The following is a 51,348-nucleotide window of genomic DNA, read 5'->3' as shown; positions in this document are numbered from 1 at the left end:
AAACCCCCAACCCCACTCCCCACCCCCACCCTCTACCTAACTCGAACCCCTTCTAACTAACCAGTTCAGCCCCCCGCGCCCACGGCGCGGGGACCTGACCTCGTTCCACCCCGTAGAGCTCCGGGAGTTCAAGCCCTTGACCTCCGAAACGCCTTCCCCGAAATCTGTAGTGTCGGATGTAGACATACTCGACTTGGTCGGGTACGTTCGCTCGCATACAGAATGAAGAAAAGATCCTGACGGCGCGGGAGATACCGAACTACCCGTGGAATGACAGGGACGAGGACCGCAAGTGCGGGCAGGACTGAGCGCACACGCTGGGCGCGGTCCTCGAGCAAGAAGGAAGTACGACATAGGTAAGAAAGCAGGAAAGCGACCGGTCGCCCGCACTGATCTTCCCGGCGGGCCGACCCCTCTACCCCCTCCGGTGGAACGGTCGCACCATCTCGGACCCCGGTGCCGCACTCGCGGCACCGGGGTCCTCGTCGTGTAAAGGCACACATGAACCCAGACCCAGCTGGTACCCCGAAATTCGATGATGAGGACTACCCGGCCTACACGATGGGGCGCGCAGCGGAGATGCTCGGGGTCACTCCCGCATTCCTGCGCACTCTCGATGAGGCGCGGCTGCTGACTCCCCAACGCTCCGAGGGCGGACACCGCCGATACTCGCGCTATCAACTCCGGCTCGCCGCGCGCGCACGCGAACTGATCGACAACGGCACCGCGCTGGAGGCGGCATGCCGGATCATCATCCTCGAGGATCAACTCGCCGAAGCGCTGCGGCTCAACGCCGAACTGACCGGCGCCCAGCCCACACCCGCCCCGGCGCCCGACCTCGAATAGACACCTCGACGGGGGCGTGAACTCGAACAGAGCGAGCCGCCCCCGTGTCGTGCTCCCCGCGCGAATCCCGCGCCCTCACACGCCGACCCGAGCGGCCGGCGCGGTGGATCACTCCAACCTCAGCGGGCGCTATAGGTCAGGCAGCGGGCGGTGTCCGTCCCGGAGCCGGGGCCTACGTGGATGTCGCTGGCCGTGCATTCGAGGTCGCGATTGTGGGTGCAGTCGGCTCGTTGGCAGGCGCCGACCATGCTGGTGGTAACCGTGTCGAGGCCGCCCTTGACCGACAGGGGGATGAAGGTTCCGCAGTCGGCCGTGCCGTTGTGGCCGGAGACGTTGATCGCGTAGGCGTGGCAACCGTCGTGGTTGTTGTAGGAACAGTTGCTGACCGTGCACTCGGCTACGTGCGGCATTTCCATTGTGGTCATGTCACTCCTCCAGGTGATTGAAGGGTTTCGATGCAGTGCCCAGGCTAGCCCTTGATGCGGGGCATCAAAAGGCAGGTCAGGCTACCCTCACCGGGGGGATGGGTGCGTCCGGCCGCTGGGTATCACCACTTACGTATGCATTCGCCGATCAGTTGCTCACGGCTTGTTAGCCTTCAGAACCTCGGGTGTTCCGCCCACCGTTCCGTCGTCGATCAGCGTGGCGATGTCGTCGGGAGAGATGCCCAGGGCCGCCAGAATCTCGGTGTTGTGCTGGCCGAGCAGTGGCGCGGGGGAGCGGTGGAAGGTTCCGGGCCCGTGGGAGAAATGAACGGGCAGGGTGCTGTGGCGCGCGGTGGGCAGCACGGGGTGGAAGACGGGTTCGAAGAAGTGGCGGGACTCGAGTTGGGGTAGCTCGGGCTGACGGTGGGGCTGCATGACCTTGGCCACGGGAACCCCTGCGTCCCAGAGGATTCGGATGATCGCATCGCTGTCGTGGCGCGCGCACCAGGCTGCCAGACGGGTGTCGATCAGGTCGTGTTCGCGGCGGCGGCCCGCGGCCGTGGCCAGGCCGGGCACACGTGCCCATTCCGGATTGCCCAGGGCGGTAACGAGTTTGTCCCACTGATCGTCGGTCTCGACGGCCAGCGCTATCCAGCAATCCTTGCGGCCGAACTCGTCGGCGCCGGACGCGCGGTAGAGGTTCTGCGGGGCGGCGACCGGGCCGCGGTTACCGTCACGCTCCAGGAGCGCGCCGTAGGCGGAGTACTCGATGACCTGTTCGGCGGCCACGTTCAGCGCCGCCTCGACCATGGCGGCTTCGACCAGGACGCCGGCCCCGGTGGTGCGGCGGTGCTCGAGCGCCAGCAACAGCGCGTTGAGGGCGTGGACGCCGGCGTTCGGATCACCGATCGAATAGGGTTCCACCGGATTTCGGTCGCGGTGTCCGGTGAGCCAGGTCAGGCCCGAGGTGTCCTCGATGACGTAGGCGAAGGCGGGGTTGTCGCGCCACGGCCCGGTCAGGCCGAACCCGGGCATGCGGACCATGATCGCGTCCGCGCGCAGGGCGCGTACCTTGTCGTAATCCAGGCCGAACTGTTCCAGGACCCGCGGCGTGTAGTTCTCGACGATCACATCCGAACGGGCTACCAAGCGGCGCAATACTTCCCGGCCCTGATCGGACCGGAAGTCCAGGGTCAGCCCGCGTTTGTTGGTGTTCAGCCCGGTGAAGATCGGGGACTGTTCCCACCACAGATCCTCGGACATGGGAACGCCCGCGACCAGGCGCGTGCCGTCGGGGCGCTGCGCGGATTCCACGTGCACCACGTCCGCACCCAGCATCGCCAGGTAATGGGTGCACGAGGGCCCGGCCCAGAACGTGGTCAGATCCAGCACGCGCAATCCGCGGAACGGCAGCGGATCGGGTTCGCGCGCACTCGCCGCCCGCCCGTTGGCGGTGGCGGGTGGCGGCGCGGATCGATGGTGCGCGGTGTGCTCACCGAGCCGGGGCGCGGGTTCGGGGGCGCGCAGCAGCGGCGGCGTGGTGCGATACGGCGGTCCGGGCTGGCGAAATCCGTCGCGCGGGTTGGTGGTGAACGATCCTCGATCGGCGTGCTGGTCGAGGTCGAAAGCGTTGGCGCCGTGCGCGATCGGTCCGCTGGGAATCCGGAACGCGGTGGCCAGGTCGCTGATCACCGCCACCGGATGCGCGGCCATCCACTCCGCGATCTCCGGCGCTTTGCGGTTGGCGGTTTCGGTGATCCCGGCCTCCAGGCCCTCGTCGATCCACTCCGGGTGCCCGACCATCGCGCACAGGTCGAACCACTGCTGCGCGGTCCCGCACCCCACCGCCACCATGCCGTCCGCCGCCCCGGCCACCCCCGGCACGCTGAGCCGCCGCTGGGTGCGGAACGCCCGGCCCAGTCCCTCGTAGAACGACACCGGGTAATACGTCAGCCCCAGGATCTGGGTCTCGAGCATCGATACGTCGCAGAGCTCACCGGCTCGCGTGCCCAGCGTGCGCCACCGCGCGGTCAGGGTGGCGGCCGAAGCGTAAGCGCCCGCGAACCATTCGCCGATTCGCCCGCCCACGTGCACGGGCGGCTCATCGGGAGCACCGCGCCCCAACCCGATGATTCCGCCCGACCAGGCTTGCAGGGTAAACTCGGTGGCGGGCCTGCCCGCCCACGGACCGTCGAGGCCGAACGGGGTGATCGTCGTGACCACCAGGTGCGGGTGTCTGCGCCGAATCTCCTTCGGCGACAGATGCGGATGCTCAGCCAGCGGAGAGCCCGGAGTCCAGACCACGGCCTGCGATTCGCCGAGCACCTTCTCCACCAGAGCCAGATCGCTCGAGGGGTCGGCAACCACACTGTGCTTGGAGCCGGCGAGAAACGCGAACAGCGCGCCATCCGCGCCGGGAGCGAGAGCGGTCCCCGACGCGGTCCAGTAACGCAGAGAATCACCCTGCGGCGCTTCGAGTTTCACGACCTCCGCACCGCCGTCGGCGAGCAGCTTCGTGCAGTACCCGCCCGCGATGCCGCTGGACAGATCGGCCACTCGCCACCCGCGCAGGGGTGTCAGCGGTACGGAACCGTTGCCGGATCGATTGGATGCCATTGTCTCTCACCGTGATCGGGGTCGGCACCGCGCGCCCGTCGGCCCGGTGCGATCGGCAGCACCACCTGCCGCGTGATCCCGGCCACCCCCACCGGAGCGGTGCGCGGCCGAGTCGAACGACATCGCGCTATCGATGCGGCCAATGCGGTGCGTCGGTCAATACCCGGGCACCGTCGTCGGTGATGAGGACCGCGTCGCGCCCGAAGATCGCGCCGACGCCCGCCTCCCACACGTAACCGGTGACCGCGAGCACCATGCCGGGTTCGAGCACCTCGGCCGCGGCGGTCTCGGGCAGCTGCGGCGAGACCACCGGCGGGTCGAACCCCATCCCGAGCCCCCGCGCGACCGGCATGGGCGGCAACGGCTCGCCCGCCCTCTCGTACGCGGTGAGCAGGCCGGACGCACTCGCGCCCGGACGGCACGCCTCGATCAGCCTGCCCCACAGCCCATCCCAGCGGCGGTAGAGCGCACGCGCACCCTCGTGCCCGGAGTCACCCACCGGATACGTGCGGGCCACCTCGCCGATGTAGCCGTCGCCGAGCACGCTCGCCGACACCGCGACCAGATCCCCGTCGCGCACCCGGCGATCGCCATCGCGCCGCCGCCACGGATGCTCGCGCGAGGTCACCCACGCCGAATCCTGGGCGGCCGGGGTGCTGATGCCGCCCGCGGTCATGGCCTCGAGCAGCACACCGGTCAATTCCTGTTCGGTGACACCGGGAACCAGTCGCGTGATGGCGCTCTCCAGCCCCAGCTGCGCGACCTCCAGCGCCACACCCAGTGTCGCGATCTCCTCGGGTGTCTTGATGCGCCGCGCGGCCCGCATGGCGGTTTCCCCGTCGACGAGCTCGGCGTTCGGGAACGCCAGCGGCAGCAACTTCGCGAAGGTGGGCGAGAGCGCGTCGGTGCCGACCCGGCGCGCGGTGTCCGCGCCGCCGATGCCGCGCAGCACCTCGATCAGGTTCATCGGATTCCAGGCGAGCCCGTAGAGATGCTCGTGCGGAATGTCCTCGGGCACACCCTCGTCCCAGGTGCTCAGCAGATGAACCGCGCCGCTCTCGCGCACCAGGGTGGCGACCGGTCCGAAGGGCCGCGTGCCGGCGACCCACAGTTGCGGCGCGCCCGCGACGTAGCGGGCGTTGCCCTGGCGTCCCAGCACCAGTACGTCCAGATCGTGCGCGCGCATCTGTTCGAGTGCGCGTTCGCGGCGTCCCTGTCGCAGTGCCCGTTCGTCGGGCAGGATCTCAGTTCTCATAGGGCGCGTAGGGGTAGTCGGTGAGTGCGGTCCAGCCATCCTCGGTGATCACGATGATTTCCTCACTGCGGTACCCGCCCGTGCCGTCCTCCCAGACGACCGGTTCGAGCACCAGCACCATGCCGGGTTCGAAAACGAAGTTCTCGTCGTAGTCCGCGCCCAGATCGGTGCCGATCATGGGCATCTCCGCGGCGCTGACGCCGATGCCGTGGCCCAGATAGAAGTGCGGCAGCCACGGTTTGTGTCCGTCGTTGGCCGCGATGGCCGCGCGGGCCAGATCCGCCGCGGTGGCGCCCGCCTTGGTGACGTCCAGGACCGCGGTCAGAATGTCGCGCCAGCGCCGGAATTGACTGCGCTGTCGGGCATTCGGGCTGTCCCCGACCAGCCAGGTGCGCCCGAAGTCCGAACAGTATCCGCCATAGGTGATGCTGACATCGGTCCACAGCACGTCACCGGCGGCCAGTTCGCGTTCGGTGGTCAGCAGCGGCAGCGCCAGGTCACCGTGTGTGGTCCACACCCCCGCGGCCTTGGTCTCGGGCATCACCTGCCAGATCGCGTCGAGCATGGTGGCCCCGGCGCCGAGTTCGAAAGCGCGCCGGATGAATTGGGCCGAGAGATCGATCTGCCTGCGCCCGGGCACCGCGGCGGCCTGTACGTCCACGATGGCCTGTTCGGTGATGCGGCAGGCCGTGCGGATGCAGGAGATCTCGTCGGGGGTCTTGATCAGTTTGGCCGGGCCGACCACGGTCGAGGCATCCACCGGCGGACCGGCAGGGAACAGTTCGGACTGTGCGCGCAGCATGGCCCCGGTGCACTCGTCGACCGCGATCGTCGCGCCCGTGGGCCGCAGCTCGGCGAGCTGCCGTGCGAAAAGCTTCACGCCCTCGTCGAATTCGAGATACACCGGCCCGTGCACGTGATCGGCGGGCAGCGCGGATTCCCCGGCGGTGCCCTCCCGGAAAGGCAGGAACAGGTGCGGCCAGGGGTCGCCGGCCACCACGACGGCCACGGGCCGCTCCACGTGTGCGAGTCCGGCGTCCCCGAGCGGCCAGTTGGCCCCGGTCGCGTAGGCCACGTTGCTGTTGTTGAGCAGCACCAGCATGTCGATGCCCTGCGCGGCCATGGACGCGCGCAGCCGGGCCCCGGTGTCGCGGCGCATGCGCGCGCGGTCGGGCACGTCGGGTATCTCGAACGAGGCAAGCCCGGGGGAGAGGAAGGATGTCATCGGATTTCAGTCGCTTTCACCGGGGTTCACAGGCCCAGGAATTCCCCGACATTGGCGCTGACGATGCGGGCGGCGTCGGCCGGGCCCACCGCCTGCACCACCGCGGCCAGGGACTTCTCCGAGTAGCCGAAGGTGCTCTCGTTGTGCGGATAGTCCGAGGACCACATGACGCGGTCCACGCCGATCTGGTCGATCAGCGACAGCCCGAGGGGGTCCACCATGAACGAGGCGCGCATGTGTGTGCGCCAGTAGTACCGCACGTCGTGTTCGACCGGGCGATCGAGCATGTGCTGGAAGGAGGCGAGCATGTGCTCGGCGTCCTGCAGCGCGGCGGGCACCCAATTGATCCCGCCTTCGAACCAGCCCACGTTCAGGCCCGGATGCCGGTCGAGGATGCCGCTGAAGATGTACTTGGAGAACAGCTCCCGGAACGGCGCGACATTGTGCATCATGCCGACCGCGACGCTGTTGACCTCGCACGGCGCCGACAGCGGGGATTCGCCGATGTGGTGCGAGACCGGCACGCCGGATTCCTCGATCGCCTCCCACACCGGGATCATGGCCGCGCCGCCGTAGTCGATGACCTTGCCGTCGTCGTCCTTTCCGGCCGAGAGCGGCAGCAGGAATGTCCTGAGCCCCAGCGACTTCAGCTCGGCGAGGGTGCGGCGCGCACCGTCCCCGTCCCACCAGTTGATGAGGCCGACGCCGTAGAAACAGCCGTTGGACCGTTCCTGGAGTTCGGCGATGTAGGCGTTGTAGATCCGGAAGCACAGTTCGCGAATCTCTTTGTCCGGGTAGAAGAGCAGTGCCAGCAGGGCGTTCGGGAAGGCGAGTTCCTTCGCGATGCCGTCCGCGCGCAGGTCGGCGATGCGTGCGTCCAGGTCCGCGCTGCCCGAGCCCGCCAGCGGGTCGTACTGCATCAGGACGTGGCTGAAATCGCCCGGCAGGAACGACTTTCCCTTGCGCCCGAGCTGGTAGGCGCCGTCCTCGTACCAGACCCGAGGCGCCTTGTCCTTCAGGGACTCGGGGAATCGTTCGAAGAAGATGTCGTGCGCCAGCGAGATGTGGTTGTCGGCGGAGAACACCTCGGTGCCGGTGGGCAGGCCGAGGGTGCCCGCGGCGTGACCGCGCCGATCCTTGGGCGGGCCGAAGCCGCCGGGCGGATACAGGGAAGCGCTGCTGGTCGGAGCCGACATCTGGATCCTCCATGGGAGTCGTTCGGTAGGCGAGAATGACGTTATCATTTTTGGAGAGGCGTGTACATCATGATCAACTAGTGCGGCGCAATTTCTAGGTTCCTAACTGGGAGAATGGTGTTATCGTCAGAATCATGGATGCTCGCTCATTCGACTCTTCTCAGCGTGCCGGTGCGCGCGATTCCCGGATCATCGGCGCCCGCGACCGATTCGAATGGGGGAACATCCGCTACCGCCTGGATGTGGTGGCGGCCAATATCGCGGACGTGGTCGAACACGCCGGCGGTTGGCTCTTCGACCGCGCCTCAGCGGGGTGGGAAGTGAGCGTGCTGGTGGACGAGCTCACCGACGACGACCGGCCGATGCGCATCCTGGGCGCGGAGGTGCTGGACCTGAAGGCGGTGCTGGACTCGGGGGGATCGGGTCGTCAACCACATGCGATCGCCATCGCCGCCGATGTCATCGACCGGGACGCCCGCACCGGTGAAGGGTTGCGACTCGCGATGGCGGACGGCGGGATTCAAGTGGTGGGGTGGGGCGCGGGCTGGCCCGCCAACGCCTTCCCGGTCGATCCCGTCCTGCATCGGCTCAGCGCGGCCGCGCGCGTGTTCAAGGCGCAGGCGCTGACCGCGGCGGGGCTCGGCGAGGACTCCGAGGCGCCGCGCCGGGTGGACGCCACCGAAAGGCTGTGCAGCGGAATGTCCAATTGGCCGCCGATCGTCGCGGATCTGAGCCCGCTGAGCTGATCGGCCGCGCGTCTCGCGGGTGACTCAGTGCGGGTCGCCGGTCAAGCCCGCGGCGCAGAACCGCCAGACGTCGGCGGCCTCGATCGGGTCGGTGTCGTCGGCCGCGGTGGGCCGGGCGATGTACATGACCGCCTGCATGGTGATGGCGGCCAGCCGGCGCGGATTCGCGCCCGGGGCGAGCAAGCCCGAATCCGCTGCGTCGGTGAGCAATTCGGTGAACAGCGTGAAGTGTGACGCGTGCGCCTTGCGCACCGCCGCCGGGTCCGCGCGCAGCAGTTGCGGTGCGAATTCGGTGAAGAGCGGGCGGTAGGTGCCGGGGTCGGGGCGGCACAGCTGGAACAGCAGTTCCACGGCGATACGCAGTTTCGCGATTGGGTCGTCGTAATTGGCGGTGGCCGCGCGGATCTGGTCGACGGTGCGGTCCAGGGTCTCCTCGTACAGCGCGAGCAGCAGTTCGTGCTTGCCGTTGAAGCGGGTGTAGAAGCTGGTCAGCGACTGCCCGGCGCGTTCCACCACCTCCAGCACCGTGATGTCGGTGCTGCCCTTCTCGGTGATGGCGGCCTGGGCGGCATCCAGGAAACGGTTCGCGCGCTGTCCGGCGCGTTGGCGGGCGGTGTGCAGCGAACGATCCACCGATCGCCGCATCCAGGCCGGTTGGGGTTCCTGGGTCCGCATCCTTCGATCATATGGCCGGGTGCGCGCCGAAGCGATATCTAATTCTTCAAAACTGAGAATTACGTTCTTTCTGAGTTCGCGCCGCGCGGCGGTCTCCCGTGCCGTGCGGCTAGTAGATTTGCCCCAGGATTACCGCGAGTCGGATCATGCCCGTCGCCACCCGGCGGCTCCGCACCGGCGACCATCCGAAGGGCGTAGATGAGCGATGCCGAGCACCTGGCGGGGATGTGGTGGCAGGTACTGACCACCGCCGGCTGGCAGGTCCCGGAGAGTTCGCTGGTCGGGTGGGTCGAGGAATTGCTCGCCACGATGACGGCCGCGGAATTCGATCCCGACGCCGGTGCGCGGGTGGGCGCAGGGCTGGCGACCGCGGGCCTGCAGAACGCGACGGTGCCCGCGGTCTCGGCCGGGGTGCTCTTTCGCCTGGCCGAGCACACCGACCGTCCCGACGCCGCCGCCCGGATGGCGACCGTGCTGGCGACCCTGGGCACCGGTTACCACCTGCGCCGCGCCGAATTGCTGGCTGCGCCCGAGCCCGAAACCGAGTCCGAGCAACGAGTGAAGCTGTTCCGCGCGATGTTCGAGCGGGTGTCGATCGCGGTGGCGCTGGGAAATGTCGACGGCACCCCGCTGCTGGTGAACCCCGCGTTCGTCGAACTGCTCGGCATTTCCACCGAGGTGCAGAAGATCGCGCCCTTCGACCACAGCCACCCCGACGACATGGAGGAGATCCGCACCCTGATCTTCGATCAGCTGGTGCCCGCACGGACCGGAACCGTCCGGCTCGAGCGCCGGACCCTGCGCGCCGACGGCGGCACCGGCTGGTCGCGGTTCGCGATCACCTATCTGGCCGACGTGGGCGGCAAGGACTACCTGATGGCCATCGGTGAGGACGTCACCGAACGACGGCAGCTACAGGACGAACTGCACCGCCAGGCCCGCGTGGACGCGTTGACCGGGCTCGCCAACCGCCGCGAACTGCTCGAGCGGATGAGCGCCATGCTCACCGCGGCCGGGCCCGGCGACCGGGCCGGGCTGTGCTTCGTCGATCTGGACCGGTTCAAGGGCATCAACGACCGCTTCGGGCACCGAATCGGCGACCAGGTCTTGATCGCGGTCGCGGCGCGGCTGGAGAACGCGGTCCGCGACCGGGACTGCGTGGTGGCCCGGCTCGGGGGCGACGAGTTCGTAGTGCTGATCCTGCCGCCCGTGGACAGTGAACAGGTCGGTGCGATCGGCGCGGACCTGCTCGAAGCCCTCGCCGATCCCGTTGCGGTGCAGGGGCACAGGCTGCCGGTGTCGGCCAGCATCGGCGCGGTCGTCACACCGGTGACGACCACCGACGCCGAAACTCTGCTCGAGGCCGCGGATGTGAGCCTGTACCAGGCGAAGACGCACGCGCAGGGCAAAGTCGTGCTGCACACGCTGGTGCCCCCGGCCTGAAGCGAAGCTCGAGAACAGCCTGGCCGGCCGATCAACGGGGGTCCGGCGCGAACCGCACGAAGTCAGTCCGCCGGGCCGAATCAACAAGATCGCAGCGGAGCGATTCGGCCCGAGCAATACGGGTATGCGGGCACAATGGGACCCGCAGACACTCGGACCTACCTCACCCTGGTCGTCGACGGTGAACAACGGTCGCTGCTCGTGGACAACCGGTCGACCCTGCTCGACGCCCTGAGGGAGGGGCTGGGGGTGACCGCACCGAAGAAGGGCTGCGACCACGGCCAGTGCGGGTCGTGCACCGTTCTGCTCGACGGCCGCCGCGTCACCACCTGCCTCACGTTCGCGGTCGCCAACGACGGCGCGCACATCCGCACCGCGGCAGGCCTGGCAACAAATGATGATCTGCATGCCATGCAACAGGCCTTTCTCGATCAGGACGGCCTGCAATGCGGCTACTGCACCCCGGGCCAGATCTGCTCCGCGGTGGGCATGCTCGACGAGGTGAAATCGGGTCACGCCAGCTACGTGACCGAGGATCTCGCGGCGGAGCCGGAACTCACCGACGCGGAGATCCGGGAGCGGATGAGCGGCAATCTGTGCCGATGCGCGGCCTACCCGAACATTCTGGCCGCGATCCGGCAGTCGGCCGCGTCATGATCCCGTTCGAATACCATCGCGCAAGCAGCGCGCAGGACGCGGTGGCGGTGCTGGCCGAACGTCCGGATGCGGTATTCCTCGGCGGCGGAACGAATCTCGTCGACCATATGAAGCTCGGTGTCGTGGCGCCACGACTGCTGGTGGATGTCAGCCGCCTGCCGCTCACCGACGTCACCGAGACCTCCGACGGAGGCTTGCGGATCGGCGCGGAAGTCCGCAACAGCGATCTGGCGGCCGACCCGCTGGTGCGTGCTCGCTACCCCGCCCTGTCACGGGCGCTGCTGGCCGGCGCTTCCGGGCAGCTGCGCAATCTGGCCACCACGGCCGGAAACCTGCTGCAACGCACCAGATGCGTCTACTTCCAAGACGTCAGCACCCCGTGCAACAAACGCGAGCCCGGCAGCGGCTGCTCCGCGATCGGCGGCTACGTCCGTTATCACGCGATCCTCGGCGCCACACCGCACTGCGTGGCGACCCACCCCTCGGACATGGCCGTCGCGCTGAGCATGCTGGATGCGCGAGTGGTGCTGCAGGATCTCGGCGGCGAGCGGCGAATCGCGCTCGCGGACTTCTATCGATTGCCGGGCGACCGCCCCGACCGGGACACCGCGCTCGCCCACGGTCAGCTCGTCACCGCCGTCGAGATTCCCCCACCCCCGTCCGGTGCCAGGTCCAACTATCGAAAGGTGCGTGACCGGGCCTCCTACGCCTTCGCCCTCGTTTCGGTTGCCGCCGAACTGGTTCGAGACCCCGGTGGCGATATAGCCCAGGCGCGCATCGCATTCGGCGGTGTCGCACACGTGCCGTGGCGCGCCAAAGAGGCCGAGAAAGTGCTGCGCGGATCCCCCGCGACGGACGACTCGTTCGCGCGTGCGGCTCACGCCGAACTGGTCCACGCGAAACCTCTGGCGGGCAACGAGTTCAAAGTCGATCTGGCACATCGAACCTTGGTCGCCACGCTGCGCTCGCTCTCCGATGGGGCATCGCGATGACCGCTCTCGAAGGCAACTCGATCGGGGCGCCGCTGCCCCGGCTCGACGGACCGGCAAAGGTCACAGGTGCAGCCCGATACGCTTTCGAACACCCGGTCGACAGAGCCACGTACCTGCATCCGATCCAGGCCACCGTCGCCAAGGGCCGCGTATCCGCGATGGACACCGCACCGGCCGAACACATGGACGGGGTACTCGCCGTACTCACGGTGTTCAACGCCCCGAAGCTTGCGGACACTTCGGATGGTGAGCTCAGCATCCTGCAAAACGATCAGGTGCATTTCCGCGGCCAGCTCATCGGCGCGGTCCTCGCCGAATCTCTCGAAATCGCCCGGCACGCGGCGGATTCGGTGACCGTCGACTACGCGGCAGACCCCCACCACAGCGAACTTCGCCCGGACGATCCTGCGCTCTACGCCCCCGAAGCAGTCAGCGACGGTTCGCCCACCGACACCGAACAGGGCGACGTCGAGGCCGCGCTGCGTGCTGCCGCCGTGACTATCGATCAGACCTACACCACCCCCACCGAACACAACAATCCGATGGAACCCCATGCCTCCATCGCGATGTGGGACGAATCCTCCGGACAGCCACGGCTGACGCTCTACGATTCGACGCAGGGCGTGCACACCGTCCGAAAGACACTCGCGCCGCTGTTCGGCCTGGAACTCGACCGGATGCGCGTGATCGCGCCGCATGTCGGCGGTGGTTTCGGGGCCAAGGGCGCCCCCCACGCGCACAACGTGCTCGTCATCATGGCGGCCCAGCGCAGCGGCGGGCGGCCGGTGAAGCTGGCGCTGACCCGGCAGCAGATGTTCGCGCTCGTCGGCTATCGCACGCCGACGATTCAGCGGATCAGGCTCGGCGCCGACACCGACGGCTCGCTGACCGCGCTGTGGCACGCGGCGATCGAATCCACTTCCACCGTCAAGGAGTTCGCCGAGCAGACCGCGGTCGTGTCACGCACGATGTATGCCACACCCAATCGGCGGACATCACATCGCCTCGCCGCGCTCGATGTGCCCGTTCCGTTCTGGATGCGCGCGCCCGGCGAATGCCCCGGTATGTTCGCGGCCGAGGTCGCGATGGATGAACTCGCCATCGCGTGCGGAATCGATCCGATCGAACTGCGTATCCGCAACGAACCCGAGCGTGACCCCGAGACAGGCAGGCCCTGGTCCGGGCGGCAGGTGCTGCAGTGCCTGCGCATCGGCGCCGAGCGGTTCGGCTGGCACGATCGCGACCCCGCGCCTCGCAGCCGGACGCGCGGCGAGTGGCTGATCGGAACCGGGGTGGCCGCGTCGACCTATCCGGTGAACGTGAGTCCGGGCAATACGGCCCGGATCGAATTCCGGGCCGATGGTCGCTTCGAGGTGCGGATCGGCGCCGCCGACATCGGCACCGGCACGTGGACCGCACTAACCCAGATCGCCGCCGATGCACTCTGCTGCGATATGGAAGCGGTGGAGTTGCGGATCGGCGATACCGATCTGCCGTCCGCGTCGGTCGCGGGTGGGTCGTCGGGAATCACCTCGTGGGGCACGGCCGTCGTCACCGCCGCGCGTGCTTTCCGCGCCGAACACGGCACCGCCCCCGCGATCGGGGCGGCAACCACCGCCGACGCGCCGGAGAACCCCGACACCGAGGCGTTCGCGATGCATTCCTTCGGCGCTCAATTCGCCGAGGTGGCTGTGCACCGCGACACCTGCGAGGTTCGGGTGCCGCGCATGCTGGGAGTGTTCTCCGTCGGGCGCGCGATCAACGCGCGCACGCTGCGATCACAGCTCATCGGAGGCATGACGATGGGGCTGTCGATGGCGTTGCACGAGGAAAGCGTTCGCGATCACCGTTTCGGCCACGTGGTGACCCAGGATTTCGCCGGGTATCACATCAGCGCGCACGCGGATGTGCAGGACATCGAAGCGATCTGGCTGGATGAATCGGACGAGCACGCCAACCCGATGGGTTCACGGGGAGCCGGTGAGATCGGGATCGTCGGCGCCGCAGCCGCTCTGGCCAATGCCGTGCACCACGCGACCGGGGTTCGAGTCCGGGATCTGCCGATCACCGTGGATCGGCTGTTGTGATGAACCACGGTTCCTTTCGTATCCGATGCCGCTCTCGGCGAAGACCGATCAGCAGGTGAAGGGATAGCAGTTGCGTGTTGTCGTCGGGCTCGGTGCCGGCGGCGAGGTCGGCTGCTGCTGACCGGTCGGGCCGGGTGTGCCGGACGGGACACTGACCCGAACGTCCTCGCCGGGCTTGCTCGGGTCGGTGTGTGCGCGTACGTCGGCCAGCAGCCACCACACGCCGCCGATCAGCACGGCCAGCGCGAGCAGTCCGGCCACCGCACTGTGCACACGCTCGCGCGGAATCTTCCGAATGGAGGCCGGAACTCTCGGCCTCGGGCGGGTGCGTTGCGCTACGGGCTCGGGCCGACCACGCCGTCCTTTTCGTGCCGAGTTGAACGCCGTCAACGCTTGCGAAGCTCGAACGATCGAAAAGTAGGGGCGGACAGCACCGACCACCCGCCAAGTCGATGGGCCGGTTGACGACCTCTTGCGAGTTCGCGGTCGTAAATCGTTCAGCCGCAGATAATCTGCCCACTCCGGGGGCGGGAACGTAACGGGGACTGCCCGCTTGGGCTCGCCCCGGTCCGGTGGTTCGCGACCACATGCCGGGTCCGCGACGACGATGTCGCCGCTTTCGGTTGCGATGAAGGAAATCTCGTCGTCTTCGGACCGAGGAGCCTTCGTCAGCGACGCGGGTTCGGGCATCGCGGAACCGGAATCGAGATCCGGGTTGTCGTCGGCCCCCGGCCGATCGTCTTCGGGCTCCTCATCCAGCCAGTCCTCGGACTCCTCATCCAGCCACGAGTACGGATCGCCTTCCCAGTCGGTCTCCTCCGGAGCGGGTAGCAGAATCGGCTCGGGAGCTGACGCGGGCCAGGCGGCGGATTCGTCCGGTTGCTCACCGTTGTGGACCAGCACTGGCCTTTCACTTTCACTCGTGCGGCGACACCGACTTCGATGCGATCACCACACGATAGCCAGCCCCCTCTACACGCGGCGAACCGCCTCGAAACCGAACGGTTCGCGAATGTGTCTGCGGCGCAGTAGAACCGGCATGCGTCGGTGTGGCTCCGGCTCCGCGCCCTCGGGCTGGAGCGGGACTTGTGAATGCGTGATCAGTGCGCGGGGATCTCGCCATCCGGGTGCTCGATGAGTGATTCGAGCAAGACTGTCAGTGGACGCGCGTCCGTCGATGCCCCCGCGGCGGCCAGAACCGGAAGCGTCGTGGACGCGATCAGGGCCAATATCTCGGCGTTCGCCAAGGGCAGCAGGACCACACCGTCGGCCACCTGGGCGGCATGGATGTCGGAGATCAACCCGGCAAGCCCCGCGGGAGTTCCTATGTAGCGCAGCGTGGTCGGTGACGGCGGGGTCTCCACGAGGGCATCCAGGCGCTCGAGCGCACGTCGAGCGCTCGAGACGTCTTCAGCGATGATCACCTCCAGGTCGACGAGCACGATCGCCGCCGTCGGATCGTCACCCTCGGCGACGGCCTGTGCACGCATCCGGGCCGTGCGCCGCTTCGTACCGAGCAGATCGGTGGTGCGCACGCGCCGTACTGTCGCGGGGTCCAGCGGGCGTGCGGTGCTCAGCTCGATCCAGGTCTCGGCGAGCACGAGCGGATGCTCGTGGACCGCGCCGGGGTGAAATCCCGCACCGGTCGGCTCGATCGCCAGGCACAGTGCGGTGCCGATGTCGGAGAGCGAACGAGACATGGTGATTCCCTTCCGGATTCGCGGCGTTCTGAATGCGGTGCCGCCGTCCGCACGGGCGCGGATCGGCAGGTATCAGACGGGGTCGAACGCCGAGATGCGCCAGGAATCGTCCACTCGGGCGAGGGTGACCCGGACGCTGCTGGCGGTCAGGGCCGGTTCGGGTTTCTCGGCGCTGGTGGTGGTCTGGTTGATGAAGACCAGCACGGTCGCCGCCTCCGCGCCCAGGTCCGAGACCGCCGCGCGCACGATCGTAGCGCTGGTCTTGACCGACTTCTCCTTGGCCGCCGGGGTGACGATCTGCTGGGTGAACTGGGTGTAGTAGGCCAGGAAATCGCCGGTGAGATGGGCTTTGGCGGTATCGAAGTCGTGGTCGAGGGTGTCGGGCGCGTACGACAGCAGGGCGATCGTGCCGTCCTTGGCCGCGGCGAGGGCGGCGGCGGAACCGGTGTCGTCGGTGCGGCTGTCGGGCAGATATTGCCACCGGATCAGGCTCGCCGCGACGAGCACGGCGGCGATGGCGGTGACCGCCAGCAGGGTGATACCGGGTGCGCGGCGCACGAGGGCCACGACGCGCAGCGCGCGATTGCGAAGTGCGATGATCACGGGACGAACTCCACCTTCGACATCTTCAGTTGGCCGTCGACCCGGGTCACGGTGACGCTGAGCCGCCAGACGCGCGGTTCCTGTTTGGCCCCGGCGGAATTGGTGATCTGCGAGGTCGCCGCGACGAGTACGACCGCCGAATCCTCGGTCATCGATTCCACCGCGGTGGCGTTGACCCTGCCCTCGGTGGTGACCTGGGACTGCTCGACCACCTTCGTGAAATCTTCCGCGCGACTTTGGAAGTCGTCCCGGAACGCGCCGGTGGAGTTGTCCAGGACCCGCTGCACGTCGTCCTTGGCACGATTGAAGTCCAGTGAGGTGAGCGCGACGACGCCCTGTTTGGCGGCGGCGCTGAACTCGGCTGTGCGCCTGTCGGTATCGCTGATCCGCTGGTGGTTCCACACCGAGAAGACGCCGACCGCGAGCGAGGCGACCACCACCGCGGTGGCCAGCACGAGGACCGCCGTGCGGCGGCCGCCCGATCGGGCGCGCGACACCCACCGCCGCAACCGAGAGCCACCGGGCTCGCCCACCGCGTCGTCGGACGTTCTCGCAGTGGCGGATTCGGTGACCTTCTCGGCCTTCGCACCGGGGTCGGTGTCGTCGGTACCGAGGTCGACGATGAGCACGCCGTCGTCGGTCGGTGCGTCGTCCGCCGCGGGTTCCGCGCGGACCGTGCCCTCGGACGACGGTATCGAAGTGCCGACCTCGGCACCCGTGCTCGATGACGGCGTCGTCTCGGCTGCGTCGTCGGCTACCGGCGGAGCGACATCGGTGCTCGAGACGGCCTCGGCTCGGCGGCGCAGGGCCACCGCTCGCGCACGGGCGCGCGCCGCCGTCGCCATGGCCTCCGCGGCCGCGGCGTCCGCCTCGGCCTCCTCCGCCGCCGACAACAGCAGGCTGGTGTCCGCGCGCGTCAGCGCACCGATATCGGAATCGATATCTATGCCCGGGTCCACGAGATCCTTCATCACGCCTCCAAATCGACGGTGTGGGCGACGGTCTCAGCCGCGAGAGCCCGCCAGCAGCTCCGGGATGGTGACGAACTTGACGCGGGGCCGGGCCGCGCTCGCGCCCCGGGCCCGTTCGGCGTCGTCGATGGCGCGCCACCCCGGCCAATCGACCGGGGTGATCCCGCGCCCGGCCAGCAGCTCCCGCACCGCCGCCCGGTCGCCGACGTCCCCGTGCAGCGTGCCCGCGGCGTAGTCGGCCAGCAGTTGCGCCACCGTTTCGGCCGCGCACGTGCGATTGGTTCCGATGACACCGCGCGGGCCGCGTTTGATCCAGCCGGTGACATAGGTCCCCGGCAGCGTCCGCCCGTCCGAATCCACCACCCGGCCACGCTCGTTCGGGATGATCCCGGCCGCGTCGTCGAAGGGCAGCCCCGCCAGCGCCCGGCCCCGGAAACCGATGGACCGCAACACCAGTGCGGTGTCGAGCAGTTCTGTCGCGTTCTCACCCGGGACGGTGGAGAGCACTCGCACGCCCGTCACCCGCTCGCCACCGGTCAGCTCCACCGGGGAGGAATTGAAGCGGAACACGATTCGCCTGTTCCCCGGCGTGGTTCCGCGGTCGGCGTATTCGCGAGCCAGTTCCAGCTTGATGGTGGTCTCCACGTCGTCATCCGGATGCGCGGTCAGATCGCCGCCTTCGATGACCACGTCGATCCCCGGCAGATGCCCCAGGGCATGGAATTCGCCCGCGGAGAACGCGCCTTCGCGCGGCCCGCGCCGGCCCAGGATCACGACTTCGCCGATTCCGCTGTCCGCCAGCGCATCCGCCGCGTGCTCGGCGATGTCGGTGCGCCCCAGCGCCGGCGCGTCCAGCAGCAGCATCCGGGCCACGTCCAGGGCGACGTTGCCGTTGCCGATGATCACCGCGCGCGAACCCGACAGCTCGAAACTGCGATCGGCGTGGTCGGGATGCCCGTTGTACCAGCCGACGAAATCCGCGGCGGCGTAGTTGCCGGGCAACTCTTCGCCCGCGATGCCCAGATCCCGGCTGTCCGAAGCGCCCACCGCGTAGATCACCGCGTGATGGTGGGCGAGCAGCTCGGCATGGGTGATGTCCCGCCCGGCCTCCACGTGCAGATGACAGCCGAAACGGCTGTCGGAGAACGCGCGATCGAAGATCTTCACGATCGACTTGGTGCGCTGATGGTCGGGCGCGACCCCGGCCCGGATCAGGCCGAAGGGGGTCGGCAGTCGTTCGAAGAGATCGACTTCTACCCCGGGAATGCCGAGCAGCTCCGCCGCGGCGTAGCAGGCCGCCGGACCCGCGCCCACCACCGCGACCCGCAGCTCCGCGCGTGCCGGAGCCCGCGAAACAGTTTCGGGCACGGTCGCTTCGAGCGGATGACGCTGGAAGTACGCGGCATTGATGTCGCGGAACCGCTCCAGCTCCGGCGGCAGGTCGTACTCGGAGTAGACCGCGCCTACCGGGCATTCGTCCGCGCACGCGCCACAGTCGATGCACGTCTCGGGATCGATGAAGAGCATCTGCGCGCCCGGCTCGCCGACCGCGCCGGCGAGCGGGCGAATGCAGTCCACCGGGCAGGCCGGTACACAGCTGGCGTCCTTGCAGCAGTTCTGGGTGATCACGTACGCCAAAGCCGGAACTCCCTACACGAGATGGTGATCGGACGCGTTCAGTCGATGACCGCGGCCTGGGAACGCACGGTGACCGGTGCGGCCAGCTGCTGTTCGACGCAGATGCGCTGGAGCTTGGCCAGGGTCTCGTCGAGCCCGGGGCCCAGGCGCGGACCGGGGGTGAAGGTGGCCGGGAGCTTCCGCATGCCCTGGATGACGCCGATCGTGTCGTAGTGCACGGCGCCCGCGGGGTCGCAGTGGAAGTCCGGCATCCGGTCCAGCACCGCGGTGAGCATGGATTTGAACACCGTGCGCGCGACATTGGAGCCGATGCACCGGTGAATACCGAGCCCGAAGCTGAAGTGCCGGTTGCCTTTACGGTCCAGCTCGATGCGGTTCGGATCCGGGAACACCGAGGGGTCGCGGTTGGCCATCGCCCAGGACAGCCACAGCCGCTCGCCCTCTTCGAACCGGGTTTGCGCGGCGTCGAAGTCGGCGGCGATGGTGCGCCCGTCGCCCGGGGCCGGGGTGAAGTAGCGCAGGAACTCCTCGGTGGCCGGATTGAGCAGGGTCTCCCGCTCGCGGCTGAGCAGCTCGCGCTGATCGGTGTTGTCGGACAACCACTCCAGGGCGTGCGCGGTGAGAGCGGTGGTGGTGTCAAAGCCGCCGCCGATGATCAGGCCCAGCATGCCCAGGATCTCGAGATCGGGTGCGGGTTCGCCGTCGATCCGCAACTGGATCAGCCCGTCCACCAGGCCCGGGCGCGGATTCTCGCGAATCTCGTGCAGGTTGATCACCAGGTCCAGGCCCATCTGGCGGTGCATCTCCGCGACCCGCACCGCGTCGGGCGAGTTCTCGGGGGTGTAGACCGCCGCGTGGACAGGTTCGCTGTAGGTCGACCACTTGTCCAGCGAGATGCCGAGCATGGCCAGGGTCAGCACCGCGGGCACGATGTTGGCCAGATCATCGACGAAATCGATGCTGCCGCTCTCGATCTTCTCGTCCAGGCTGGCCCGGACGACCTCGTCGATGAACGGCTCCCAGCGCTTGACCGCGGCGGGGGACAGGTAGGGGTTCAGCACCGCCCGGTAGATGCGGTGCTCGGGGTCGTCCATCTCCAGGATGCCCCCGCGCACCACCGCCGCCCGGCGCGCGGTCGGGATGGAAATGCCCTTGTAGCCCTTGCGTTCTCCGCGCAGATCGTGATCGTTGGACACGTGCGGGCAGCGCGCGAGTTCGAAGACCGCGTCCGCGCTGCTGGCCACCCAGTGACCTTCGTAGGTGTCGGTCCAGGCCACCGGGCAGCGTTCGTGCAGCTCCTCGGTGATCTTCTCGAAGTGACCGCGGTAGTCGGCGGTGTGGCGGTCGAAGTGGTATCTGTTGCGTTTGCGATCCTCGCCGACGGCGACATCGTCGATGCTCACTGTGTGTTCCTCCGGTGGTCCGATGTGACGCCTGTCGGCGGGGTCGCCTCAGATGAGGGTGATGGCGCGTTCGGGGCAGGATCGTGCGGCTTCGCGCACCGGCTCTTCCTGATCGCCGGGGACGTCACCGTCGTACACCGGCGACGAGTGACCGTCGATCTCGCTGAGCTCGAACGCCGCCGGTGCGCTCAGGGCGCACAGCGTATGGCCTTGGCAGCGTTCCGAATCGACCTGGACCTTCATCGTCCATTCCTCGCTATCGTTCCGTAATCGGCTGTGCGCATTGAGATTCCGACCGATCAGATGTGGTAGTCGTACCACTTGAGGTACCCGCCGCCGTCGATGCGCGCGGCGGTGCCGGTGACATAGCGGGCCTCGTCCGAGGCCAGGTACAGCACGGCGTTGCTGATGTCCTCGGGGTCGACGTAGCGGATCGGCATCGCCTGCTGCACGGCGAACACCGGCTCGGCGTCCTCGCGGGTCGGGTGTTCGAGATCGGGCCGGAACGAGCGGTACATCGGCTCGCTCTGCAGCATGGGCGTGTTGACGTTCGTCGGGTGAATCACGTTGGCGCGGATGCCCAGCGGCGCGATATTGGTCGCCAGGTCGTGCACGTAGGCGGACAGGGCGCGCTTGGAGTGCACGTAGGCGTAGCCGCCGGGATCCTTGCCGGGCTGATCCTTCTTCGAGGCGTCCATGAGCGCGGCGACCGAGCCGGTGGCGATGATCGAGGCGCCCGAGCTCAGATGCGGCAGCGCGACCTGGATGGCGTTGATGGTGCCGATCAGGTTGACGTCGATGACATCGGACCACGCCTGCACGGGCGGCGTGCCCTTCATGCCGGCGATACCGGCCTGTGCCACAACGATATCGAGCCTGCCGAGTTCGGCGACGCCGGCCTCGAGCGCGGTCCGCAGCTCGTCGGCCTTGCGCACGTCGGCCTTGGCGGTGACCACGCGGCGGCCGGTCTTGGTGACCAGGCGCGCGGTCTCCTCGAGGTCCTCGGGCCGGGCCAGTGCGTAGCCCAGGCTCGCGATGTCCTCGCACAGGTCGACCGCGATGATGTCGGCGCCCTCCTCGGCCAGACGCACGGCGTGGCTGCGGCCCTGACCGCGTGCGGCGCCCGTGATGAATGCGACCTTGCCCTCAACACGTCCCACGGTATTCCTCCGGATTTGTTGATCTCAGTTCGGAAGAATGCCCCTTCCGTGAATGAGAACGGTACTCTACCAAGGGGTGACCAGCAAGGGAGGCGGACGGCCATGAGCACGACGGGTGAAACCCGGCAGGCCGCATGGAAGCAGCGCGCGGTCGATCGCGCACTGCGCGCCGCCGCGGTGCGCGCGGAACTGCGCGTCGATCAGTTCCTGGACGCGGCGCAGGCGCTCATCACGGAGAAGGGCGGCATCGACTTCACCGTGCAGGAGATCGTCGACCGCTCGGGGCAGTCCCTGCGCAGCTTCTATCTCCAGTTCGACGGCAAGCATCAGTTGCTGCTCGCGCTGTACGAGGAGGCCGTGGCCAAGACCGCGGCCCAGATCCGCGCGGCCGCACAGACACTCGACGATCCGCTCGATCGCCTGCGGGTCGCGGTCGAGCTGCTGTTCCAGCTGTGCCGCCCCGATCCGGATGCCTACCGGCCACTGTTCACCGACTTCTCCCCGCAGCTGCGCACCTCGAACCCCACCGAGGTGCGGGTCGCGCACGCGACGCTGTTCGCGGTGTTCGCCGATCTGCTCGAGGGCGTCGGCGCGGCCGGGCGGCTGCGGGCCGGCGGCAATCCGCGCCGGCTGGCCGCGATCACCATGCAGACCGTCATGTACATCGCCCATCCCGGGACGGTCGACGGCGACCTGCGGCCGATCACCGCCGGTGAGGTGTGGGCGTTCTGCGCGCACGGAATCACGGGCCCCGGCGAGTATTGAATTCTCAAATCGGGCATGTAGGCTAAGTCACATTCGAGAATGCCATTTCCCAACGGTGTGGAGGGGCGGTGAGCTCATGGCCTCGAAACTGATTCCCCGATCCACCTGGATGGCGCGGCGGAGTACGGGCGTATTCCAAACCATCGGCGGTTTGTTCGCCATGTCCGCGGACGCGGTCCGCTTCGTATTCGTGCGGCCGTTCCAGACCCGCGAATTCCTCGAACAGTCCTGGTTCATCGTGCGGGTCTCGATGATTCCCACTGTGCTGGTGGCGATTCCGTTCACCGTCCTGGTCAGCTTCACCCTCAACATCCTGCTGCGCGAACTCGGCGCCGCGGATCTGAGCGGCGCCGGCGCGGCCTTCGGGGCGGTGACCCAGGTCGGCCCGATGGTGACGGTCCTGATCGTCGCGGGCGCGGGTGCGACGGCGATGTGCGCGGATCTGGGTTCGCGCACCATCCGCGAGGAGATAGACGCCATGCGGGTGCTGGGCATCGACCCGGTCCAGCGGCTCGTCACCCCGCGCATGCTCGCCTCCGGGCTGGTGGCATTCCTGCTGAACAACCTCGTCTGCATCATCGGCATCCTGGGCGGCTACGTCTTCTCCGTCTTCGTCCAGGACGTCAATCCGGGCGCGTTCGCCGCCGGGCTCACCCTGCTGACCGGCCTCGACGAGGTGCTCATCTCATCGGTGAAGGCGCTGCTGTTCGGGTTCGTCGCCGGTCTGGTGGCGTGCTATCGCGGGCTGATCGTGACCGGCGGCGCGAAATCGGTCGGCAACGCGGTCAACGAAACGGTTGTCTACGCGTTCATGTCGCTGTTCGTCATCAATGTCGTGGTCACCGCGGTCGGCATCCAGATGACGGCGCGATGAAGGGGGATCAATGACCATCGCCGCCAGATATCCGGCGACGCTACGACGCGTGCGCCGCCCGATCAACAGCGTGGGTCGCGTCGGCGACCACACCATCTTCTACGTCAAGGCGCTCACCCGGACCCCGTACGCGGCCGCGCACTATCGCCGCGAGACGATCCGGCTCATCGCCGAAATCAGCATGGGCGCGGGCGCGCTGGCGGTCTTCGGCGGCACCGTGGTGATCGTCGGCTTCCTCACCCTGGCCACCGGCGGCACCCTCGCGGTGCAGGGCTACAGCTCGCTGGGCAACATCGGCATCGAGGCGCTGACCGGATTCCTGTCCGCGTTCATCAACGTCCGCATCTCCGCGCCCGTGGTCGCGGGTATCGGACTTGCGGCGACGTTCGGCGCGGGCGCGACCGCGCAACTGGGGGCCATGCGCATCAACGAGGAGATCGACGCCCTCGAATCGCTGGCCATCGAACCGATCGCCTACCTGGTCAGCACCCGGCTGGTGGCCGGCATGGTCGCCATCACCCCGCTGTACGCGCTGGCTGTCATCGCCTCGTTCATCGCGAGCCGTTTCACCACCGTCGTCCTGCTCGGGCAATCGGCCGGGCTCTACGACCACTACTTCTCCACCTTCCTCAATCCCATCGATCTGGTGTGGTCGTTCGTGCAGGCGCTGGCCATGGCGCTGACGATCCTGCTGATACACACCTACTTCGGCTTCTTCGCCAGCGGCGGGCCCGCGGGGGTGGGGATCGCGGTCGGCAACGCCGTGCGCACCTCGCTCATCGCGGTGGTCTCGGTGACGCTGCTGGTCTCGCTGGCGGTCTACGGCGCCAACGGGAATTTCAATCTCTCGGGATAGGCATATCGGTGTTCTCGAATCTGTTGCGCCCCTTGGTGGGTCTACTGTCCATCGGGATGGTCGCGGGTGCCGTCGGCGGCGCGATCACCCTCTTCGAAGGCGGACTCGACGACACCGTGCCGGTCACCGTGCTCTCGAGCCGCGCCGGGCTGGTGATGTACCCCGACGCGAAGGTGCAGATGCGCGGGGTCACGGTCGGCAAGGTCGCCGAGATCCACGAGCGCGCGGACGGCATGGCGGTGATCCGGCTGGCCATCGATTCCGGGCAGCTGTCGAAGATCCCGGCCAACGTCTCGGTCGACATCGCGTCCACCACCGTGTTCGGCGCGAAGTACGTGCAGTTCATCGCGCCTGAAAAGCCTTCGACCGCAGCGCTTTCCGCCGGTCAGACCTTCGACGCCGACCATGTGACCGTCGAGATCAACACCATCTTCCAGCAGCTCACCCAGGTGCTGGGCAAGGTCGAACCCGAGAAGCTGAACGCCACCCTCGGGGCCATCGCGACCGCGACCAAGGGCCGGGGCCAGCGGATCGGTCAGCTGCTCACGGACCTGGAAGCCTTTCTGGCGCAACTGGAACCGGCGCTGCCCGCCTTGAATACCGATCTCACTCAGCTGCCCGTGGTAGCCGCGGCCTACGCCGACGGCGCTCCGGCGCTGGTGAGCACCGCCGCCGACGCGACCGCTATCGGCGCCACCCTGATCGACGAGCAGCAGAACCTGGACGCGCTGCTGACCGGGGTGATCGGACTGTCCGACAGCGGAAACCAGGTGCTGGCCGACAATCAGGACGCGCTCGCGAGCACCCTGCACCTGCTGGTGCCGACCGTGCAGCTGACCAACGAGTATCGCGAAGCACTGCGCTGCGGGATCGAGGGTCTGGCCAGACTGGACCGCCTGCCGCCCGCCGAAGCCGAGGGCGTCATGATTTCGGCCAACTTCCTGTTCGGCACCTTCCCCTACAGCTACCCCGAGAGCCTGCCCAAGGTCGCGGCCAAGGGTGGTCCGCAGTGCGTCGGGATGCCCGTGCCCTACGACACGCATCCGCCGTTCGTGGTCGCCGACGTCGGCGCGAATCCGTACGCGCGCGGTCAGCAGGGCATCAACTTCAACTCGGAATGGCTGCAGCACCTGCTGTTCGGGACGAACGGGGGCAAATAATGGATCGCCGCAACGGCCCGCTGCTGAAATTCTCCGCCTTCGCCGTGGTCATGGTCGTGCTGTCGGCGCTGCTGATCCTGGTATTCGGTGACTTCCGGGGTGGCGCGTCGACCAACTACTCCGCGGTGTTCGCGGACTCCTCGGGTATTCGCGCGGGTGACACCGTGCGCATCGCGGGGGTGCGGGTGGGCACCGTCGGCACGGTGCGGCTGCGCCCGGACCACTCGGTCACCGTCGATTTCGACACCGACCGCGGCGTCGCCCTCACCACCGGCACCCGGGCCGCGGTGCGATATCTGAACCTGGTCGGCGACCGCTACCTGGAACTGACCGAAGGACCGGCCACCACCGAGATACTGCGGGCCGGGGCGCAGATCCCGGCCGACAAGACCACGCCCGCACTGGATCTGGACGTCCTGCTCGGTGGGTTGAAGCCGGTGATCGCCGGCCTGAACGCCCGCGACGTCAACGGATTCACCTGGTCGCTGCTGGAAATCCTGCAGGGCAAAGAGGATACGGTCGGTTCGCTGCTCGCGCGCACCACCTCGTTCACCACCACCCTCGCCGACAACGGCGCGGTGGTGCAGCAGCTGATCGACAACCTCAACACGGTGATGGCCACCCTGTCGACGGACGGCGCGCAATTCGGCGGCACCATCGACCGGCTGGAGCAGCTGGTCACCGAACTCTCTCAGGAGCGAGATCCGATCGGGGCCGCGGTCACCGCACTCGACAACGGCACCGCCTCCATCGCCGACCTGCTGACCGATGCCCGGCCGTCGCTGGCCGGCACCGTCGACGAGCTGGCTCGCCTGGCGCCCCAGCTCGACGACACCCAGGAGCGGCTCGAACGCGGAATCACGCTGGCCCCGGAGAACTTTCGCAAGATGGCCCGCACCGGCACCTACGGCAACTTCATCCACTACTACCTGTGCTCGATCTCGGTGCGGGTCAACGATCCGTCCGGTCAGGTCGTGGTGTTGCCCGCGGTCAAGCAGGACACGGGAAGGTGTAGCGCGTAGCCATGCTCGAATATCGCGGCAGAAATCTGGTGCGCCACGGTCTGGTCGGCGTCGTCGTCATCGTCTGTGTGATCCTGATCGGCCTGCAATCGCAGCGTCTGACCAGCTGGGGCACCACGGTGCGCTACGAGGCGGTGTTCACCGAGGCCGGTGGGCTCACCGCCGGGGACGACGTGATCGTCTCCGGTGTCAAGGTCGGACAGGTCGCCAGGGTGAGCCTGCGCGACGGCGATGCCCGAGTGGTGTTCGCCGTCGAAGCCGGCGTCCGGCTCGGGGATCGCAGCACCGTGCACATCAAAACCGGCTCGCTGCTGGGTAAACGGCTGCTGACGGTGATCTCCGAGGGCGAGGGGGTGCTGCGCCCGGGTCAGATCGTTCCCGTCGAGCGCACGTCCTCGCCGTATTCGCTGACCGACGTGGTCGGCGACCTCACCACGAACGTCTCCGACATCGACACCCAGGCCCTGAATCAGTCACTGGCGCTGCTGTCCTCGACCCTGGACCGGGTCGCCCCGCAGCTGGGCCCGGCCTTCGACGGGCTGAGCCGGATATCGCGCTCGCTCAACGAGCGCAACGATTCGCTGCGTGACCTGCTGGGCGCGACGGCGGATGTGACGGGCATCCTCGCCCAGCGCAGCGACCGGCTGAACGCGTTGCTGCTCAACGGGAACGCGCTCCTGGGCGTGCTGACCGAACGCCGGCAGGCCGTGGTGGATCTGCTGGCCAACACCGCCGCGGTGGCGCGGCAACTATCGGGTGTCATCGCGGACAACGAGGCCGAATTGGCGCCCACGCTGGATCGGCTGAACTCGGTGGTGGCCATGCTCGAACGCAACCGCGACAACCTCTCCCGGGCGCTGCCCGGCTTCGTGAAGATCATGCGAACCCAGGGCGAGATCGTCTCGAGTGGACCGTTCTACAACGCCTACGTGGTGAATCTCCTGCCGGGATCGCTGATTCAGCCGTTCGTCGAGCAGCAGTTCGGCAACGTGCCGCTGCCCAGCGGGGAGGGTCCGCGATGAACGGGTCGTTGATGCGCAAGCTGGCTGTCCTGCTCGCGGCGGTGCTGGCGCTGGCCGGCGCGGGTGTCGTGGTCCATCGAACCTGGTTCGAGCCCAGGCAGATTCGCGCGGTGTTCAGCGCCACCACCGCCATCTACGTCGGGGACGATGTGCGGGTGGCCGGGGTCCGGGTCGGCCGTATCGCGGCCATCGAACCCCGGGGCACGACCGCGGAGATGGTGCTGGACGTCGACCGTGACATCCGGATTCCCGCCGATGCCAAGGCGGTGGTCGTGGCACAGAGCCTGATCGCGGCCCGCTACGTCCAGCTGACGCCCTCCTATCGCGGATCGGGCGAGGTGCTCGCCGACGACGCGGTGATCCCGCTCGAGCGCACCGCCGTTCCGGTGGAATGGGACGAGGTCAAATCCCAATTGGCGCGCCTGGCCACCGATCTCGGCCCCGACGGGGGAGTGACCGACAGTTCCACCACCGGCCGTTTCATCGACAGCGCGGCGGACGCGCTCGCGGGGAACGGCGGCAAGCTGCGGGACACGCTCACCCAATTGTCCGGCGTGGCAAGAATTCTCGCCGAGGGCAGCGGCTCGATCGTGGACACCATCGAGAACCTGCAGAAGTTCGTCACCGTCCTGCGGGACAGCAACGTGCAGGTCGTCGAATTCCAGAACCGGCTCGCCACCCTGACCAGCCTGCTCGACGACTCGCGCTCGGACCTGGACGCGGCGCTGGTGAGCCTGTCGATCGCGATCGGGGATGTGCAGCGGTTCGTGAACGAGAACCGCGACCGCGCCGGGGAACAGGTGCAGCGGCTGGCCGATATCACCCAGCTGCTGGTCGATCAGCGCGGCGACGTGGAAGAGCTCCTGCACCTCGCGCCGAACAGCGTCGCGAACTTCTACAACATCTACAACGCCGACACCGGAACCACGCCGGGTGTGTTCTCGCTCAACAACTTCACCAATCCCATCCAGTTCATCTGCGGCGGTATCGCCAGCGTGGAGAACGCGACGGCCGCCGACGCCGCGGCCCGCTGCCACGAATACCTGGGCCCGTTCCTGAAGCTGCTCGAGTTCAATTACCTGCCGTTCGCGGTGAATCCGGTGATCGGTCCCTCCGCGGACCCGAAGAACCTGATCTACACCGACGCGGCGCTGATCCCCCAGGTGGTCGACACCCAGGCGGCCGGGCCTACCCTGCCGAACCTGATCGACATCCTGTTCCCGGGCGGAGGACACCCATGACGCCACAGCGTCTTCCACGCCGCGGCAGACTTCTGCTGCTGGGCGCGTGCGCGATGTTCAGCGCGACCGGCTGCGGCTGGCACGGCGTGAACTCGCTGTCCCTGCCGGGCGCGGCCGGGCACGAGCCGGGTTCCACCGTGCTGCACGTGGAGATGGCCGATGTCGGCACGCTGGTGTCGAATTCGCCGGTCATGATCGATGACGTGGTGGTCGGCAGCGTCGGTGAGATCGCGCTGGCGGGCTGGCACGCGGAGGTCGAGGTGTGGATCCGCCCGGGAACATCGGTGCCGGCCAACGCGGTCGCGGTGATCGGGCAGACCAGCCTGCTGGGGTCGAGCCATCTCGCGCTGAGCATGCCGCCGGGTGTCGCGCCCGCCGGGCGGCTGGAGTCCGGCGCGACCATCGCCCTGAACTCCTCCTCGACCTACCCCTCCACCGAACAGACCCTGGCGTCGCTGTCGCTGGTGGTCAACGGCGGTGGTCTGGGCCAGATCGGGGACATCGTGCACGGGTTGAACGAGGCGTTCACCGGCCGCCAGGACCGCATCGCCACCCTGCTCACCCGTCTCGACACGGTGCTGGGCACCCTGGATGCCCAGCGCGCCAACATCATCGACGCCATCGGCGGGGTGGAACGGCTGGCGGGTACCTTCGCCGCGCAGCGCGACGTGCTCAGCGCGGCGCTGCAGAAGTTGCCGCCCGCCCTGGACACCCTGATCGCGGCCCGCCCGGATCTGGTCACCGCGCTGGACAAACTCCGCACGTTCAGCGACACCGCCACCGGGGTGGTGTCGCAGGTGCGCGGGGATCTGCTGACGAACCTGGCCAATCTCGAGCCCACGGTGCGGACCCTGGCCGATGTCGGCTCGGACATCAACGCCGCCGTCGCCTTCGCGACCGTGTACCCCTACGGCCAGTACGGCATCGATCACGCGATCAAGGGCGACTACATCAATCTCGTTGCCACCGTTGACCTCACGGTGCCGCGACTGCAAAGGGAACTGCTGCTGGGCACGCCGTGGGGTGATCCGACGACGGTCATCCAGGCCGCGGTCGGCGAGCCGGGCTACGCCCGCCAGGTCCACAATCCGCTGACCGCCGGCCTCGAGCCGGCGCCGGAGAATCCCGGGGACCGCTGATGCTGCTGTCACGTTTCGTGCGAACCCAATTGGTGATCTTCTCGATCCTGTCGGTGATCGGGTTGACCGTCATGGCGACCGTGTACATGCGATTGCCGACCCTGGCCGGGATCGGCAGTTACGAGGTGACGGTGGAACTGCCCGCCGCGGGCGGGCTGTACCGGTTCGGCAATGTCACCTACCGGGGTGTCGAGGTCGGCAAGGTCACCGGCGTGGAACTGACCCGGGACGGTGTGCACGCGACCCTGGCGATCGACGAATCCTGGCGGATCCCCGCCGATCTCGATGCCGAGGTGCGCAGCGTCTCCGCGGTGGGGGAGCAGTACGTCGAGTTGCGCCCGCGCACCGAAGCCGCGCCGTATCTGCACGACGGTTCGGTGATCGCGTTGCGCGACACCAAGATTCCGCAGGCGGTCGGCCCGATGCTGGACAGCCTGAGCGCGCTGGTGGGAACCATTCCCCAGGACAAGCTCAGCGATCTGCTCGATGAGATGTTCAAGGGCGTGAACGGTGTCGGGTACGACCTGGATTCGTTGATGGCGTCGGCGGGGACGTTGTCTTCGGACCTGAACGGTGTGGCGAGCCAGACGCGCACTCTCATCGAAGACACCGTGCCTCTGCTGGATTCTCAGGCCGCGACCGCCGACGCGATCCGCGTGTGGACCCGGAGTCTGTCCGGGGTCACCGCGCAGCTCGTGGCGAACGATCCCCAGGTGCGCACGCTGCTGGAGACCGGGCCGGGCGCCGCGCGCGATGTGACCGCACTACTGGACACGATCAAGCCGACCCTCCCGATCCTGCTGGCCAATCTGACCACGGTCGGCCAGCTCGCCGTCACCTATAACGCGGGCATCGAACAGCTGCTGGTGCTGTTGCCGCCTGCGGTCTCGATGATTCAGGCGGTGCATCCCACCAACAATGCCTCGGGCTGGGGTCTGGGCACCTTCCGGCTCTCGGGCACCTCGGACCCGCCCGCCTGCACGGTGGGCTTCCTCCCGCAGTCGTCCTGGCGCTCACCGGCGGACATCACGACCATCGACACCCCCGAGGATCTGTACTGCAAGCTGCCCCAGGATTCGCAGATCGCGGTCCGCGGCGCGCGCAATTTCCCCTGCGTGAATCACCCCGGGAAACGGGCCCCGACCGCCGCGCTCTGCAACAGCGATCAGGACTACCAGCCCCTCGCGTCGGATCAGCCCGTGCTGGGCCCGAACCCGCGGGACCCGAATCTGGAGAACCAGGGCATAGCCCCCGATCCCCGATCCGGCGACGGTCCCGAGAACCTGCTGTCCCCGGGCGTCGGCGTCGCCGGCTACGACCCGCGCACCGGGAAATACGTAGGCCCCGACGGCAAGATCTACCGCCAGTCGGACCTGGCCACCCCGGCCGCAGGCCAATGGACCAATCTCATGCCGCGCTGATGTCTCACGGCAGCCTCGGCGTCGACGCGGGCACGCACGACCGGTCGCCTCGCAATGGAGCCATTCGACTGCGCCACGCGGTTCGCTCTCGCTCGTCCGCGACCGTGTCGTTGTCGACCTGAGGCACCTGGGTACGGGGTGAGTACGGAACAATCCGCCTGTGGCACAGGATGATTTCGGCTTCGATGAGTGGCCGTGGGCCGATGCGGCGCTGCGGGGGCAGGGCCTGGATCGGCTCACCGATCTCGAGCGAGACGTGATATCGGCGTACACGTTCAACGCCTTCACCGAGATCAACGATGCTCTATGGGGACAGATCCCGATGAACGCCGAGACCGCGCGCCGGATCGCGATTATTCGCGCGGGCTTGGCGAAATACCCGCTGCCGCAGACGGTTCGCGTGACCCGCGAGGCCGACGCAGATGTGTACGACCTGACCGATGAGGCGTCCGCGGCTGCCCTGATCGATGCGGAGTTCATCCACGACGGGTTCATGTCCACCACCGGCACCCCGACACCGCCACGATCGTTGCGTCACCGCCACCCGGTCATCCTGGACCTGCTGGTGCCCGCCGACACACCCGCACTGCGAGTAGGAGAACTGAGCGAGACCCCGGAGGAACGGGAAGTACTTCTGATCGACGCCCGCAGCTACGTCGTACTCGACGTGCAGTGGGCTAGGGCGCGTAGGATCTGGGTCATTCAGGCGATGATCAAGGGAGGCGAGCAGTGAGCGCATTGACGCAGGAACCATGGCGTGCGCGCCGGGTGTCGCTGACTCCGGAGCAGATCCAGGAGAACCGCAAGGCTGCCGAGAAGCTCCTGGGTCGGAAGCTGCCCCCTCGCCCTACTTCGACTACAGCCGCCCAGCGCGAGCGGTAGCGGCTTCAACAAACGCGCTGGCCACTCAGCCGCTGTCTACCGTCACTGTCCTCGAACCGGTCGCCCGATTCGGGCTGCCGTAGTCGATCTCGCAGATCGTCGATGCCACAGGGGAGCTTGTCGCCCGACTGCTAGGTAGAGATATCCGCGTCACCGGGTTCGCCGGTGACCGAGCGGACCATAGCCGAGGCATCGTCCACCTGTGGATGTCGAGGTCATCGATGCCGAGAACGGGCTACCGCTCGGGCGAGATCACCGTATCGGGGGCGACCAGGCCGACGAGCGCGCCGACGACCTGGCGGAGCGTGGCGTCGCTGACCACCCCGATACGGTCCTGCAGCCACGGCCGGTACACGGGCGTGACGCGGTAGACGACGGCGGACAGCCCGGGCAGCGGATCGACATCGGCGAACGGGACGGCCAGGCCCGGCATCTTCGGGGTCAGCTCGACCGGCACCGCGAGCACCGTCGGCAGAATCGCATTCGCCGCGGTCCGCGACAGGATCAGCACCCGGTCGCCACCCAGCGACGACGGCTTCTCCCGGCCCGCGATGGTCGGCAGGTAGTGCCAGAGTTCTCCGTGTGCAGGGGTCGCGGCGGTCACCACGCGGCGCCGTCGGCGCGAATGGCCGCGGCCATCGCGGCCCGCTCGGCCTCCACCTCGGCGAAGTGCTCGGCGGTGTCACGTCCCTGCGCACGCTCGTAATCAGCGGCGATCCGCGCGGACGTGGTCAGCAGTTTGTCCCGCAACGCCGACTCGACGAACGCCGACAGCCGGATTCCCAGCTGCTCGGCGACAGCCTTCGACTGTTCCAGCACCGTGTCGTCCAGACTCAGCGACGTAGTGGCTTTCATATGAGGAATCCTAGCAATGATCTCAATAGGTTTTGTGCTGAGAATTCTCTCACCTGCTGCCGACGGGTGTTGTCAGGTGTACGCCGCGTGCCTCATCACGGCAGCTCGTGCCGTATCCGAGCTGTTGGGATGAGGCATAGGTGGGGCTGGTGCACTGCCATCCGTCGAAGGCCCGGGTGTTGGTATTGCCGGCGGCGGGGTCGGGCGGGAGCGCGCGGTATCGCGCCAGCACGGCTTCCGCCTCGTCGCAGGAGATGGCCCCCGTCTCCACCTTCACGATCGGCTGACCGGTGGACGCGCCACAGGCGGTGCCGGGCGGGACGGTCGCGGACCCGTCCGCGGGCAGCTCGAGCACCGTGATGGAGGTGGGAGGCGTCGGGGAGATGGTGACCGACTTGGAGGTCGGCGGGGGAGAGGTCGAAGCGCGGGTGCTCGTCGTACTGCTCGGCGGAACGGGCACGGTTGTGGTGGGAAGCGTTGTGCTGGGCGAGGATCCACACCCCGCCGTGAGCGCCAGCAACACTCCACCGGCCAGAACGACCCACCCCGCGATGATTGTCCGCGCTGTCCGCATGCGGGTGACGATATCGCTGTCCGACCTCGTGAGCGGTCGATCGAACACCCGCACCGGTCCCGCTGCGATTCGCCCGCACCGCTATTCGCGCGCGGCGCCCTCGGGCCACACGATCGCGACCGGCAGCCCCCTGCCGTGGGCGAGGTCGACGACGGTGCCGGTGCCGCCCTGCTCGCTGGGTTGCGAGTCCCACACGGCGATCAGCCGATCGCTCGATCCCACGAGCACCGCGTTGGCGGCTTCGTAGGCGTCGCGGCCGGCGTCCTCGAAGTCCATCACCCGCACGGTGGTCGCGGCCTCGATGAGTGCGTCGAACTGGGCCGCGTGGCCGGGCTTGACCTTGTCCTCGCGGTAGTTCCGGGAGGGCACCACGACCTCGAGCGCCCCGCCCGCATCCAGCACAGCCTGCGCGAACACCGAATCCGCGCCACGCGCGATACAGCTGATGCCGACCAGATTCGCCCCGTCACCGGCCGCAGCCAAAATGCGCCGGATCTCGCTGTAGATCAACGGGACCGAGTCCGCCGTGATGTTCATGTGGCCGGTGACGGCGATACGGGTCATGGTCCATCTATACCGGTGGCGAGGGCATCGCGAGGTGGATGCCCGTTCCCGGCTCGCCGAGCGTCGCAGCGACGCCGCGTGAGCCGCTCAGAAAGTCCACTCCCAGCCACCGGCCCAGTTCGGCGGCGCGAAGAGCAGTGTGCCCGTAGGGGTTTGGGAGTCGAACGTCAGCTTGAACTGATACCGGGATCCGGGTGCGAGGTCCTCGGGCCAATCGGCCGTCGTGCACCGGTACGCCGCGTCCGACGCGGGATGCGGGTGCGGCACACCCGCGGAGTCCACCAGCTGCCAGTGGTTCCCCGGGTGGAAGAACCCGGGCCCGCCGATCTTGCCCTGGTCGAATTCGCTCGAGGTGGCCGCGTCGACCGACACGACCACGAACTGCCCATTCTCCGCGGGCACGGCCGCGGCCTCGGCGCACGCCGCACCGACCTCGATGTTCGTGACGGTCCACTTGATGACCGGTTCCGCACCGGGCTTGCCGACCCCGGACTCTTGCCCGACGGCCTTGATGGTGGCCCCTCGCTGCGAGGTAGCGCCGGCCGGAGCCGTGACACCGCCCGGCGAACTCTGTACCGAGTCGTCCTCGGCCCCGCAACCAGATAGCAGGGTTGCCGCGATGACGACGGCAACCCCGACCTTGACGTTCTTCATACTTTCCCTTCTCAGCTGGCGGTCAAGATACCCGCCGCCGAAACACGCGGTGGCCGAATCCCTTGCTTGGGCCGACCCCGAGTCGGGAATGGTGTTCTGTCTGTCCGAAGCCCCCGACGCGGAGGCTGTGCGGAGGATCCACGAGCGCGCGGGACACCCCGCCGACAACATCTACCAGGTGCCGGTCCAGGCCTGAGCTCGCCGAGACGCCGGTTCGGGTGAGCCGCGCCCGTCGATTTGTAAAGGTTCTTTGAGACTTGCGCACGCACGGGTGCGGTCGGCGACCGCGCTTGTTAGTTTTGGTAGCTGCGAGGTCGCTTACTCCGCCGCCGCCGCGGGGTCCGTGCGTACGAGAGGCGATCCCGTAAGCCCCGAACCGCGGATTCGGATCCGCGGCTGTGCGCCCGCCATCCGGCGCTCGTTGTGCTCAGGAGTTGTCGTGTCCGATGAAGGAAACCCACCTCCCGTGCGTGTCCCGCACGGGAGCTCGCCCGCCTGCCGCGTCGATATCGAGTCGCCGGGTGTGCGACCGTGAGCACTTCGGGCTCGCGCTACCCAATGTTCCCCGGATCCGCCCCGTTTCTGTCCGCGACCGAACTGCTGCGCGCGATCGACGGCAACGCGGACTCCGATCGGCCCTTGGCGGAATGGGCTCGCGCCCTCGGATCGCTGTACCGGGACTGGCTCGCCGAGCCCGCAGACGTACGTATCGGCAGGCAGATCGCAACGGTCGTGCGTGACATCGACTCCTGGCTGAGCAGCCGGTTGCCGCGTCCGCGCCCCGGCGTACCGCGGGGCACCGACTCGGTGGGCGGGGTGATCGGCCGGGTCGCCGAGGCAGCCGCCGCGGCGCACTGGACACTGCACGACGCCCAGGACACCATCGCGCGCCACCATGCCTGGGAACATCTCGCCGAAATGCGCGCCGGCTACGAGGATCTCGTGGAGATGGTGTCGCGCGGACTGATTCACCTGCCCCGGTCGTGGCCGGCGATCAGCTGGCCGGGGATCACCACCGCCGTACCGCGTGAGGCCGGGGCCTAGCGGTGCGCCGGGGCGGATCGGCGCGACCACTGTCGGACACCGACCGCCCCATTCATCCGCCGGACCCGTTCGATCAGCGCGCCGACCGAGCTCCGGCGTGCTGAACGGGTCCGGTGCTCAAGCGACCTGGTGCTGTCGCAACGCGGTGCGCAATTCGGTGAGATCGTCGACGGTGGTGTGGGATACCCGCGGCTGGCCGTGCCACCCGCAGGGCAGTCCGCACGTCGGGGTCATCGCGACCTGGACGCGGCCGTTGCCGAAGGTGCGCACCACTTCCGAGGCCTGGGCGGGATAGCCGCAGCGCTCGCAGGAGCCGAAGTAGTCGAGTACGTCCCGGACCATCACGTGGACCGGGGCTTCGGGATCGGCGGCGGGGGCGGGTACGGAGTGGAGTTGACGCATGATCGGTTCTCTCTGACAAAGAAATTCGTGAGCTGGGGGCAGCGCGGCCCGGTGACTCAGTCGAGAAACAGGTCGAGCTTGGGGTGATCGCCGCCGCCGTAACCGGACAGGTCGTCGGTGGTCGTGTAGCGGGTGACGGCGTCGGAGTCGATGAAGCAGTGGCCGGTGATTTGCGGAGCGGGCTGGGTCACAATGGCGACAGCCGCATCGCCCATAATGCGCGGACTTCGCGAACGCGGCAGCAAATTCTCCGAATCCGTCATATGTGCCACCGCCGCGGTGGCGATGAACGTCTCCGGCCACAGGCAGTTGAAAGCCATTCCGGTACCGGCGAATTCGGCCGCCCAGCCCAGCGTGAGCAGCGTCATCCCGTATTTGGACACGGTGTAGGAGGGGTGCGCGCCCAGCCAGCGCGGGTTCATATTGATCGGCGGCGACAGGGTCAGCACGTGTGCGTTCGGTGATTGCCGCAGGTGCGGTAGGCAGGCCCGGGTCAGCAGGAAGGTGCCGCGGATGTTCACATCCTGCATGAGATCGAATCGCTTGGCGGACAACTCATCCGTGGCCTCGGTGGCGATGGCGCTGGCATTGTTCACACACAGGTCCACGCCGCCGAAGCGTTCGACCGCGGTATCGACAGCGCGCCGCACATCCTCTTCCGAGCGCACATCACCGATGACCGCCGCGGCTTTTCCACCGGCCGCCTCGATCTCGGCGGCGGCGGTGTGCACGGTGCCGCTCAGTTTCGGGTGCGGTTCCCCGGTCTTGGCCAGCAACACCACATTCGCGCCCTGGGCGGCGGCCGCGACGGCGATCGCGAGGCCGATGCCGCGGCTGGCCCCGGAGATCACCATCGTGCGGTCGGTCAGCGGGCGGTCCGGATCGGTCATGACGCTCCTCGCGGCAAGTGAATATGCGTTTCCCCCAGATGGTATTGGCATTCTCATTTTTCGCAAGTAACGTATCCGCTGATGAGCGACCACACGCAGCCGCCGTTCGCCGGCACGCCGGAGCGAGTCGCACCGGCCGACGCGGTCCGGGTCCCCGTGCGAGTACTGATCGCCAAGCCCGGGCTGGACGGTCACGATCACGGCGCGAAGATCCTGGCCCGCGCGCTGCGCGATGCCGGTTTCGAGGTGGTCTACACCGGTATTCGCCAGCGCGTCGAGGACATCGTGGCGATCGCGCTGCAGGAGGACGTCGCCGTGATCGGCCTGAGCGTGCTGTCCGGGGCGCATCTGCCCCTGACCAGCCGGGTGATCACCGGGCTGCGGGCCGCCGACGCCGCGGACATCGCGGTCGTGGTCGGCGGGACGATCCCGGGAGCGGACGTGCCGGAGCTGTTGCGCGCCGGCGCCGCAGCGGTTTTCACCACGGGGACCTCGCCCGCGGCGATGGTCACCGAGATCCGCGGCCTGACCTCGGTCGAAACCGGATGAACACCACTAACTTTGGAGGAACCGTGCGCATCGGAGTGATGATCGGGCCGGAGAAGGGCGACACCGCCCGCAAGCTCGAACGCATGCTGCGCGATATCGAGTGGGCCGAGTCCGCGGGGCTGGACACCGCGTGGATTCCGCAGATACCCACCGACTTCGACGCCCTGACCGCCATCGCCGCCATGGCCGCGCGATCGTCCCGGATCGAACTGGGCACGGCGGTGGTCCCGCTGCAGGCCCAGCATCCGATCGCCCTGGCCCGCCAGGCGCTGTCGGTGCAGGCGATGACCGGCGGCCGTCTCACGCTCGGGGTCGGGCCGTCCCATCACTGGATCGTCGGGGACATGCTCGGCCTGCCGTACGACAAGCCCGCCGCGTACACCCGCGACTATCTCGAGGTGCTGAACGCCGCGGTGAGCGGGCCCGGGCCGGTGCGGGTGCGCAATGACTCGTTCGCCGTGGACAATCCGACCGACCTGACACCGGGCACGCCGCTGCCGGTGCTGGTCGCGGCGCTGGGGCCGGTTATGCTGCGGGTCGCGGGCGAGCGCGCCGACGGCACCATTCTGTGGATGGCCGACGAGCGCGCGATCGCCGGGCACATCGTTCCCAAGATCACCAAGGCGGCGGCCGACGCGGGCAGGCCGGCTCCGCGTGTTGTCGCCGGGATCCCCGTATGCCTGTGTGCGCGTGCGGATATCGACGCGGCCAAGGAGCGGGCGAATCGCATCCTCGGGGAGGCGGAGATCTCGCCGAACTATCAGCGCCTGCTCGAGCGCGGCGAGGCGCGCGACATCGGTGATCTGTGCATAGCCGGTGACGAGGAGACCATCGCCGCGGGCCTGCGCCGCTACGCGGAGGCGGGCGCGACCGATCTGTCGGTGCGCCTGCTGCCGATCGGTGACACCGTCGCGGACTTGATCGCCTCCAAGCAGCTCACCCGGACGGTCATCGCGGACCTCGCCCGCGAACTGCGCTGAGTCGCCGGCGGACGGCCCGGCAGAACCGGATGAGCGGGCTCTGCCCGGGCCTGCGTGACGGGCACGGCCTGCTCGCGCGGGCGTTTCACGCGGAACCGGAAGCTGTTTCGGCACTGCGTGTTTCAAGTCGGGTAGTGCTCGAGGTGCCGCAGGGTCCCCTCTCCCAGGGGACCTTGCGGCGCCTGCTGCGCGGCAAGGCCGCTCGGCCTCACTCGTAGTCGACGGTGATCGACTCGGTATCCGGAACGGCCTGACAGGTCAGGACATACCCTTCGGCCAGCTCGCTGTCGGTGAGCGCCTCGTTCTGCCGCAGGGTGGCGTGCCCCGAAGTCACCTTCGCCATGCAGGTGGCGCAGTTGCCGGCTTCGCAGGAGAAGGGCGGCGCCATACCCGCGCGCCGTGCGCTTTCCAGCAGCGTCTCACCGTCTTTGCGGGGGACCGACTTCCTCTTGCGATTCAAGATGATGGTGACGGTGCCTGTGGGTGGCGCGGGTTGCGCGGCCGGGGGGGTCGGCGCGGCGGCCGCCGCTCGCGGCGCCGGCGTGCCGAAACGCTCGCTGAAGACCGTCCCCCCGTCGGGCACCGCGAATTCGACCATCTCCATGAAAGGTTCGGGGCCGCAGATGTAGTGGTCGGCCAGCACATCCGCGCCGACGAACCCGCGCACGGCGGCCGCGTCCAGGAAGCCGCCCGCCGAATCCAGATGCCGAACCACGTCCAACCGGCCCGGGTACCGGGCGGCCAGCTCGGCGAGCGCGACCTCGAAGATCATCGATTCGGCGTCGCGATCCGCGCACAGCAGCCGGATGCGGCGCTCGGTGGTGGCCAGCGCGGACTTGGTGAGCGAGAGCAGCGGTGTGATGCCGCTGCCGCCGCTGAACCCCAGCAGCGGAACCTCGGTGTCGCGCAGGCAGAACCGGCCGGCGGCCTGGGCCACCTCGATCTCGTCGCCCTCGGTGAGGTGATCGTGCATCCAGTTCGAGACCGCGCCGCCCGCAACGCGTTTGACGGTCGTGGTGAATTCCGCGTCGGTCTCGGGCGCGCTGGACATGGAGTAGGAGCGGTACAGCGCCCGGCCGTCGATGATGACCTTGAAGGTGCAGAACTGCCCGGCCCGGTACGGGATCGGCGCGACGTGCGGTGCGAGCACGAAGGTCCGGGCGTCGACGCTCTCCTTGACGATCCGGGTCACTGTCGCGCGCTGGAACGCGGGTGGTCTCGCCATGAACCCTCACCTCCTGGTATTAAGATTCTATCAATGTGAGAATATGATTCTCCTACATGAGACGGGATCTTCTCAAATGTCATCCGGGGTTGCGGCGGCAGCGCTCGCCTTCGAGGGGCGCGAGTACTCCCGCGCGGAAATCGACGCGCTGGCCACGGGTCTGGCGCTGGAACTGCGAGACGGTGGAATCCGGGCCGGTGATCGAGTGGCGATCATGTCCTCGAACCGGCCCGAATTCGTCCTGGCGGTGCTCGCACTGTGGCGGATCGGCGCGGCGGCCGTGCTCATCAGCCCGGCCTACAAGCACGACGAGGTCGCGCACGCGCTGGCCGTGACCGGTGCGACCCGGGGGATCGGCGATCATCCCGTGCTGGCCGGCCTGCTGCCGGTACGACACCTCGACGACCCGATCGAGCCAGCGGCGCACACCTTTCCGGACCCGGATCCCGCCGCCGACGCCGTCCTGGTGTTCAGCTCCGGCACCACCGGAATGCCCAAGGCGGTCCGGCACACCCACGCCTCCCTGACCACCGCCGTCCGCCAGTGGCGAGACGTGCTGGGGCTCACCGCCACCGACCGCATGCAGATCGCCACCCCGCCCTCGCACATCCTCGGTCTGCTCAATATCGTCACTGCCCTCGAAGCGGGCACGTGGCTCCGCCTGCACCGCCGGTTCGACCTCGGCACGGTCCTGACCTGCATTCAGGACGACCGGATCACCGTGGAGATGGCCGTCGCGCCGATCGCGCTGGCCCTGGCCGGGCACCCGGATATCGAACGCTACGACCTGAGTTCGCTGCGCTTCATCATGTGGGGCGCGACGCCGGTGACCGCCGCTGTCGCCGAGACCGTCACCCGCCGCACCGGTGTGGGCTGGCTGCCCGCCTATGGCGCGAGCGAACTGCCGGTCATCGCCTGCAACCCGATCGGCGCGGCCCGCCTGGACAGCGTCGGCAAAGCCGCTCCCGGCGTGACCCTGCGCGTGGTGTCCCTGGAGACCGGGGAATGCCTGCCGGACAAGGAGATCGGTGAGATCCAGTGTCGCTCGGAGTCGGTGATGGCCGGATATCTGCCCGCCGAAGCGACCGCCGGCGCCTTCGCCGACGGCTGGTACCGCACCGGTGACATCGGCTGGATCGACGGCGACGGCTGGCTCCGCATCACCGACCGAGCCAAGGAGATGATCAAGGTGCGCGGCTTCCAGGTCGCCCCCGCCGAGATCGAGGCCGTGCTGCTGGAGCATCCGGCGGTGACCGACTGCGCGGTGTTCGGCGAACCGGACGCGCGCGACGGCGAGGCGATCGTCGCGGCGGTGGTCACCACCGCCGATGTGCCCTCGCCCGACCTGATCGACCTGGTCGGTGCCCGCCTGGCCACCTACAAGCGACCCCGCCGGGTCGTGTACGTGCCCGAAATCCCGCGTCTGCCTTCGGGTAAGGCGCTGCGGCGAGTACTCAAGGAGAACCATGGACGTCCGGCTGACCGATGAACAACGCCAATTGCGCACCGCCGCCGCGCGATTGGCCGACGAACTGGGTCCGGGCAGCGTTGCCGACCTCGACGACGCACAGCGCCGCGCCCGGCTGGACAAGGCGGTGGAGACCAGCGGCTGGCGGGCACTGCGATCGGACGGCGCGTCCGGGATCGAAGTCGCGCTGGTGGCGGAGGAATTCGGCCGGGGCCTGGTAGACGTCGCCTTCCTGGGGCCGGTGCTCGCCGACGACCTGCGCGGGCGATCGGACGGTGACGACTCGCGGTGGACCGTCGCTGTCGAGGACCGGGCGATCGATGCCCGCGGCAGCGATCGGGTGCTGCTCGTCGCGGAGGGGTCGCTGCGGGGGGCTCGGACCGGGGAGATCGCGGCCGGCGCGGACCTCACCCGTGATGCCGCCACCGTGTCGAGCGACCCCGAACCCCTCGGCGAGTTGTCTGCCGCGCGGCAAACTCGGTGGCACGCACTGGCCGTCACCGCCACGACGGCCGACCTGCTCGGCACCGCCCGCGGCGCACAGCAACTGGCGGTCGACTACGCCAAGGTCCGGGAACAGTACGGGCACACGATCGGGTCCTATCAGGCGGTCGCCCATCTGCTGGCCGCCAACCAGGCGCTGATCGAGGGGTCGATCAGCGTGCTGCGTTACGCGGCCTGGGCGGTGGACGAGCTGCCCGCCGCCGACGCGTTGCGCGCCGCCCGCGTGGCCAAGCTCTACACCGCCCGGGCCGCGCGGACGGTGTGCGAGACGGCCATCCAGGCGCACGGCGGCATCGGCAACACCTGGGAGTGCCTGGCGCACGTCTATCTGCGCCGCGCGCTCACCTCCATCGAACTGTTCCCCGTCGGCCTGAAGGAGATCGACCATGGACTTTCGTGACTCCCCGCGGGAAGCGGACTTCCGTGCCCGGCTGCGCACCTGGCTCGCCGCGGTGGCGGGCGAGTTCCCGACGGCGGGCGACGACTATTGGGCGCGCCAGGGCGAGTGGCATCGTGCCCTGTACGGCGCGGGCTTCTTCGGCCTGTCCTGGCCCCGCGAATTCGGCGGCCAGGACCTGCCGCCGGTCTTCGACGTCATCCTGGACGAGGAACTGGCGATCGCGGGCGCACCGCCCCGGCCGAGCCTGGGCTACCTGGTGCAGGGCCTGGGGCGGCACGGCGACAAGGATATTCAGCGCCGCTTCCTGCCCGGCATGATCGACGGCACCCAGCGCTGGTGTCAGGGATTCAGCGAGCCGGACGCCGGGTCGGATCTGGCGTCGTTGCGCACCACCGCCGTTCGCGACGGCGATCACTACGTTGTCAACGGCCACAAGGTCTGGACCAGCTATTCCGATGTCGCGGACTGGTGCCTGCTGCTGGCCCGCACCGATACCGAAGTGCCACGGCACAAGGGCATCTCGGCCTTCGTGATCTCCATGCATCAACCCGGTGTGGTGCAGCGGCCGTTGAAGATGATCAACGGCGTCACCCGGGAATTCGGCCAGGTGAGTTTCGACGGCGCCCGGGTGCCCGCGGAGAACCTGATCGGCGCGCCCGGTGACGGCTGGCGCCTGGCCATGACCGTGGTCGGGCACGAGCGCGAGCCTTCGACCCTGGGCTACGCCGCGCGCTACGGAAAACTGGTGCGCCAGTTGCTGGCTCGCGCCGGCGACGAGGTGCCCGAGGACCTGGCGTGGGCGGCGGTGGAAACCGAGATGCTGCGCCTGCACGTGCGTCGCCGACTGTCCGAACAGCTCGACGGTGTCACCCACGGTCCCGACGGATCCCTGGACAAACTGCTCATGACCTGGGTCGATCAGGCCGTCGGTCACGCCGCGCTGGCGGTCGGCGGCACGTCGGACCCCGATCTGCTGTCCGCGTATTTCTACAGTCGCGCGCAGAGCGTGATGGGCGGGACCTCGCAGATCCAGCAGAACATCATCGCCTCTCGCATTCTCGGACTAGGAGTTTGACATGTACGACCTGCCGGAAGAGATCGACGTCCAGGCGGACGGACCCCTTCGCATCATCACCCTCAATCGGCCCGACGCGCTCAATGCCGTCAACGATGAGCTGCACACCGGCTTGGCGCGGCTCTGGACGCACCTCAACGACGACCTGGACGCCAGGGTCGCGGTGCTCACCGGCACGGGCAAAGCCTTCTCCGCCGGCGGCGATTTCGCGTATCTGGCCGAGCTGGGCCAGAATTCGCGGCTGCGCGCCAAGACCATCGCCCACGGCCGTGACATCGTGCTGGGGATGGCACGCTGCCGGGTGCCGCTGGTGACCGCGGTCAACGGTCCCGCCGTCGGCCTGGGCTGTTCGCTGGTCGCGCTCAGTGACATCGTCTACATGGCCGAGACCGCCTACCTGAAGGATCCGCACGTCCAGGTCGGCTTGGTGGCCGCCGATGGCGGTCCGCTGACCTGGCCCCTGCACACCAGCCTGCTGCTGGCCAAGGAATACGCCCTCACCGGCGCGAAGATCCCCGCCGCCCGCGCGCACACCATGGGCCTGGTCAATCATGTTGTCGCCGAACCGGTCTCGGAGGCCCTGGCCTGCGCCAAGCGCATCCTCGAACTCCCGCGCCAGGCCGTGGAATCCACGAAACGGCTGCTCAACCTGCACCTGGAGCGCGCGGTCCTGGCGACGCTCGACTATGCCAACGCCGCCGAGGACCTCTCCTTCCAGACCGAGGACTTCCGCGCCACGATCGCCCGCCTCACCGCGCCGCGCGGCTGAACACCCCGCCGCTCCCGCGCTCCATCGCGCGAGCGGCGGTCCGGCCCCGGGCGGCTCGGCGCGAACAGCGCCGCCCAGGGTGGATCGCCTTACCATCGTCGAAAGTCACCGCGGCAGCACCGAATCGAGCGCGCGCCGTGCGATTTCTCGCACGGCGCGGCCGCGTCAGTCCGGAATGGCCGCGGTCAGAGCGATATTGACCCAGCTGGGCGCCGCGGGATCCAGCCGCAGGTGCTCGGGCTTCAGACCGGAATCGGCCAGGAACATCAGCGGCGGCAGACCCTTGGGGAAATTGCTCGCGTAGACGTTGACGCGTAGTCGGTGGCCGGGCTGCAACACCGCGTCGATCGGGGTGAGGGCGATGTCCAGGGTGACGGGCTCACCGGGGACGGTGGGCTGACGCCGATCGAGGTCGAGGAAGTACCGCGGGTCGGTGTAGTCGCCGTTGGCGGAGGTCTTGCTCGCCGCGTCGTCGATCTGGCGCAGCGAGGAGACGAGCTGCCCGGTCGCGATCTGGTTGGACGTTCCGTCGGGCGCGACATCGTTGAGCGTCGCCACCCAGTAGCCGTCGGTGGCGTCGTGAACCACGTTGAGGTGCACGGCGATCGGACCCGACACCGTGGTGGCCTCGGAGACCGGGGCACTGGTGAAGCTCAGTCCGTCGTGCTCCCAGACGCGCGAGTCCTTGCCGCAGGCGTCCACCAGCGCCGTCACGCCCGCGCTGATCCGCGCGACGTCGCGGCCGCAGATGCTCAACAGGCCCGGTGCGACGGTCAGGTCACGCGGCCGGGATTGCAGCGGTTGCTGCGAAAGTCCGCCGTCGTAGACCGAACCCGCCGCGGTGCCCGAGGGCACGTCGTTGAGGTACACGCGCCGGTATGTGGCCTCGGTGCGTGGGAACTCCGCAGCGTCGGTCCACCCGCCGCCCTGCTGTTTGACCACGATCGGCGCGTAATCCTCGATGCCGTTGTCGATTCCGCGCAGCCAGTGGTCGAACCAGGCCCGCTGCAACACATCCAGGCGCGGCGGCATACCCGGGTCGCCGAAACCGGCCACGCCGGAGCCGAGGTGGTAACCGTCACCCATGATGAGCTTCTTCTGCTCGGCCGGCAGCGGGATCGTATTGAAGGTGTCGGTCGGGCTGGTGCCGAAGATGTCGAACCAGGCGCCCACCATGAAGGTCGGCACCCGGATGTTGCCGACGTCGGCTTTGAGCCCCTGCCGGAACGGCGAATTCGGATTCATCAGCCCGCGCGTCTGGGGGGTCAGCTGATCGGGGGTCAGGGCCGTATAGCCGTTCACGACCATCTCGACCAGCGTCAACGGGTCGGCGATGCGGTCCCGCAGCCACCGCGACTGCTGCGCGAGATCGAACTTTCCGACCGCCAGAGCGGTGATGTCCGGAATCATCTTGAGCGCGTTGACACCCAGCAGCCACGGCACCAGGAAGCCGACGCCGACCGCGCCGCCCGGCCCCGCGATGTCGCCGAAGATATCGGCGCTGCCCTCGTAGGCGAAGACGGCCTTCAGCCCCGGCGGCATCCGGTCGGTGGCCTCGAGCGCACTGATCGCGGTGAACGAGATGCCCATGGTGCCGACATTGCCGTCACTCCAGTCCTGCCGGGTGATCCAGTCGATCACCTCGGCGGCATCCTGCTTCTCGCGATCGCCGAACACCTGCCAGCTGCCCTCGGAGGACCCGGTACCGCGCAAATCGATCTGCACCAGCGTGTATCCGGCCTCCGCGAGCGCCCAATCCTGCAGCGCGGCTTCGATCGCACCGGAATCGGCCTGGCGGGTCAGGTCGAACAGTCCGTCGATCCCGACCCCGGGCAGGTTGATCGAGGCGATCCAGTCCTCGAGCGGCTTCTTGATGCCGAGGTCGTCGGCCGAGCTCAGCAGCGCCTGGCCGATGAGCATCGGAAGCTTGCCGTAGCCCTGCATCTGCAGGATCACCGGTCGCCGGCCGTCGGGTCGCCGGCCGTCGCGCGCCGGATGGATGATGTCGGCCTTGAGCACCGCGCCGTCGCTCATCGTGATCGGCACCGCGAGATCGGGCGCGACGCCGTTGTAGGGCTGCGGACCGTTCAGGGCCGAATTCCACTGTGCTGCCCGGTCTCCGCCGTCGATCGCGGTGAACCCCCCGCCCGGTTCACCGAAAGCCGCCGGCGTCAGGAACGGCACGGTACCCAGCGCCACCGATGCCACCACCATGCCGCGAATCGCGAACGACTTCGTCCGCCTCCCAGCCCTCATCCTGTGTTCCGCCTCTCAGTCGATTCCTGAGCCAGATTGTTGCTACCGACGGGTAGCGACGACTCGTTCCTGGGCGACATCCTTTTACCCCTACGCGACAGCGGTTGTGCCATATGTCGATCTGTCTGCGTGTTCGGGCCGGTGAAACCGCAGGTCGTGGCTGAGACAATCGGCGCGGGTCTTGTCGCGAGGTGCCGTGCTCGATACGCTGCGAAACCAATTCGACATGGTTGGTGGGGTTGCTGATGGCGACGATGGGGCGTGCCGCGACATTGCGCGGATTCCGCGAATTGGTAGACGAACTCGGGGGTGACGGAGTCGCCCTGCTGCGGCGCTTCGGCATCGCACCGGAGGCGGTGGACTCGGACGACGCGGTCGCGACGTCGGAGTCCATGGGCTGGGCGCTGGAGGTCGCCGCGACCGAATTGCATTGTCCCGACTTCGGATTACGACTGGCCGAACGCCAGGATTTCAGTGTGCTCGGTCCGCTCGCGGTCGCCCTGCTCAACGCGCCGACCGTCGGTACGGCGCTGGCCTGCGCCCAGCGCTACCTGCACATCCATCACGCGGGCATCTCGGTCGAGCTGTGCGCCGATCCCGAGCAACAACCCGGCGTGATCTCGTTGAACTACCGTGACATGGCGGAGGTTTCGGCGTTCAGCCAAGGCATAGACCACGGTGCGGGCTTTCTGCATCGCTTCGTCCGGCACGGCCTCGGCGGCGCGTACGGGCTACGGACCGTGTATCTGCCGCATCCACCCCGCGCGCCCGCCGCGCGCTATGCCGAATTCTTCGGCGCCGACGTGCGATTCGACATGCCGACCACCCTGCTGCGCTTTCCCGCCGAGTTGCTCGCCCGTCCCATGCTCGGCAGTGACCCGATGCTGCACACGCTGGCCATGGACTATCTCGCGCGCAACTTCTCCGAACTCGACCGCACCATGACCGCCCGGGTACGCCTCGCCATCGACCGCGCCTTTCTCGAATCCACCGCCGACATCGCCACCGTCGCGGCGATGCTGCACACCGGACCGCGCACCTTGCAGCGCGCCCTGTCGGGTGAGGGCACGACGTTCACCGCGGTTCTCGATACGGCTCGCCGGGACGCGACCTACCGTCTCCTGCTGGATACGGACCTTCCGCTGAGCCGCATCACGGTTCTGGTCGGTCTGCGAGAGCAATCCGCGCTCACGCGCGTGGTGAGGCGCTGGTACGGCCGCACGCCCCAGGAGATCCGGTCGCAAGGCCGCGCCGGAGCCGTCGCGGCCGCGCACGCCAACCGCGGGGCGCCCGACGCCCCCGCCGAGAATTCGCACACCGCACTGGCTCGCCTCATCGCACCCCGCGTCTGAGCGGTCACGGCGATCCCGCGATGGCCGCGCGGAAATGTTCAACCGCCGAAGTGTGGCTGATCGGCGGGAACGAGGTGGGCGGCTTCGGTCAGGCGGTGTTTGGCCTGGCGCTTGCGCGGGCAGAGGGTGGCCGGGCAGGTCAGGTGCTGCTGCATCACGCGGTGGGCGTCGTCTACGGTCATGACCGGGACGGCCCAGTGGTCGGTGGGGGGAAGGTCGTACATCGTCGGTGTCCTTCCGGCGGAGCGGATTCGGCTATTTGGGCGGGAAGCGCAGGGCGGCGTCGAGGCGGATGACCTCGCCGTTGAGGTAGTCGTTCTCGATGATCGAGGTCGCGAGCTTGGCGTATTCCGCCGAGCGGCCCAGGCGCTTGGGGAAGGGAATCTGCGGGCCCCAGTATGCGGCCAACTTGTCCCCGTTCTTGCCATAGGCGGGCGTGTCGATCATTCCCGGTGCGATGGTGACCACTCGGATGCCCAGCGGCGCGAGATCGCGTGCGGCAACCAGGGTCATGCCGACCACGCCGCCCTTGGCCGCGGCGTAGGGGACCTGGCCGACCTGGCCCTCGAACGCGGCGATGGAGGCGGTGTTGATGATGATGCCGCGCTGATCCTCCTCCAGGGGTTCGGATTTCGCGATGGCGGCCGCGGACAGGCGAAGTACGTTGAAGACGGCGGTCAGATAGAACTCGATGGTCGTGCGGAAACCGTCCAGGCCCAGGGCCGAGCCGTCGCGGCCGACGAGCCGCCCGCCGCTGGCCGGGCCGCCGTGGGTGTCGACCGAGACGCGCAGCGGCGCCAGCGATTGCGCCTCCGCGATGGCGTCCTGGACCGACTGCTCGTCGGTGGCGTCGGTGCGCACGTAGCGCACACCCAGCTCCCGCTCGAGCTCCTTACCCTTCTCGTCCGCGACGTCGGCGACGACCACCTTGGCGCCGGCGGCGTGCAGCCGCCGCACGGTCGCCTCGCCCAGTCCGCCGGTGCCCCCGACGACCAGGGCCGAGCTGCCGTTGATCTGCATGTGGTATTCCTCTCTTGCAACTACCGCTCTCCAATTGTGAGAATAATGTTCTCATGAACATCGGCATGATCCTAGACATGGCCGCGGCGGGCGGCGATCACCCCGTCATCACCTCGGGCGAGCGCTCTCTCACGGCTCCCGAGTTACTCGAGCTCGCGCGCCGCGCCGCGACCCGGCTGCGGAGCTACCCGGCGGTGCTGTACCTCGGCACCAGTCATCCGGCCTATCCTGTCGTTCTGTTCGGGGCCGCCGCGGCGGGAATTCCCTTCGTGCCCTTGAACTATCGACTCGGCGCCGAACAGCTCGCCGCGCTGCGCGAACGGCACCCGGGTGCACTGGTCCTGGAACAGGACGACCTGGACCCCTTCCTGGCCGCGATCGCGGACGAAACCCCCGCCGAGCAGGACGCCGCGGCCGACGAGGACGCCGTCGCCGCGATCATCTACACCAGCGGCACCACCTCGGCCCCCAAGGCCGCGCTGCTGCGCCACCGGCACCTGACCGCGTATCTGATCAACACCGTCGAGTACGGCGCGGGCATCGGGCAATCGACGCTGGTCTCGGTGCCGCCCTATCACATCGCGGGACTGACGAACCTGCTGTCGAACCTCTACTCGGGCCGCCGCGTGGTCTACCTCCCCGCCTTCGACCCCGAGCGGTGGCTGGAAACCGTTCGCCGCGAGGCCGTTACGCACGCCATGCTGGTGCCGACCATGCTCGCCCGCATCGTCGCGACCGTCGAGGGCGACGATGCGCGGACCCCGACCCTGGTCAGCCTCGCCTACGGCGGATCCCGCACCCCGCGACCGGTGCTGGAAAGAGCCCTGCGGGTATTCGGCTCCACCGGATTCGTGAACGCCTACGGGCTCACCGAAACCGCGTCCTCCGTCGCGCTCCTCGGCCCCGACGACCACCGCACCGCCGCCGCCTCCAGCGACCCCGCGGTGCGCGACCGGCTCGGTTCGGTCGGCCGCCCGCTGCCCGGCATCGAGTTCGAGATCCGCAGCGAGGCAGGCGAACCCGTGCCCCAGGGCGACACCGGTCTGGTCTTCGTCCGCGGGGAACAGATCTCCGGCGAATACGGCGACCGCAGCGTGCTCGACGACCGGGGCTGGTTCCCCACCCGCGACCTGGGCCGACTGGACGCCGAAGGCTTCCTGTTCATCGAGGGCCGCGCCGATGACACCATCATCCGCGGCGGCGAGAACATCGCACCGGCCGAGATCGAGGACGTACTGCTGGAATTCCCCGGCATCTCCGAGGCCGCGGTGATCGGCGTCCCCGATCCCGAATGGGGCCAGCGCCTGGTCGCGGTGGTGGTCGGCGCCGGCGATCCCGAACAGATCCGGGACTGGGTCAAACAGCGCCTGCGCTCGTCCAAGACCCCCGACGCCATCGTCTTCCGCCCCGAACTGCCCAAGACCGATACCGGAAAACTGTTGCGCCGCACGCTCGTCGCCGAAATGGAGTCCTCCAATGCCTGACGCAGTCATCGTCTCCGCGCTTCGCACCGCCATCGGGACCGCCCGCAAGGGCACCCTGCGCGATACCAATGCCTTCGACCTGGCTCGGCACGTGGTGAGTGCCGCCTCGGACGGACTCGGCGGCGAATACCGCGTCGACGACGTCATTCTCGGCGAGGGCCGCTACGGCGGCGGCGTGCTGGCCCGGCACGCCGCGGTCGCGGCGGGGCTCACCGGCGCACCGGGCCTGGCCCTGAACCGGCACTGCGCGGCAGGGATGTCCGCGGTGCAGACCGCGGCCGCGAACATCCGCGCGGGCATGTCGGACCTGATCATCGCCGGTGGCGTGAACTCCGACTCCACCGCGCCGCGCGCCCGCTTCAAGGTGGGTGCGGACGAGTGGATCGATCCGTGGGTCTCGCCCAGCCATCCCGATCGCCCGGAAGCGCCGTGCATGGACATGTCCATCACGGTCGGCTGGAATACCGCGGTGCGCGTGGGCATCTCCCGCACCGAACAGGACGAGTGGGCGCTGCGCTCGCATCGCAACGCCATCGCCGCGATCGACGAGGGCCGCTTCAAGGAGGAGATCGTCCCGATCGAGACTCCGCACGGAGTCTTCGACACCGACGAGCACCCGCGCCGCGACACGACCCTCGAACGCCTGGCCGCCCTCAAGCCGCTGCACCCGGAAATCGACGGCTTCTCCATCACCGCGGGCAACGCCAGCGGCGCGAACGACGGCGCGGCGGCCCTGGTCGTGGCCAGTTCGGAGCTGGGGCTGCCCGCGCTGGGCGTGATCCGCAGCTGGGTGTCGGTCGGCGTCGATCCCGCCGAGACGGGCCTGGCGCCGATCGAGGCCATCACCCGCGCCGCCGACAAGGCCCGCATCTCGCTGGCCGAGGTGTCGCTGTTCGAGATCAACGAGGCGTTCGCCTCGGTCCCGGTCGCCACCGTGCGCGCGCTGAACCTGGACCCCGATCGCGTCAACTACAGCGGCAGCGGCTGTTCGCTCGGGCATCCGGTGGCGGCCAGCGGCGCCCGCATGATCGTCACGATGGTGCACGAGTTGCGCAGGCGCGGTGGCGGATACGGCATCGTCGCGATGTGCGCGGGCGGCGGCATGGGCTCGGCCACCGTGCTCGAGGTGCCGGCGCCCTGAACGACTCGGCGGGGGGGGGGGGGGGGGGGCCCCCCCCCCCCCCGGGTAGACCAGAAGCAGGACCACCCACCTCATTAAACAATAACACATAAAAACAAAAAACAACACAAAAAAAAACAAAA

51 protein-coding genes and 1 pseudogene are annotated in these 51,348 nt (G+C 68.4%); 27 read left to right on the top strand and 25 right to left on the bottom strand.

The window, feature by feature from the left end; translation table 11 throughout:
* Window positions 1-561: 561 nt before the first annotated feature.
* Entirely contained in the window at window positions 562-846 is a 285-nt protein-coding gene (locus ABZ319_RS24110; RefSeq protein ID WP_354988731.1) for a MerR family transcriptional regulator, read from the top strand.
* 119 nt (window positions 847-965) lie between these two features.
* Here the strand turns inward: ABZ319_RS24110 and ABZ319_RS24105 are convergent, their stop codons facing one another.
* The 5 genes from ABZ319_RS24105 to ABZ319_RS24085 form a co-directional block, all read right to left on the bottom strand.
* A complete protein-coding gene (locus ABZ319_RS24105) occupies window positions 966-1,271 on the bottom strand; it encodes a DUF1540 domain-containing protein (protein WP_354988728.1) in 306 nt (101 codons plus the stop codon).
* A 156-nt stretch (window positions 1,272-1,427) separates the two neighbouring features.
* Complete coding sequence (locus tag ABZ319_RS24100; protein WP_354988727.1) at window positions 1,428-3,887, bottom strand: CoA transferase; 2,460 nt, start codon at window positions 3,885-3,887, stop codon at window positions 1,428-1,430.
* Between the two features lie 127 nt (window positions 3,888-4,014).
* Window positions 4,015-5,142, bottom strand: coding sequence for a M24 family metallopeptidase (locus ABZ319_RS24095; RefSeq protein WP_354988726.1), 1,128 nt, complete (start codon window positions 5,140-5,142; stop codon window positions 4,015-4,017).
* Window positions 5,132-6,367, bottom strand: a complete 1,236-nt coding sequence (locus ABZ319_RS24090) for a Xaa-Pro peptidase family protein (RefSeq protein ID WP_354988725.1) — start codon at window positions 6,365-6,367, stop codon at window positions 5,132-5,134. Before ABZ319_RS24090 ends, ABZ319_RS24095 begins: the two co-directional genes overlap by 11 nt.
* 26 nt (window positions 6,368-6,393) lie before the next feature.
* The gene (locus ABZ319_RS24085; RefSeq protein WP_354988724.1) at window positions 6,394-7,563 is read right to left on the bottom strand and encodes an amidohydrolase family protein; all 1,170 of its coding nucleotides are present in this window, start codon (window positions 7,561-7,563) and stop codon (window positions 6,394-6,396) included.
* Between the two features lie 134 nt (window positions 7,564-7,697).
* Here ABZ319_RS24085 and ABZ319_RS24080 point away from each other — a divergent pair, with 134 nt between their 5' ends.
* Window positions 7,698-8,309: a hypothetical protein gene (locus ABZ319_RS24080; RefSeq protein WP_354988723.1), complete on the top strand. Its 612-nt coding sequence runs from the start codon at window positions 7,698-7,700 to the stop codon at window positions 8,307-8,309.
* Between the two features lie 24 nt (window positions 8,310-8,333).
* Here the strand turns inward: ABZ319_RS24080 and ABZ319_RS24075 are convergent, their stop codons facing one another.
* Window positions 8,334-8,984: a TetR/AcrR family transcriptional regulator gene (locus ABZ319_RS24075; RefSeq protein WP_354988722.1), complete on the bottom strand. Its 651-nt coding sequence runs from the start codon at window positions 8,982-8,984 to the stop codon at window positions 8,334-8,336.
* A gap of 198 nt (window positions 8,985-9,182) precedes the next feature.
* On the opposite strand from ABZ319_RS24075, the gene ABZ319_RS24070 reads away from it, so the two are divergent.
* From ABZ319_RS24070 to ABZ319_RS24055, 4 genes are all read left to right on the top strand, one after another.
* Window positions 9,183-10,427 (top strand): sensor domain-containing diguanylate cyclase, encoded by a 1,245-nt coding sequence (locus tag ABZ319_RS24070; protein ID WP_354988721.1) that lies wholly within the window; start codon window positions 9,183-9,185, stop codon window positions 10,425-10,427.
* A gap of 135 nt (window positions 10,428-10,562) precedes the next feature.
* Entirely contained in the window at window positions 10,563-11,084 is a 522-nt protein-coding gene (locus tag ABZ319_RS24065; RefSeq protein WP_354988720.1) for a 2Fe-2S iron-sulfur cluster-binding protein, read from the top strand.
* Entirely contained in the window at window positions 11,081-12,076 is a 996-nt protein-coding gene (locus ABZ319_RS24060) for a xanthine dehydrogenase family protein subunit M (RefSeq protein WP_354988719.1), read from the top strand. The genes ABZ319_RS24065 and ABZ319_RS24060 overlap by 4 nt, the downstream gene beginning before the upstream one ends.
* A complete protein-coding gene (locus ABZ319_RS24055) occupies window positions 12,073-14,163 on the top strand; it encodes a xanthine dehydrogenase family protein molybdopterin-binding subunit (RefSeq protein WP_354988718.1) in 2,091 nt (696 codons plus the stop codon). The genes ABZ319_RS24060 and ABZ319_RS24055 overlap by 4 nt, the downstream gene beginning before the upstream one ends.
* A 48-nt stretch (window positions 14,164-14,211) precedes the next feature.
* Here ABZ319_RS24055 and ABZ319_RS24050 read toward each other — a convergent pair whose 3' ends face one another.
* From ABZ319_RS24050 to ABZ319_RS24015, 8 genes and pseudogenes are all read right to left on the bottom strand, one after another.
* Window positions 14,212-15,066, bottom strand: a complete 855-nt coding sequence (locus ABZ319_RS24050) for a hypothetical protein (protein WP_354988717.1) — start codon at window positions 15,064-15,066, stop codon at window positions 14,212-14,214.
* 197 nt (window positions 15,067-15,263) lie between these two features.
* A complete protein-coding gene (locus tag ABZ319_RS24045; protein WP_354988716.1) occupies window positions 15,264-15,863 on the bottom strand; it encodes a hypothetical protein in 600 nt (199 codons plus the stop codon).
* 72 nt (window positions 15,864-15,935) lie between these two features.
* Window positions 15,936-16,340 (bottom strand): annotated as a pseudogene (locus ABZ319_RS24040) (hypothetical protein); the annotation flags it as partial.
* 122 nt (window positions 16,341-16,462) lie between these two features.
* Window positions 16,463-17,437 carry a hypothetical protein gene (locus ABZ319_RS24035; protein WP_354988715.1) on the bottom strand — a complete coding sequence of 325 codons (975 nt, stop codon included), beginning with the start codon at window positions 17,435-17,437 and terminating at the stop codon, window positions 16,463-16,465.
* Between the two features lie 33 nt (window positions 17,438-17,470).
* Window positions 17,471-19,075 carry an FAD-dependent oxidoreductase gene (locus ABZ319_RS24030; protein WP_354988714.1) on the bottom strand — a complete coding sequence of 535 codons (1,605 nt, stop codon included), beginning with the start codon at window positions 19,073-19,075 and terminating at the stop codon, window positions 17,471-17,473.
* A gap of 38 nt (window positions 19,076-19,113) precedes the next feature.
* A complete protein-coding gene (locus ABZ319_RS24025; protein ID WP_354988713.1) occupies window positions 19,114-20,478 on the bottom strand; it encodes a cytochrome P450 in 1,365 nt (454 codons plus the stop codon).
* A 48-nt stretch (window positions 20,479-20,526) separates the two neighbouring features.
* The gene (locus tag ABZ319_RS24020) at window positions 20,527-20,721 is read right to left on the bottom strand and encodes a ferredoxin (RefSeq protein ID WP_354988712.1); all 195 of its coding nucleotides are present in this window, start codon (window positions 20,719-20,721) and stop codon (window positions 20,527-20,529) included.
* A 56-nt stretch (window positions 20,722-20,777) separates the two neighbouring features.
* Window positions 20,778-21,638: a mycofactocin-coupled SDR family oxidoreductase gene (locus tag ABZ319_RS24015; RefSeq protein WP_354988711.1), complete on the bottom strand. Its 861-nt coding sequence runs from the start codon at window positions 21,636-21,638 to the stop codon at window positions 20,778-20,780.
* A 102-nt stretch (window positions 21,639-21,740) separates the two neighbouring features.
* On the opposite strand from ABZ319_RS24015, the gene ABZ319_RS24010 reads away from it, so the two are divergent.
* From ABZ319_RS24010 to ABZ319_RS23965, 10 genes are all read left to right on the top strand, one after another.
* Window positions 21,741-22,403, top strand: coding sequence for a TetR/AcrR family transcriptional regulator (locus ABZ319_RS24010; protein WP_354988710.1), 663 nt, complete (start codon window positions 21,741-21,743; stop codon window positions 22,401-22,403).
* Between the two features lie 109 nt (window positions 22,404-22,512).
* Entirely contained in the window at window positions 22,513-23,277 is a 765-nt protein-coding gene (locus ABZ319_RS24005) for an ABC transporter permease (protein ID WP_354988730.1), read from the top strand.
* A gap of 10 nt (window positions 23,278-23,287) precedes the next feature.
* Window positions 23,288-24,133, top strand: coding sequence for an ABC transporter permease (locus ABZ319_RS24000; protein ID WP_354988709.1), 846 nt, complete (start codon window positions 23,288-23,290; stop codon window positions 24,131-24,133).
* A 56-nt stretch (window positions 24,134-24,189) separates the two neighbouring features.
* Window positions 24,190-25,293 (top strand): MCE family protein, encoded by a 1,104-nt coding sequence (locus ABZ319_RS23995; RefSeq protein ID WP_354988708.1) that lies wholly within the window; start codon window positions 24,190-24,192, stop codon window positions 25,291-25,293.
* The gene (locus ABZ319_RS23990; protein ID WP_354988707.1) at window positions 25,293-26,315 is read left to right on the top strand and encodes an MCE family protein; all 1,023 of its coding nucleotides are present in this window, start codon (window positions 25,293-25,295) and stop codon (window positions 26,313-26,315) included. The genes ABZ319_RS23995 and ABZ319_RS23990 overlap by 1 nt, the downstream gene beginning before the upstream one ends.
* A gap of 2 nt (window positions 26,316-26,317) precedes the next feature.
* On the top strand, window positions 26,318-27,337 hold the full coding sequence (locus ABZ319_RS23985; protein WP_354988706.1) for an MCE family protein: 1,020 nt from the start codon (window positions 26,318-26,320) through the stop codon (window positions 27,335-27,337).
* Window positions 27,334-28,578, top strand: coding sequence for an MCE family protein (locus ABZ319_RS23980; protein WP_354988705.1), 1,245 nt, complete (start codon window positions 27,334-27,336; stop codon window positions 28,576-28,578). Before ABZ319_RS23985 ends, ABZ319_RS23980 begins: the two co-directional genes overlap by 4 nt.
* Complete coding sequence (locus ABZ319_RS23975) at window positions 28,575-29,717, top strand: MCE family protein (protein WP_354988704.1); 1,143 nt, start codon at window positions 28,575-28,577, stop codon at window positions 29,715-29,717. Before ABZ319_RS23980 ends, ABZ319_RS23975 begins: the two co-directional genes overlap by 4 nt.
* 2 nt (window positions 29,718-29,719) lie before the next feature.
* A complete protein-coding gene (locus ABZ319_RS23970) occupies window positions 29,720-31,138 on the top strand; it encodes an MlaD family protein (protein ID WP_354988729.1) in 1,419 nt (472 codons plus the stop codon).
* A gap of 160 nt (window positions 31,139-31,298) precedes the next feature.
* Complete coding sequence (locus tag ABZ319_RS23965; RefSeq protein WP_354988703.1) at window positions 31,299-31,871, top strand: ADP-ribosyltransferase; 573 nt, start codon at window positions 31,299-31,301, stop codon at window positions 31,869-31,871.
* A gap of 384 nt (window positions 31,872-32,255) precedes the next feature.
* Here ABZ319_RS23965 and ABZ319_RS23960 read toward each other — a convergent pair whose 3' ends face one another.
* The 5 genes from ABZ319_RS23960 to ABZ319_RS23940 all read right to left on the bottom strand — a co-directional run bounded on the left by ABZ319_RS23960 (window position 32,256) and on the right by ABZ319_RS23940 (window position 34,667).
* Window positions 32,256-32,624, bottom strand: coding sequence for a hypothetical protein (locus ABZ319_RS23960; protein ID WP_354988702.1), 369 nt, complete (start codon window positions 32,622-32,624; stop codon window positions 32,256-32,258).
* Window positions 32,621-32,875: a hypothetical protein gene (locus ABZ319_RS23955; protein WP_354988701.1), complete on the bottom strand. Its 255-nt coding sequence runs from the start codon at window positions 32,873-32,875 to the stop codon at window positions 32,621-32,623. The genes ABZ319_RS23960 and ABZ319_RS23955 overlap by 4 nt, the downstream gene beginning before the upstream one ends.
* A 49-nt stretch (window positions 32,876-32,924) precedes the next feature.
* Complete coding sequence (locus tag ABZ319_RS23950) at window positions 32,925-33,449, bottom strand: hypothetical protein (protein WP_354988700.1); 525 nt, start codon at window positions 33,447-33,449, stop codon at window positions 32,925-32,927.
* Window positions 33,450-33,530: 81 nt separating this feature from the next.
* On the bottom strand, window positions 33,531-34,013 hold the full coding sequence (locus ABZ319_RS23945; protein ID WP_354988699.1) for a hypothetical protein: 483 nt from the start codon (window positions 34,011-34,013) through the stop codon (window positions 33,531-33,533).
* Between the two features lie 87 nt (window positions 34,014-34,100).
* Window positions 34,101-34,667: a hypothetical protein gene (locus ABZ319_RS23940; RefSeq protein WP_354988698.1), complete on the bottom strand. Its 567-nt coding sequence runs from the start codon at window positions 34,665-34,667 to the stop codon at window positions 34,101-34,103.
* On the opposite strand from ABZ319_RS23940, the gene ABZ319_RS23935 reads away from it, so the two are divergent.
* Window positions 34,633-34,863, top strand: a complete 231-nt coding sequence (locus ABZ319_RS23935; RefSeq protein WP_354988697.1) for a nickel-binding protein — start codon at window positions 34,633-34,635, stop codon at window positions 34,861-34,863. The genes ABZ319_RS23940 and ABZ319_RS23935 overlap by 35 nt on opposite strands.
* Window positions 34,864-35,198: 335 nt before the next feature.
* A complete protein-coding gene (locus tag ABZ319_RS23930) occupies window positions 35,199-35,711 on the top strand; it encodes a hypothetical protein (protein ID WP_354988696.1) in 513 nt (170 codons plus the stop codon).
* 117 nt (window positions 35,712-35,828) lie between these two features.
* On the opposite strand, the gene ABZ319_RS23925 is transcribed toward ABZ319_RS23930, so the two are convergent.
* Both ABZ319_RS23925 and ABZ319_RS23920 read right to left on the bottom strand, forming a co-directional pair.
* Complete coding sequence (locus ABZ319_RS23925; protein ID WP_354988695.1) at window positions 35,829-36,113, bottom strand: hypothetical protein; 285 nt, start codon at window positions 36,111-36,113, stop codon at window positions 35,829-35,831.
* A 56-nt stretch (window positions 36,114-36,169) separates the two neighbouring features.
* Window positions 36,170-37,003, bottom strand: a complete 834-nt coding sequence (locus ABZ319_RS23920; RefSeq protein WP_354988694.1) for an SDR family oxidoreductase — start codon at window positions 37,001-37,003, stop codon at window positions 36,170-36,172.
* 81 nt (window positions 37,004-37,084) lie between these two features.
* On the opposite strand from ABZ319_RS23920, the gene ABZ319_RS23915 reads away from it, so the two are divergent.
* Window positions 37,085-37,552, top strand: a complete 468-nt coding sequence (locus ABZ319_RS23915) for a cobalamin-dependent protein (RefSeq protein WP_354988693.1) — start codon at window positions 37,085-37,087, stop codon at window positions 37,550-37,552.
* A gap of 23 nt (window positions 37,553-37,575) precedes the next feature.
* Window positions 37,576-38,532 (top strand): TIGR03564 family F420-dependent LLM class oxidoreductase, encoded by a 957-nt coding sequence (locus tag ABZ319_RS23910; protein WP_354988692.1) that lies wholly within the window; start codon window positions 37,576-37,578, stop codon window positions 38,530-38,532.
* Window positions 38,533-38,740: 208 nt separating this feature from the next.
* On the opposite strand, the gene ABZ319_RS23905 is transcribed toward ABZ319_RS23910, so the two are convergent.
* The gene (locus ABZ319_RS23905) at window positions 38,741-39,757 is read right to left on the bottom strand and encodes a ferredoxin--NADP reductase (RefSeq protein WP_354988691.1); all 1,017 of its coding nucleotides are present in this window, start codon (window positions 39,755-39,757) and stop codon (window positions 38,741-38,743) included.
* Between the two features lie 76 nt (window positions 39,758-39,833).
* On the opposite strand from ABZ319_RS23905, the gene ABZ319_RS23900 reads away from it, so the two are divergent.
* Genes ABZ319_RS23900 through ABZ319_RS23885 form a run of 4 tightly spaced genes read left to right on the top strand, consistent with a single transcriptional unit; the run spans window position 39,834 to window position 43,973 of the window.
* Window positions 39,834-41,246, top strand: coding sequence for an AMP-binding protein (locus ABZ319_RS23900; protein WP_354988690.1), 1,413 nt, complete (start codon window positions 39,834-39,836; stop codon window positions 41,244-41,246).
* Entirely contained in the window at window positions 41,224-42,129 is a 906-nt protein-coding gene (locus ABZ319_RS23895; RefSeq protein WP_354988689.1) for an acyl-CoA dehydrogenase family protein, read from the top strand. The genes ABZ319_RS23900 and ABZ319_RS23895 overlap by 23 nt, the downstream gene beginning before the upstream one ends.
* On the top strand, window positions 42,116-43,204 hold the full coding sequence (locus ABZ319_RS23890) for an acyl-CoA dehydrogenase family protein (RefSeq protein WP_354988688.1): 1,089 nt from the start codon (window positions 42,116-42,118) through the stop codon (window positions 43,202-43,204). The genes ABZ319_RS23895 and ABZ319_RS23890 overlap by 14 nt, the downstream gene beginning before the upstream one ends.
* 1 nt (window position 43,205) lies before the next feature.
* Window positions 43,206-43,973 (top strand): enoyl-CoA hydratase/isomerase family protein, encoded by a 768-nt coding sequence (locus ABZ319_RS23885; protein ID WP_354988687.1) that lies wholly within the window; start codon window positions 43,206-43,208, stop codon window positions 43,971-43,973.
* A 165-nt stretch (window positions 43,974-44,138) separates the two neighbouring features.
* Here ABZ319_RS23885 and ABZ319_RS23880 read toward each other — a convergent pair whose 3' ends face one another.
* Window positions 44,139-46,229, bottom strand: coding sequence for a CocE/NonD family hydrolase (locus ABZ319_RS23880; RefSeq protein WP_354988686.1), 2,091 nt, complete (start codon window positions 46,227-46,229; stop codon window positions 44,139-44,141).
* Between the two features lie 245 nt (window positions 46,230-46,474).
* Between ABZ319_RS23880 and ABZ319_RS23875 the strand changes: the two genes are divergently transcribed.
* A complete protein-coding gene (locus tag ABZ319_RS23875) occupies window positions 46,475-47,581 on the top strand; it encodes an AraC family transcriptional regulator (RefSeq protein ID WP_354988685.1) in 1,107 nt (368 codons plus the stop codon).
* 38 nt (window positions 47,582-47,619) lie between these two features.
* Here ABZ319_RS23875 and ABZ319_RS23870 read toward each other — a convergent pair whose 3' ends face one another.
* Both ABZ319_RS23870 and ABZ319_RS23865 read right to left on the bottom strand, forming a co-directional pair.
* Window positions 47,620-47,805, bottom strand: coding sequence for a hypothetical protein (locus ABZ319_RS23870; protein WP_354988684.1), 186 nt, complete (start codon window positions 47,803-47,805; stop codon window positions 47,620-47,622).
* A gap of 31 nt (window positions 47,806-47,836) precedes the next feature.
* On the bottom strand, window positions 47,837-48,601 hold the full coding sequence (locus ABZ319_RS23865; RefSeq protein ID WP_354988683.1) for an SDR family NAD(P)-dependent oxidoreductase: 765 nt from the start codon (window positions 48,599-48,601) through the stop codon (window positions 47,837-47,839).
* A 53-nt stretch (window positions 48,602-48,654) separates the two neighbouring features.
* Between ABZ319_RS23865 and ABZ319_RS23860 the strand changes: the two genes are divergently transcribed.
* Window positions 48,655-50,085: an AMP-binding protein gene (locus ABZ319_RS23860; RefSeq protein WP_354988682.1), complete on the top strand. Its 1,431-nt coding sequence runs from the start codon at window positions 48,655-48,657 to the stop codon at window positions 50,083-50,085.
* Window positions 50,078-51,226, top strand: a complete 1,149-nt coding sequence (locus ABZ319_RS23855; RefSeq protein ID WP_354988681.1) for a thiolase family protein — start codon at window positions 50,078-50,080, stop codon at window positions 51,224-51,226. The genes ABZ319_RS23860 and ABZ319_RS23855 overlap by 8 nt, the downstream gene beginning before the upstream one ends.
* The last annotated feature ends 122 nt before the right edge of the window (window positions 51,227-51,348 follow it).

Origin of the sequence: Nocardia sp. NPDC005978, from assembly GCF_040614455.1 — a bacterium.
In the GTDB taxonomy this organism is placed as follows: domain Bacteria; phylum Actinomycetota; class Actinomycetes; order Mycobacteriales; family Mycobacteriaceae; genus Nocardia.
Note: the sequence above shows the minus strand (reverse complement) of the source record. Positions and strands in the feature narration are given on the sequence as shown.

Bases quoted from the DNA above. Each gene is read 5' to 3' on its own strand.
- ABZ319_RS24055 (WP_354988718.1), top strand. From the start codon at position 12,073: ATGACCGCTCTCGAAGGCAACTCGATCGGGGCGCCGCTGCCCCGGCTC.
- ABZ319_RS24020 (WP_354988712.1), bottom strand. From the start codon at position 20,721: ATGAAGGTCCAGGTCGATTCGGAACGCTGCCAAGGCCATACGCTGTGC.
- ABZ319_RS24005 (WP_354988730.1), top strand. From the start codon at position 22,513: ATGGCGCGGCGGAGTACGGGCGTATTCCAAACCATCGGCGGTTTGTTC.
- ABZ319_RS23985 (WP_354988706.1), top strand. From the start codon at position 26,318: ATGCTCGAATATCGCGGCAGAAATCTGGTGCGCCACGGTCTGGTCGGC.
- ABZ319_RS23860 (WP_354988682.1), top strand. From the start codon at position 48,655: ATGAACATCGGCATGATCCTAGACATGGCCGCGGCGGGCGGCGATCAC.
- ABZ319_RS24060 (WP_354988719.1), top strand. From the start codon at position 11,081: ATGATCCCGTTCGAATACCATCGCGCAAGCAGCGCGCAGGACGCGGTG.
- ABZ319_RS23875 (WP_354988685.1), top strand. From the start codon at position 46,475: ATGGCGACGATGGGGCGTGCCGCGACATTGCGCGGATTCCGCGAATTG.
- ABZ319_RS24080 (WP_354988723.1), top strand. From the start codon at position 7,698: ATGGATGCTCGCTCATTCGACTCTTCTCAGCGTGCCGGTGCGCGCGAT.
- ABZ319_RS24085 (WP_354988724.1), bottom strand. From the start codon at position 7,563: ATGTCGGCTCCGACCAGCAGCGCTTCCCTGTATCCGCCCGGCGGCTTC.
- ABZ319_RS23865 (WP_354988683.1), bottom strand. From the start codon at position 48,601: ATGCAGATCAACGGCAGCTCGGCCCTGGTCGTCGGGGGCACCGGCGGA.
- ABZ319_RS24090 (WP_354988725.1), bottom strand. From the start codon at position 6,367: ATGACATCCTTCCTCTCCCCCGGGCTTGCCTCGTTCGAGATACCCGAC.
- ABZ319_RS23935 (WP_354988697.1), top strand. From the start codon at position 34,633: ATGACGACGGCAACCCCGACCTTGACGTTCTTCATACTTTCCCTTCTC.
- ABZ319_RS23880 (WP_354988686.1), bottom strand. From the start codon at position 46,229: ATGAGGGCTGGGAGGCGGACGAAGTCGTTCGCGATTCGCGGCATGGTG.
- ABZ319_RS23975 (WP_354988704.1), top strand. From the start codon at position 28,575: ATGACGCCACAGCGTCTTCCACGCCGCGGCAGACTTCTGCTGCTGGGC.
- ABZ319_RS23950 (WP_354988700.1), bottom strand. From the start codon at position 33,449: ATGCGGACAGCGCGGACAATCATCGCGGGGTGGGTCGTTCTGGCCGGT.
- ABZ319_RS23920 (WP_354988694.1), bottom strand. From the start codon at position 37,003: ATGACCGATCCGGACCGCCCGCTGACCGACCGCACGATGGTGATCTCC.
- ABZ319_RS23905 (WP_354988691.1), bottom strand. From the start codon at position 39,757: ATGGCGAGACCACCCGCGTTCCAGCGCGCGACAGTGACCCGGATCGTC.
- ABZ319_RS24035 (WP_354988715.1), bottom strand. From the start codon at position 17,437: ATGAAGGATCTCGTGGACCCGGGCATAGATATCGATTCCGATATCGGT.
- ABZ319_RS23940 (WP_354988698.1), bottom strand. From the start codon at position 34,667: ATGAAGAACGTCAAGGTCGGGGTTGCCGTCGTCATCGCGGCAACCCTG.
- ABZ319_RS23855 (WP_354988681.1), top strand. From the start codon at position 50,078: ATGCCTGACGCAGTCATCGTCTCCGCGCTTCGCACCGCCATCGGGACC.
- ABZ319_RS23990 (WP_354988707.1), top strand. From the start codon at position 25,293: ATGGATCGCCGCAACGGCCCGCTGCTGAAATTCTCCGCCTTCGCCGTG.
- ABZ319_RS24105 (WP_354988728.1), bottom strand. From the start codon at position 1,271: ATGACCACAATGGAAATGCCGCACGTAGCCGAGTGCACGGTCAGCAAC.
- ABZ319_RS23885 (WP_354988687.1), top strand. From the start codon at position 43,206: ATGTACGACCTGCCGGAAGAGATCGACGTCCAGGCGGACGGACCCCTT.
- ABZ319_RS23925 (WP_354988695.1), bottom strand. From the start codon at position 36,113: ATGCGTCAACTCCACTCCGTACCCGCCCCCGCCGCCGATCCCGAAGCC.
- ABZ319_RS23870 (WP_354988684.1), bottom strand. From the start codon at position 47,805: ATGTACGACCTTCCCCCCACCGACCACTGGGCCGTCCCGGTCATGACC.
- ABZ319_RS23895 (WP_354988689.1), top strand. From the start codon at position 41,224: ATGGACGTCCGGCTGACCGATGAACAACGCCAATTGCGCACCGCCGCC.
- ABZ319_RS24045 (WP_354988716.1), bottom strand. From the start codon at position 15,863: ATGTCTCGTTCGCTCTCCGACATCGGCACCGCACTGTGCCTGGCGATC.
- ABZ319_RS24100 (WP_354988727.1), bottom strand. From the start codon at position 3,887: ATGGCATCCAATCGATCCGGCAACGGTTCCGTACCGCTGACACCCCTG.
- ABZ319_RS23945 (WP_354988699.1), bottom strand. From the start codon at position 34,013: ATGACCCGTATCGCCGTCACCGGCCACATGAACATCACGGCGGACTCG.
- ABZ319_RS24095 (WP_354988726.1), bottom strand. From the start codon at position 5,142: ATGAGAACTGAGATCCTGCCCGACGAACGGGCACTGCGACAGGGACGC.
- ABZ319_RS23915 (WP_354988693.1), top strand. From the start codon at position 37,085: ATGAGCGACCACACGCAGCCGCCGTTCGCCGGCACGCCGGAGCGAGTC.
- ABZ319_RS24070 (WP_354988721.1), top strand. From the start codon at position 9,183: ATGAGCGATGCCGAGCACCTGGCGGGGATGTGGTGGCAGGTACTGACC.
- ABZ319_RS23890 (WP_354988688.1), top strand. From the start codon at position 42,116: ATGGACTTTCGTGACTCCCCGCGGGAAGCGGACTTCCGTGCCCGGCTG.
- ABZ319_RS23955 (WP_354988701.1), bottom strand. From the start codon at position 32,875: ATGAAAGCCACTACGTCGCTGAGTCTGGACGACACGGTGCTGGAACAG.
- ABZ319_RS24110 (WP_354988731.1), top strand. From the start codon at position 562: ATGGGGCGCGCAGCGGAGATGCTCGGGGTCACTCCCGCATTCCTGCGC.
- ABZ319_RS23995 (WP_354988708.1), top strand. From the start codon at position 24,190: ATGGTCGCGGGTGCCGTCGGCGGCGCGATCACCCTCTTCGAAGGCGGA.
- ABZ319_RS23980 (WP_354988705.1), top strand. From the start codon at position 27,334: ATGAACGGGTCGTTGATGCGCAAGCTGGCTGTCCTGCTCGCGGCGGTG.
- ABZ319_RS24010 (WP_354988710.1), top strand. From the start codon at position 21,741: ATGAGCACGACGGGTGAAACCCGGCAGGCCGCATGGAAGCAGCGCGCG.
- ABZ319_RS24065 (WP_354988720.1), top strand. From the start codon at position 10,563: ATGGGACCCGCAGACACTCGGACCTACCTCACCCTGGTCGTCGACGGT.
- ABZ319_RS24000 (WP_354988709.1), top strand. From the start codon at position 23,288: ATGACCATCGCCGCCAGATATCCGGCGACGCTACGACGCGTGCGCCGC.
- ABZ319_RS24075 (WP_354988722.1), bottom strand. From the start codon at position 8,984: ATGCGGACCCAGGAACCCCAACCGGCCTGGATGCGGCGATCGGTGGAT.
- ABZ319_RS23900 (WP_354988690.1), top strand. From the start codon at position 39,834: ATGTCATCCGGGGTTGCGGCGGCAGCGCTCGCCTTCGAGGGGCGCGAG.